A 54,327-nucleotide genomic window follows, 5' to 3' on the forward strand; every position below is an offset into this window, starting at 1 on the left:
GCTGCCCTCCTTCGGCTTCTCAGGCTCGGCCAGGACGTGGAGGTCGGTCTCGGCGAACCCCGCCGCCCTGAGCCGCGCCGCCATCTTCCGGGCCGCCAGGGTGCAATCGCCCGCGGACAGGGTGGTGTCGGTCTCGACCAGCTCCTTGTAGATCTCCCGGAAGGCCGCCTGGTCGGGCCGGGCCGCCTGCGCCCAGGCGCCGCCCGCCGCCAGCAGGGACAGGGCCCCGAGTCCCGCCGCGATGCCGCGCATGCCACCCTCCGCACCGTCTCACCGGGCGCAATCAACCATGCGCCCCGCGCCGCGCAAAGGCGTCAGGCGGCGTCGCTCTCGGACTCGGCGGGCTGCGGCCAGTCCGCCGCGACGGCCGCGATCTCGGCGACCAGCGCGCCCGGGGATATCGGCTTGCCGACCACGCCGTCCATGCCGGCGTCGAGGTAGATCTGGCGCTGGTGCGCGAGGACGTTGGCGGTCAGCGCCACGATCGGCGTCCGGGCCGCCCGGCCGCCCAGGGCGCGGATGCGCCGGGCCGCCTCGACGCCGTCGATCCCCGGCATCTGGATGTCCATGAGGATGACGTCGAAGGCGCCCCGGGCCGCGGCGTCCACGCCGGCGTAGCCGTCCGCGGCGGTGTCGACCGACGCGCCCAGGCCCTCGAGCAGCTTCGTCGCGATGAGGCGGTTGGTGGCGTTGTCCTCGACCACCAGGATGCGGACGCCGCCCAGCACGGTCGCGCTCGTCTCCGCCTCGGCCGCCTGGGCCTGGGCCGGCTCGGCCTGGACCTCGAACCAGAACGTGGAGCCGTCGCCTTCCGCGGAGGTGAACCCGACCTGGCCGTGCATCATCTCGGCCAGGCGCCTCGTGATCGCGAGCCCCAGCCCGGAGCCTCCGAACTTCCGCGTCGTCGAGGCGTCGGCCTGGTTGAAGCGCTCGAACAGGCGCGGCTGGGCGGCGAGCGGGATGCCGACCCCGGTGTCCTCCACCTCGAAGCGCAGGACGCCGGCGTCCGCGCGGCGGCAGCGCACCACCACCCGGCCGGCTTCCGTGAACTTCACCGCATTGCCCACGAGGTTGAACAGCGCCTGCCGCAGCCGCACGGGGTCGGACCGCACCCAGCCGAGTTTCGGATCGGCGTCGACGATCATCGAGAGACCCTTCGCGCGGGCCTGCGGCTCGAGCAGCCGCACCACCCCGTGCACGAGGCTGGCCGGGTCCACGGGCTCGCAGGCCAGCTCCAGCCGCCCGGCCTCGATCTTCGAGAAGTCGATCACGTCGTTCAGCAGCTCGGAGAGCATCCGGCCGCACGAGAGGGCCTCGTCCAGGAGCGCGCGGCCGTCCGTCGACAGGGTCTCGCCCTTCAGGAGGTGGAGCACGCCCATGACGCCGTTCAGCGGCGTTCGGATCTCGTGGCTCATGTTCGCGAGGAAGGCGGCTTTCGCCTCGGCGGCCGCCTCCGCCGCCTGCCGGGCCTCCTTCAGCGCCAGCTCCTGGCGCTTGAGCACGTCGCAGTCCTGAACCAGGCCGACGGCCCTGAGCCAGCGGCCGTTCTTGTTCACCAGCAGGTGGTGGAAGACGCGCACCCAGCGCTCGCTGCCGTCGGGACGGATGATCCGGGCCTCGAAGCTCTCGCCCGAACGCTTGTCGCCCCGGTGCAGCGCGCGGAACGAGGCGCGCACGTGCGGCAGGTCGTCGGGATGGAAGCCGGGATAGCGGAGCTCGGTGGCCTCCTGGTAGCTGGAGTTCTTCTGGCCGGTGATGCGCTCGAACTCGGGCGAGCACCAGAACGTCTTGCGGACGTGGTCGATCTCGTAGACCCCGGCCTCGGCCGCGCCGAGCGCGAGGTTCAGGCGCGCCGCGTTCGCCGACACCTCGCGGCGCGCCCGGCGCGCCCGCTGCTCGCCGCGCCGCGCCGCGTCGCGCGCCTCCGCGAGCTCGGTGATGTCCTCGGAGATGCCCTTCAGCCGGAACGCGCCGGCCTCGGTGGGTTCGGTGCGCACCGTGACCCGCATGGTCAGCCAGCGGTCGCGAGCCCAGATCCGATGCTCGACCTTGACCGGCTCGCCGGTGGCGACGGCCTGCCCCATGGTCTCCTGCATGGGTCCCCGGTCGCTCGGATGGACCAGGGCGTAGAAGCGGTCGGGGGTCCAGACCACCTCGCGGTCCAGACCCACCAGTTCGGCGAGCTCGTCGGACCACCAGATGGACAGCGTCTGCGGATCGAACTCCCAGATCCCGATGCCGGCGGAGGCGCCCAGCATCTTGCGCGTGCGCCGGGCGTCCTCGGCCTGTTCGCGGAACGAACGCTCCGCGGTGACGTCGCGCATGTTGCCGATGTGGCAGCCGTTCTCCATCACCTGGCGACGGGCGGCGACCCACACCCACGAGCCATCGGCGGCCCGCAGGCGCACCTCGGCCTCGCTGACGTCGCCGGGATGAGCCTTGAGGGCGCGGGCGCGGATGCCGGCGACCTCGTCGGGATGGCAGAATTCGAGGACCGATCGGCCGATCAGCTCGGCCTCGCTCAGGCCGGTGAACAGCACCCAGGCCTTGTTCACCTGCAGCAGGACGCCTTCGGGTGAACAGACCTGCATGAGGTCGCGGCTGTTGTCGAACAGCCAGCGCGCCATTTCGGCCTTGTCGGCGGCGCCCTGTGCGCGCGTCCGGGCCATTCCGCTTCCCCCTGCGGCCGTCGGTTCACGGCCTGCGGGGCGGAGCGTTATCCCCCATGTGTAAATTTAAGGTTGTGGAGCCGCACTCCGCTCGGTGAACGGCGCTTCGCCACGGATCCTCAGAAGGCGCTCTCGCCGGTGATCGCCCGTCCCAGGATCAGGGCATGGACGTCGTGGGCGCCCTCGTAGGTGTTCACCGTCTCGAGGTTCATGGCGTGGCGCATCACGTGGTACTCGCCCGAGATGCCGTTGCCGCCGTGCATGTCGCGGGCCTCGCGCGCGATGGCCAGCGCCTTGCCGCAGTTGTTGCGCTTCAGCATCGAGATGGCCTCGGGGACCCAGGCGCCCTCGTCGATCAGCCGGCCGAGCGCCAGGGCGCCCTCGAAGCCCAGCGCGATCTCGGTCGACATGTCGGCCAGCTTCTTCTGAACCAGCTGGCGCGAGGCCAGGGTGCGGCCGAACAGGGTGCGGCTGGAGGTGTAGTCGCGCGCGGCGTGCAGGCAGAACTCGGCCGCGCCCATGGCGCCCCAGGCGATGCCGTAGCGGGCCTTGTTCAGGCACGAGAACGGCCCGCGGAGGCCCTCCACGCCCGGCAGCATCATGTCCTCGGGCACGAACACGTCGGTCAGCGAGATCTCGCCGGTGACCGACGAGCGCAGGGACAGCTTCCCCTCGATCTTCGGGGTCTCCAAGCCCTTCGATCCGCGCTCCACGAGGAACCCCCGGATCTTGCCGTCCAGCTTGGCCCACACCAGGCAGACGTCGCTGATCGGCGAATTGGTGATCCACATCTTCGCGCCGTTGAGCACGTAGCCGCCGTCGACCTTCCTGGCGTTGGTGCGCATCGAGGCGGGGTCCGAGCCGCCGTCGGGCTCGGTGAGGCCGAAGCAGCCGACGATCTTGCCCGCGGCCATGCCGGGCAGGAACTTCCGCCGCTGCTCCTCGGAGCCGAAGGCGTAGATCGGGTACATCACCAGCGAGGACTGCACGCTCATCGCCGAGCGGTAGCCGGAGTCGATCGCCTCGATCTCGCGGGCGATCAGGCCGTAGGCCACGTGGTTCACGCCGGCGCAGCCGTACTCCTCGGGCAGCGTCGGCCCCAGGAAGCCCAGCTCGCCCATCTCGGTCATGATCTCGCGGTCGAACCGTTCTTCGGCGAAGGCCGAGACCACGCGGGGCAGCAGCTTCTCGCGGGCGTACTGGCGCGCGGCCTCCCAGATCATCCGCTCGTCCTCGGAAAGGCGCGACGAAAGATCGAGGGGGTCGTCCCAGCGGTAGGTCTTCTGGGGGGCGCCGGCGTCGAGAGGCATGTGCGGTCTCCTTGTCGGAGCGGCGATACCGGGTTTTCAGGTCCCCGTGTAGACGCCTTTGCGCTTCTCCAGGAACGCCTGGCGCGATTCCCGGGCGTCGTTGGGCGCGCGGCGCGCGAGGCTGAGGCCGTAGCTCTCGTACTTCAGCGCGTCGGAAAGCTCGGCGTCCTGGTTCTGCTGCAGCACACGCTTGGACACCCGCAGGGCCAGCGGCGGCCACTGTGCCATCTCGCCGGCGTAGGCGACGGCGGCGTCGAGCAGTTCCACCGCCGGGACGACCCGGTTGAGCAGCCCCAGGCGAAGCGCCTCGTCGGCGCCCACGGCCCGGCTGGTGAAGATCATGTCGGCCGCCGCGGCGTAGCCGACCACCCGGGGCAGGAAGTAGGACAGGCCGCTGTCGGGGGACAGGTTGCGCTCGATGAACACGCTCTTGAACCGCGCGTGCTCGGAGCCGATCCGGACATCGCAGGCGAGCGCCGTCGAGAGCCCCGCGCCGGCCGCGACGCCGTTGATGGCGCCGATCACCGGCTTGTCGAAGGTCGCCCACATGGTGGCCCATCGGCCCACCCAGCCCATCTCGTCGATGCGCTCGTTCTGCGGCGGCGTCTCGCCCGCACCCTCCTGCATCAGCGCCGCGCCGGTCAGGTCGACGCCGGCGCAGAAGCCGCGGCCCGCGCCGGTCAGGACCAGGCAGCGCACCCCGTCGTCGGCGCGCGCCTCGGCGAGCACGGCCGCCGTCTCGTCGCGCATGCGCGCGGACAGGGCGTTCAGCCGGTCGGGGCTGTTCAGGGTGAGCACGGCCACCTGGCCGCGCCGCTCGTAGGTGATCGCCTCGTGCACGTGGCTCCCGTCCGCCATCGCCGTCCTCCCGCGTTCTTGTCGTCGCGGGCCTACAGTCGCGCCGAACGCGCCGGCGGGAAAGCTCAGAACCGCGCGGTCAGCGAGACCCGCACGTTCCGCGGCGCGCCCGGCAGGATGTTGTTGTCGCCGTGGCTGGTTGGGAAGTAGCGCTTGTCGAACAGGTTCTCGACGTTCACCTGCGCGCGCAGCTCGTCGGTGACGTCGAAGAACAGCGCGGCGTCCACGCGCGTGAATCCCGGCAGGGTCACGGTGTTGGAGATCGACGTGAACATCCGCGACTGGTGGACCACGCCCAGGCCGACGCCGAGGCGGTCGGTCACGTCGTACCGGTTCCACAGCGAGAACGTATGGTCCGGGACGAGCGGGACCTTGCGTCCCGCGGGCGCGGCGGCGGTCGTGCGGGTGATCTCGGCGTCCTGCCAGGCGTAGCCGCCGGCGACTTCCCAGCGCGGCGTCAGGCGACCCGAGAGGCCCGCCTCGAAGCCTTCGGCGCGCTGGGCGCCGGTCAGCAGCACCTGGCCGGGACGCGCCGGGTCGGGCGCGGTCGTGTTCTCGCGATCGAGCCGGTAGAGCGCCGCGGTGAACAGGACATCCGGGTTGATCGACCATTTCAGGCCGACCTCGAGGTTCTCGAACTCCTCGGGCTCGAGGGTCTCGCTGGTGGCGGTCAGGGAGGAGAACTGGTCCCCCGAGCTGGGCAGGTACGAGACGCTGTAGCTGGCGTAGAGCGAGACCGGCTCCGCGGGCTTGAACACCAGGCCCAGGCGCGGCGACCACAGGTCGTCGCGCCGCTCGAATTCACGCCGGCCCGTGACCGCGGCGCGGCGGTCCGAGAACTCCACCTCGAAGCTGTCGTAGCGCAGCCCGGCCAACAGCTGGATCTGCGGGGTGATCTCGATCTGATCCTGCACGTAGCCGGCCGCGACCCGCGCCTTGACCCGGTTGTTCGCGTCGCTCCCGGTGTTGGTGAAGAAGATGGGCAGACCCCGCCGGGTCGGGTCGATGAACGGGTTGCCGGCGAGCGTCGTGGGACCGGCGGCGGTGTTGAAGTGTCCCGTGAGCCGCAGGTTCCGGGTGGTCTGCCGCCCAAGCTCGACGCCGGCCAGCACCGTGTGGCGCATCCCGCCCAGCTCCGTCTTCCAGACGAGGTCGGTCTGGGTGAAGAGGTTCTCGCGCGGGCTGTCGTTCTGATAGGCCTGCAGCGGGTAGGTCGCCGGGGCCCCGGTGACGCCCGGGACGGCCGCCCCGCCCGGGAAGACGTTGCTGTAGAACTTGTCGTAGTCGCCGTAGAGCGTCCGGTTGCGCAGGGTGAGGGTCTCCGACACCTCGTACTGGACGCCCAGGTTCACCAGGTCGACGTTGGTGACGGCGTAGCTGCGCTCGGGATCGCCGAAGAAGTCGCCCCGGCCCGCGGGCGAGGGCCGACCCGAGAACGAGGGAATCCCCCGGTCGGTGGTCCGGTCGTCCTCGAAGTGCTCGTAGGCCAGCGACACCGTCAGGCCCGCGCCGTTCCGCCAGGCGATCGAAGGGTTCACGCCCCAGCGCTCGACGTTCACGAAGTCGCGGAAGCTCTCCGAGCGCTCGTAGAGCCCGATCACCCGCGCCGCCGCCGCGTCGCTGAACGGCGCGGCCAGGTCCGCCGTCAGCCGGCGATGATCCCACGAGCCCAGCTCTGCGGTGACCGCCCGCTCGGACGACCAGTCCGCCTTCTTGGTGACGCGGTTGATCACGCCGCCGCCGCCGCCGCGGCCGAAGATCATGGCGTTGGGCCCCTTCAGCACCTCCACGCGCTCGACGTTGTAGAGGTCGCGGAAGTACTGCACGTCGTCGCGGACGCCATCGATGAAGAAGTCGGCCGTCGAGGCGTTGCCGCGCAGGGTGGGCGCGTCGCGATGGCCCTCGCCCTGGCCCATGGTCACGCCCGGCACGTAGCGGATGACGTCGGCGATGCCGCGCATGGCCTGGTCGCGGATCAGCTCGTCGGTGATGACGGTGACGGCCTGCGGCACGTCGCGGAGCGCCGTGTCGGTCTTCGTCGCGGTCGCGGTCCGCTCGACGCGATAGGCGTCGTCGCGCGGGGCGATGACGGTCACGCCCGAGACCTCGGCGGCCTCGGCCGCTTCCTCGGCGCGGGCCGCGGAGGCCGCGAGGGCCAAGAGCAGCGGCGCCAGGGCGGCGGCGGTTCGATGGACGTTCACGAAGGACCTCAACGACTGCAACTGCGAGGCGTTCTTAAAAACTCCGGCAGAGTTTGGCAATGCGAATGATTTGCAGGTTCGCCGCGCCCGCCGGTTGAAGCCTTCGGCCGCCGCGATCCGTACCTGTCTTCGAAGACGGCGGCCGCTGGGGCCGCCTCGGGCGAGGAACGGGCGGGTGACGTCGGGCGCGATGCGCGGAACAGCTCTGGAGGCCGTGGTTCCCCGGCGCGCCTGTCGCGATCACGGGCCTCGGCGCCCGCAGCACGCGCCGCGTCGAGCGGCGCCAGAACCGCTTCGCGATCTGCCCGTTGGGTCTGGTGTGAGCCCCGCGCCGAGAGAGACCGCCATGGACGCCCTGAAGCCCTACGTCATGCTGGCCTGCGTGGCGTTCGTGGTCGGCTTCATGAGCTATCTGGTCCTGGCGGCGCAGGTCCGCCCGTCGCAGGAGCTCGTCGTCGCGCCGGTTCAGCAGGCGCCCGCGGCCACGGCGCCGGCGTTCGACGCCAACCCGGGCAAGCACATCTGAATAGCCGCCGGCGTCAGCCGCCGCGGGCTACGAACCAGCCGTTGCGGAAGCCGTCGCCGGCCTTGCCGTAGCGCACGGGCTGGCCCTCGGGCGTGAGCACCGTGCCGCCGGCCGCCTCCAGCACCGCATGCCCCGCGGCGATGTCCCATTCCATCGTGGGTCCGTGGCGGGGGTAGACGTCGGCCGAGCCCTCGGCGATGCGGCAGAACTTGATGGAGGAATCCATCGGCTCGCGCAGGTCGAACCCGTACTCGTTCGCCAGCTTCACCGCGGTCTCTTCCTTCATGGTGTGGCTGACAAGGGCCACCGCCTTGCCCTGGGGCCAGGGACGCACGCGCACCGGCACGGCGGGGCCGCCGTTGACGCGCTTCATGGCCGCGCCGCCTTGCGTGAACCAGGTCTCGCCCGTGGGCGGAGCCGTCACCGCGCCCGCCACCGGACGGCCGTCCACCACCAGCGCCACGTTCACGGTGAAGTTCGGATCGCCGCGGACGAACGCCTTCGTTCCGTCGAGCGGGTCGACGAGGAAGAAGCGCGGCCCGATGGCGTCCGGCGTCCCGAACTCGCTGGCGTCCTCCTCCGAGATCACCGGCACGCCGGGGAACCGCCGGGCCAGGTGCTCCAGGATGAGCTTCTCGCCGCGCTGGTCGGCCTCGGTGACAGGGCTCTCGTCGGCCTTGGTCAGAACCTCGACGCCCGACTTCCACAGCGGCAGGATCAGGGCCGCGGCGGCTTCGCAGATTTCGGCCAGGGTTTCGCCGCAGTCGTTCTGGTCGCTCAATTCGCCCTCGGGTCTGGCCTGTCGGCGCGACGTCTTAGAGGCGCGAGCGCGTTTCCCCAAGGCGCAAATCGCGGCAACACTGCGTCTCCATGACCGAGCCGACCGCCGCCCCCGCCCGCACCGCAGAAGTCGCCGCCTACCTGGCGGCGCGGATGTGCCACGACTTCATCAGTCCCGCGAGCGCCATCGCCTCGGGCCTCGACCTGCTGGAGGACCCGTCGGCGCAGGACATGCGCGAGGAGGCGATGGGCCTCATCCTCTCCTCGTCGAAAAAGCTGGCCGACCTGCTCTCCTTCTGCCGCGTGGCGTTCGGCGCGTCGGCCTCGGCCGAGACCTTCGACGCGCGCGAGCTCGAGAAGCTGGCCGCGGGCGTGTTCAACCACATGCGCGCCGACCTGGTCTGGGCCGTGGAGACGCCGGCGGTGAACAAGCCCGCGGCGCGCACGCTGCTGAACCTCGCCCAGATGGCGGGCGCCGCGCTCCCGACGGGCGGCGTGGCCAAGGTGCAGGCGGTCCAGGAAGCGAGCTCGATCGCGATCGCCATCGAGGCGACCGGCGCCCGCGCCCGGCTGCGCCCCGAGGTCCTCGCCGGCCTGCAGGGCCTGCCGCTGGGCGAAGGCCTGCACGGCCACTGGGTCCAGGCCTACTACGTCCACCTCTTCGTGGCCGACGCGGGGGGCCGGGTCTTCGCGGACGTGAGCGAGGAGCGGGTGGTTTTCGCCGCCACCCTCCCGGCCTAGGCTCCGCCCGTCGGCCCCGGGGGGATCACATCTTGCAGCGTCTCCGTTCTGTCGTCGCGGGCCTCGCCTGCGCCCTGGCCTGCGTCTTCGCGGCGGAGGCCCGGCCCCTGACCGCCCGCGACCTCGCCACGCTGGATCGCGTCAGCGACCCGCAGGTTTCGCCCGACGGTCGCTACGTCGCCTATTCGGTGCGCTCCACCGACTGGGCCAACAACCGCGGCGCCGGCTCGGTGTGGATGCTCGACCGGCGCAGCCCGGGCCTGGGGCCGCGCATGCTCGCCGTCTCCGACAAGATCGCCACGCATCCCCGCTGGTCGCCCGACGGTCGGCACCTGTACTTCCTGTCGGCCCGCACCGGCGTGCAGCAGGTCTGGCGCACCGATGCCGACGGCGCGGTCGCGACCCAGATCACCAACCTGCCCGTGAACGTCGCCAGCTATCGGCTGAGCCCCGACGGGCGCACCCTCGTCGCCGCGCTGAACGTGTTCCCCGATTGCGACACGCTCGCCTGCACGAAGGCCCGGATCGAGGCGCGCCGGACGGGCCAGATTTCCGCGACCGCATTCGACAGCCTCCCCGCGGTCATCTGGGACGACTGGCGCGCCGGAGAGCGGACCCAGCTGTTCGCCCTGCGCCTCGACGGGGACGGGGTGGCCGCCCAGGAGCCGATCCGGCTCTTCAGGGACTTCGACGCCGAGGCCCCGGACCGGCCCTTCGGCGACGACGCCGACTATGCGGTGACGGGCCGCGAGGTGATCTTCTCCGCGCTCGAGCCGGGGAGCCCCTGGGGCGTCAACGGCCAGCGCTACCGGCTGTTCTCGGCGCCGCTGGACGGATCGGCCGCCCCGCGCGCCCTGCCGCTGGATCCCGCCGGCTCCTACGCCAAGCCGACCCTCTCGCCCGATGGGAAGCGGCTCGCCTTCCTCCAGGCCAAGGCCGGGCGCTGGGACGTCCATGCGCGGGTGATGGTGCGCGATCTGGCCACCGGCGCCGTCCGCGAGGCGAACCCCGGGCTCGACCGGTCCGCCGAGGCGATCCGCTGGTCCGGCGACGGCCGCACGCTCTACGCCGCCATGCCCGACCTGGGCCGCACCCGGCTCTACGCCATCGATCCGGCGGCGCGGACAGCCCGGGCCCTGACCCGCGACGGCACGGTGACCGCCTTCGCCGCGGCGGCCGACCGGCTGGTGGTGGTCCGTGACGACCTCGCGCGCCCCGGGCAACTGTACGAGCTCGGCCCTGCGGGCGAGACGCCGCTCACGGGCCACAACGGCGCGGCGCTGCGGGGCGTCGAGCTCAGCCGGGCCGAGCAGTTCAGCTTCGCCGGCTGGAACGGCGAGACGGTCTACGGCTGGGTCGTCCCGCCCCACGGCCACCAGCCCGGCCGGAAGTATCCGGTGGCCTTCCTGATCCACGGCGGGCCGCACGGCAGCTTCGGCGACGCCTGGAGCTACCGCTGGAACCCGCAGGTGTGGGCCGGCATGGGCTTCGCGGTGGTGATGATCGACTTCCACGGGTCCGCCGGCTACGGCGAGGCCTTCGCCAATGCGGTGGTCAACCACTGGGGCGACCGGCCGCTCGAGGACCTGCAGAAGGGCTGGGCGGCCGCGCTGGCCCGCTACCCCTACCTCGACGGTGAACGCGCCTGCGCGCTGGGCGGGAGCTACGGCGGCTACATGGTCGCCTGGATCGCCGGCGTCTGGAACGCGCCCTGGAAGTGCCTGGTGAACCACGCCGGCATCCTCGACACCCGCAGCATGGCGCTGACCACCGACATCCCCGGCTTCTCCGAGTACCAGACCAGCGGCCTTCCGTGGGAGCAGCCCGAGGCCTACGCCCGGTTCAACCCCCTGGACCGCGTCGGCGCCTGGCGCACCCCGATGCTTGTGATCCATGGCGGGCGGGACTTCCGGGTGCCGCTGGGCCAGGGGCTGGCCGCCTTCACGGCCGCCCAGCGAAAGGGCGTGCCCTCGAAGCTCGTCTACTACCCCGACGAGAACCACTGGGTGCTCAAGCCCCAGAACTCGGTGGAGTGGTACCGCCAGGTGGAGGACTGGATGCGCCGCTGGCTGCCGGCGCCGGCCGGCGCGCCCACGGGCCGCTGAAATTCCCCGGCGCGCGTCAGCCCGGCGTTAACCAACGAGGCGCGAGATAGCGGACCGAACCCGGAGCCCGCGCTCGTGAAGACCTGCCTTGTCGTCGACGACAGCCGCGTGATCCGCAAGGTGTCGCGCCGCATCCTCGAGGACCTGGGCTTCGAGGTCGCCGAGGCGGCCGACGGCGTCGAGGCCATGGCCTGGTGCAGCGCCGTCATGCCCGACGTGGTGCTGCTCGACTGGGTGATGCCCGCGATGGACGGGATGGAGTTCCTGAAGCGCCTGCGCGCCGAGCCGGGGGGCCAGCGTCCGAAGGTCGTGTTCTGTTCGGGCGAGACCGACCTGGCGCGCATCCGCGAAGCCCTGGAGGCCGGGGCCGACGAATACATCATGAAGCCGTTCGACGGCGGCATCGTGGCGGGCAAGCTGGCGAGCCTGGGGCTGGCGGCATGATCCCGGTCGCAGACCTCGACTTCGTCGCGGCGCTCTGCCGGGCGCGCGCGGGCCTGCGGGTGGACCCCGAGAAGGGCTATCTCGTCGAGAGCCGGGTGGCCCCCGTGGCGCGCCGCGAGGGCTTCGCCTCGCCCGAGGCGTTCATCGCCGCCGTGCGGGCGGACGGCGACGCCCGGCTGGCCTGGAGCCTGGTCGAGGCCATGGTGCTGCCCGAGACCGAGTTCTTCCGCGATCGCCAGGTGTTCGACGCCCTGGCGCGCGACGTCCTGCCCGCCCTGGCGCGCGCCCGCGCGGGCCAGCCGGTGCGGGTCTGGAGCGCCGCCTGCGGGGCGGGGCAGGAGATCTACTCCCTCGCCATGCTCGTGGCCGAGGACCCGACGCTGGCGGGCCAGGTGGAGCTGTTCGCCTCGGATCTCTCGGAGCGGAGCCTCGAGAAGGCGCAGGCCGGGCTGTTCTCCCAGTTCGAGGTGCAGCGGGGCCTGCCGGCGCGCACGCTCGTGCGGCACTTCGAGAAGGCCGGCGAGTCCTTCGCCCTGTCGCCGCGTATCCGCCAGATGGTACGGTGGCGCCGCGTGAACCTGATGGACGACCTGGCCCGCTTCGGCCAGTTCGACGTCCTGATCTGCCGCAACCTGCTGACCCAGCTCGCGCCCGAGGCGCAGGCCGCGGTGGTGGGCCGCCTCAAGCGGGCGCTCGCCCCGGGCGGGCGGCTGGTGCTGGGATTGCGCGAGGAGGCCGGCGGCGAGCTCACGCCCATGGGCGGCGGCCTGGGCCTGTTCGCGCTTCCGGGCGACGCGGTCCGCACGGCGGCCTGATCCGGCCCGGACGCAAAACGGCCCCGCCGGCAGGGCCGGGCGGGGCCGTCAGCTTCGCATTTCGCTCGGCTAGTTCTTGGCGTCTTCCGCGGTGCTCGTCACCGCCTCGCCGGCGGACTCGACGTCCCGGCCGGCGCCGGCCACGGTGTTGCAGGCGGCGGTCGCCATGCTGGCGGCCATGACGGCCATGAGGATCACTTTGCGCATGTGGCAGTCTCCCGGGGGTGGGTCATTCTGTAGGCCCGGCGGCAACGCTTCAGGCGGCGGCCTGGTTCCCCCGGACGGGCGCCGAGATGTCCGCCGACGGGGTCGGGAAGAGCAGCCGCGCCGTCACGCCGCCCGCCGGATTGCGCGCCAGTTCGGCGCGGCCACGGAGCTGCCGCGCGAAGGCGTTCATCAGCGTGCGCCCGACCCCCGAGGTGGCCAGCGCCGCGTCCGTGGCCGCCCCATCGTCCGATATGGCCAGCTCGGCCTCTTCGCCGCGCACCGTGAACTCGAGCTTCAGCACGCCGCCGCGGTTGGCGAAGGCGTGCTTCTGCGCATTGGTGATGGCTTCGACGGCGAACAGCGCCAGCGGCGCCAGGCGGTCGGGATCGATGACCAGGGTGTCGACCGACAGCTCGGTGCGCACGGTCTGCCCGTGGACCAGCTCGCCGTTCACCAGCTGCGCCGTGAGCTCCTCGAGGAACGGGCGCAGGTCCACCCGCTTCAGGTCCGGGCCCTGGTAGAGGGCGCGGTAGATCAGGGCCAGGGCGGTGATCCGCTGGCGGGTGTCGCTCATGGCCGACCGCGCCGCCGGATCGGTGAGGGCGCGCTGCTGCATGTTGAGCAGGCTCGAGATGACCTGCAGGTTGTTCTTCACCCGATGGTGGATCTCGCGCATCAGCTCGTCCTTCTGCGCCAAGCTGTCGCGCAGGGACGCGTCGCGGCCGACGATGGCGTCGGCCATGTCCTCCAGGGTCTCGGCCAGTTCGCGGATCTCGGGCGGCATCTGCTCGGCCTGCACCGGGCGCACCGACAGGCGGCCACGGGCGTAGAGCGCCGCGATCCGCTGCAGGTACTCGATCCAGCGCACCACCACCCGGCCCGTGACCGCTGAGACGGCCACGAGGGCGAACAGGAAGGTCAGCAGCGGGAAGACGATGCCGGAGAGCGGGTTCAGCCGCGCCCACGAGAGCAGCCCGGGCGACTGGGCCGAGAGCACCACATAGACCTCGTCGCCCACCACCGGGGCGGCGGAATAGACCCTGCGGCGGCCCAGGCCGTCGCGGCCGTACCAGACGAGCGTGCCTGTGGCGTCCACCTTGGCGCGCCAGTCCGCGGGCAGCTGCGGGAAGGCGCCGGCGTCCGTGACGCTGATGTAGTGGCCGTCCTTCTCCACCAGGCCCACCTCGGCGCCCCGCGGCAGGGAAGGATCGGTGGTCCGGGGCTGCAGGCTGGCCAGCGAGATCACCGCCGCGAAAGCGCCGTCGAAGGCGCCGTCCACCGTCGTGGCCCGCGCCGCCGCCAGCACGGCCGGCTCGCGCGCCAGCGGCAGGCCCGGCTCCTGCGTGAAGGCGACGTTCCGGCCGCCCGCCAGCTCACGGAACCAGGCGCGTCCGGCGCGCTGCGGGTCGGCGGGCACGCCGCCGGCGGCGCACACCACGCGGCCCTGCCGGTCGAAGCGGATGAGGTTCAGGTACCCCGGGATGCGCGTGGTCACCTGCGCCAGGCGTTCCTGGCACTGGAAGCCCACGGCGCCCGGGGCGAGCGTCTGCAGCAGGACTTCCGCGCTCTCCAGCCGCGCACGCGCCGTGGCGGCGCTGCGCTCGGCGGCGAAGCCCAGGTTCTCGCGCAGGGTGCGGCCTTCGCGCTGGAAGCCGATCGCGGACTGCAGCGCGCCCAGGATGAGAACCGGGAGCAACGCCGCAGCGAGCGCCGCGATCAGACGCACCCGGATCGTGCTCAGCGAACTCCACGGGGCCATGCGACGTCCTTACCGGACGCTGCTTAGCCGCTCCGCGTCGGCCAGGATAGAACGCATCGCGTCGCCGGCGGAGGCTCCGTCGCGGTCGTACTCGCCCTGCTCGAGGATCGCGTGCAGCGCCCGGCGCGCGCGGCTCACCCGGCTCTTCACCGTGCCAACCGCGCAGTTGCAGATCTCGGCCGCCTCTTCGTAGGCGAAGCCGCCCGCGCCCACCAGGATCAGGGCCTCGCGCTGTTCGGCCGGCAGCATCGCCAGCCCCTGGCGCAATTCGTCCAGGGCCACCGGGGCCTCGGGGTCGTCCACGGCCACCAGGGTCCGCTCGGCCGCCTCCTGGTCCAGCTGGCTTTGCCGCCAGGACCGGCGCTTCTCGGAATAGAACTGGTTGCGCAGGATCATGAAGGTCCAGGCCTTCATGTTCGTGCCCATCTGGAAGCTGGCCCGGGCGTCCCAGGCCTTCATCATGGCGTCCTGCGCCAGGTCGTCGGCCGCGGTCGGATCGCCGCACAGCGTGCGCGCGAACGCCCGGAGGTGCGGGATGAGCTGCACGAGTTCGCGCTTGAAGGCGGCGTCGTCCTCGGGCGTGCGCGGCGGGCGCGCCTTCTGTTCGGTTGCGGGTTCCATCAGGACTTTCCCGATCCACGCTCGTCGGCGCGACGGAGGATCTCCAGGAATTCGTCCGGAACAGCCTCGTTCACCACTTCATCGAACATCTGGCGCAGGCGCACGCCGATCGCCTGCTGGCGCAGGCGAGCTTCATCCAGGGCGGCAGCCGCCCTCCTGCGCTCGGGGAGTGGACGTTGTTCTATCATTTCGTCGGCGACCCGCTCGCGCGGAGCCCGCCCCCTCTCGTCTGTCTTGCGACCGCTCAACGTCCTGCCCCCGCGACGGGTTCCCGTTCTTCGCAGAACAAGATGCGGAAAACCTCGTTCGATGGGAACCGGTTCCACGTACTCACGTTTTCGCCCATGATGGGGTCCGGCCAGGGAAGCTCGCCTGCGTCCGGCGCCCACGCTCGAACTTCGAAAACGGGAGGGGTACCCCTTTGAGTCTTCTAGCCCGACTGGCGCCGCATCTTCCGTACGTGCGCCGCTACGCGCGTGCGCTTACCGGCGACCAGACGACCGGCGACCACTACGTCCGCGTGGCGCTCGAGGCGCTCGCCGCCGGCGAGCGGACCCTCGCCGACAACATGACCCCGCGCGTCGCGCTCTATCACGTGTTCCACGCGATCTGGCTCACGTCGGGCGCCCAGCTCGAGGCGCCCGCGGACGACGACGTGGCCGTCGATGACGCCACCCGCCGCCTGATGCGGATCGCGCCGCGCTCGCGGCAGGCCTTCCTGCTCACCGCCCTCGAGGGCTTCACGCCCAGCGAGGCGGCGGAGATCCTGGGCGCGGACTTCCCGGAGGTCGAGCGGCTGATCGCCGACGCCCAGGCCGAGATCGACGCCGAACTGGCCACCGAGGTCCTGATCATCGAGGACGAACCGGTGATCGCGGCCGACATCGAGGCGCTGGTGACCGAGCTCGGCCACACGGTGGTCGACATCGCCGCCACGCGCACCGAGGCGGTCGACGCCGTGGCCCGCCAGACCCCCGGGCTCGTGCTGGCCGACATCCAGCTGGCCGACGGGTCATCGGGCATCGACGCGGTGAAGGACATCCTGCAGCGCTTCGACGTGCCCGTGATCTTCATCACCGCCTTCCCCGAGCGCCTTCTCACCGGCGAGCGGCCCGAGCCCACCTTCCTGATCACCAAGCCGTTCCAGCCGGAAACGGTGAAGGCGGCGATCGGGCAGGCGCTGTTCTTCCACCCGCGCAAGGCGTCCCGCCAGGCGGCCTGACGCGAAGTCCGACCCCGAAATGCGAAGGGCGCCGCATCTCTGCGGCGCCCTTTTCGTTGGCTGGCGACGATCGCCTCAGTTGGGGGCGGGCCCGTTGGGGTAGCTGCGGTCCGCCGGCGGCGGCGCCGGCGTGTCGGTGGTCGTCCGGCCGTCGACGCGCTCCATGCCCTGGCCCACCGGGACGGGTTCTTCGGCAGTCCGCCACGTCCAGGCGGCGAACATGCCGAGCGCCGACAGCAGAGTGCCGAACACCAGCACCCAGAAGATGTGGCGCCCCCCGCGGCTCTGCCGGGCGCGCGTGGCGTTCGTGACCGGGGCGTGGTCGTCGGACTCTTGTGACGGAAGGCTCATGATGGGTTTCCTTACTCCGACGGGAAGTAGCTGAACGGCCCGGTGCGGGCCGCTTCGTCCGGGGCGCCCTGGGGCGCGGTCAGGTAGCCGATGGCTCCGGACGCCAGCGCGAAGACCGCCACAGCGCCTGCGATCACCATGCGCCGGCGGACGGCCTGGCGGCGCGCGCTTGGGGTCCGCACCAGCTTCAGCCCGGTGGTGGCGACGAAGGAACTGCGCATGGGAGGCCGCCTCTGCTCCTGGCGCCGGAGGGCTTCGTCCGGCGCGGTCTAAACGCGACGGTCAAGGCGGTGTTCCACTGCCGCGAGGGGCGCCCGGGCGGCCGGAATCAAATCGGGCAAAAAAGTGATGAACGCGCGGAACGCTTCTCTGCGGAGTGTGTTCTTAACCGTGCGGAGGCGGCGACGCCCCCCCCGACTTGAGACTGGCGAGCTTGCCAGTCTGCCGTCTCCGCACCCCTTTTCTCGATGATGCAAACTGGGGCCGGCTTCCGCCGGCCCCATCTTCTTTGCGCCGGAGATCAGGGGTTTCTGCAGGCCGAGCGGCGGCGCCCGTGGGCCATCTCAGCCATCGCGCGCGTACGGGTCCCGGCGTTCGGCTTTACCGCAGGCGATCAGGCCTAGCTCGGATCGCCCAGCTTCAGGGTGATGTCGGCGCGGCGGCGGACGGGGGCTAGGCTGCCGTCGGCGGCCACCGCGCCCGCCTGGCCGGCGGCGTCGACCTCGAAGGTCGCGGCGGGCAGCCCGGCCGCCAGGATCGCCTGGGCCACCGCGTCGGCGCGCCGGCGGGAGAGGTCCAGGTTCGCGTCAGCGGATCCGGCGGCGTCGGCCAGGCCCAGCACGCGCACCGCCTCGACCCGGCAGGGCCTGGCCTGGCGCGCGGCGGCCGAGATCACGCGTCGACCTTCGACGGTCAGCTGCGCGACGTTGGGTTCGAAGTAGACCGGGATGGTCATGTCGCGACACGCCTTCGGCTCGCGCACCAGGCGGGCGCGTGCGTCCCGCACCGTCTGACAACCCGAGACCACCACGGCCAGGCTCAGCATTCCGGCCATCGTCGCCGCTGTCTTCATGACGCCCTCCGCTCATGGCGAAAGGGCGGCCGGATCAGTCCGGCCGCCCGTTTCCAGATCATTCTGCGGCCGCGCCTCAGCGGGGCGCGCCGTTTTCCCAGTAATACCGCCCGCTCGCGGGGTCGTAGTAATAGTAGCGGCCGGCGCGCTCGTCGTAATACTGGCGACGGTTGTTGTTGGTCGCGCCGCAGCCGCCCTCGTCCCTGCAGCCCTTGACGGCGCCGACCGTGCCGCCGACGGCGGCGCCGACGGCCGCACCGGTGCCGACGCCGACGTCGCCGGAGATGGCGCCGATGGCGGCGCCGCCGAGGGCCCCGAGGGCCGCGCCGCCGACGGCGCTGCGTTCGGTATGGCCGGTGGTGGTGCAGGCGGCGGCGAGAAGGCCGGCGCCGGCGATCGCGATAACTGGCTTCAACATGCCGATGTCTCTCCTATGGGATGTCCCTGGCGCCCCAAACGCATCGTCCAAGGCGCAGTTCCTTTCCGGAACCAAGGGCGGCGCCTGCCGTTGCATCGCGGGAACACTTTGACCGGGAGACGTGCCGTGACCTCCTACAGCGATCGAGACGACAACCGCAGCGACGTCCGCCAGGCCTACGAGATGGGCCGCCGCGACGCGCGCCGCGCGCGGCGGCGCCATCCCGTGCTCATGACGTTCCTGATCGTGGCGGCCGCGGTCGGCCTGATCGTCATGGCGCTCGCCGCCGTGAACGGCTCGTTCGGCACGGCCGGCCAGGTGGTCGACCAGAACCTCGCGACCGCCGCCGATCAGGCGGCCCCTGCCGTGCAGGGCGCAGCCGCGAACGCCGGCGAGGCCGTGCGCGACGTCACGAACTGATCCGGCGAGGGGGGCCGTTGCCAGACACCACGACCCGTCCCCGCCTGGCCAAGGTGGAGGTGGTGGCGAACCTCGCCTCGGGCGGGGTCGGAGCCGACGCGCGCGAAGAGCTCGAGCGCATCCTCGGCGAGGCCGGGATTTCCCCGAACATCCGGCTGCCTGAGCCGGGCGGGCTCGTGGACAGCCTGCGCGCGGGCCTCGACGCCGGGCCGGACCTCCTGATCGTGCTGGCCGGCGACGGCACCGCGCGGGCGGCGGCCGAGCTCGCGGGACCGGACGGCCCCCTCATCGCGCCGCTCGCCGGCGGGACGATGAACATGCTGCCGCATGCGGTCTATGGGCGCCGGCCTTGGCAGGAGGCGCTGCGCGAGCTGCTGGAGGACGGCGTCGAGCGCGACATCGGCGGGGGCTGCATCGGCGGGCACCGGTTCCTCTGCGCCGCGATCCTCGGATCCCCCGCCCGGCTAGGGGCCGCCCGCGAGGCCGCGCGCGAGGGCGACATCGCCGGGGCGGTCCAGAAGGCCCGCAAGGCGTTCCAGCGGGCGTTCACGGGCCGCCTGCGCTACAGCATCGACGGCGGACCCCGGGCCAAGGCCGAGGCCCTCGTGCTCATGTGTCCCATCGCGTCCAAGATCATGAACGACGAGGCGCCCGCGCTCGAGGCGGCCGCGCTGAACCCGCGCGGCGCGGGCGAGGTCGTGCGCCTGGGGATCAACGCCATCGTCCGCGACTGGCGCGTCGATCCGGCGGTGGAGAACCAGCCGTGCCGCCGCGCGCGCATCTGGGGCGCGCACGCCATCCCCGCCCTGCTCGACGGCGAAAGCACGATGCTGCCCCCCGCCAGCGAGGTCTACTTCGACCCGCGGATCTGCCGGGTCCTGGCGCTGCCCGTGGAAGAGCGGTGAAGACGATCCGGTTCGCGCATCTGTCGGACATCCACTTCGGCGGCGAGAACCCCGCGGCCGTCGAGGCGGCGGGCGAGCGGATCCGCGGCGGAGGCTTCGACCTGACCATCGTCTCGGGCGACCTCACGCGCTTCGCCGAGCACCCCGAGTTCGAGGCGGCCGGCGCATGGCTGCGCGCGCTGCCCGAGCCGAAGTTCGTCACCCCCGGCAACCACGACGCCCCCTACCTCGCGCCCCTCGAGCGGGTCATCACGCCCTTCGCGCGGTTCGAGCGGCACGTGGGGCCGGCCCAGGTGCAGTGCTGGCGCGCCGATGGGGTGGCGGTTCGCGGCCTGAACACCGCGCGGGGCGCCCAGCCGCGGCTGAACTGGTCGAAGGGCCAGATCTCGGTGCGTCAGGCGCGCGCGGCGGCGGACTGGTTCGCGCCGGGCGACACGCTGCGGATCGTGGTCGTGCACCATCCGCTTATCGAGATGCTCGGAGGGCCGATGACGGCCAAGGTCTGGGGCGGCGAGCGGGCGGCCGAGGTCTTCGCGCGGGCCCGGGTGGACCTGGTGCTCTCGGGGCACATCCATGCGCCCTTCACCTGGCCCTACCCGCATGGCGACGGCCGCACCTATGCGGTGGGGGCCGGCACGCTGTCGGTCCGCGAGCGTGGCGTCCCGCCGGGGTACAACGAGATCGAGGTCGAAGGCGACTGCATCAAGGTGACGGCGCTGGCCTGGACGGGTTCGCGCTACGAGTCCTATCGGACCTGGGCGCTCGACCGCCGCGCCCAGTCCTAGGCTCCGCGCCTTCCGGCGGGACCGCAGGCTGCGATCCGGCCGGAAGCCGCAAGGACGTCGTTAGAGCGGTCCCGGGCCGACGCCGCGTCCACGCACGAGGTGCAGGACCAGCGAGACCACGAACAGGACCAGGAAGACGAAGAACAGGATCTTGGCGATCCCCATCGCCGCGCCGGCCACCGAAGTGAAGCCCAGCACGCCGGCGATGAGCGCGACCACCAGGAAGGTCAGAGCCCAACCGAGCATGTCGTTTCTCCTCCTCAGGCCATCTTGGGCCTGCGGCGGAGGCAACGTGTCTGGAGCGGCGCCGTTCCATCGCGGCGCGGGCGCGCGCGGCGGTTACTTCTCGGGCCGGGTCGCCCCGCCCGCCATGAAGGCGGTGACGATGGCGCTGATCACCGCGGGATTTCGCACCAGGACCACGGCCGCAGCCGCGACGGCGCCCAGCGCGATGAGCGGCCGCTCGCGCGCCAGCAAAATCACGCGGTCCACGAGGCCGGCCTGCTCGTCCTCCACGGCGACGGCCTTGCGCTTCGGAGGCGTCACCGGTCTCGCCGCGATCCAGGCGACCGTCACGGCGACGGCGGCGAACAGGGCGGCGGTGACCGCCGCCGCGCCTGCCGGGATCAGCCAGATCCGCGCCAGGGCGAACACGCCATAGGCGGCGGCGACGACGACCACGCCGGCCGCGACGGCCACGGCGGAGACGGCGGCGGCGAGCGCCAGCACCCGCCGCAGGTCCAGGAGTTCGAAGAGCTTGTTCAACGCCGCGAGGCGGACGCCAGCAGGAGGCCGATCAGCACGCCGACGCCCAGGGCGGCGCCCGTGGCGGCCAGCGGCCGGGCGCGGATCTGCTCGCTGGCGGCGCGCGCCGCCTCATCGAGCTGCTCGCCGGCGACATCCGCGTAGACGCGGCTCTGCGCCCGCAGCTGCTCCAGGCCCTGCTGGACGGCGCCTTCGATCCGCTTCACGGCGTCGGCGATCGCCTTCTGGGCGTCGGCGCTGATGCGGGCGGCAGTGTCGTTGGCGGCCGCGGAGGCCTCGTCGGTCGTCAGTTGGCCGGCCTTGGGGGGCATGTTTCGTCTCCGGAAGCTGAGCCTTGGCTGCGCTGCAACATAGGACGTCCGGCCCCGGCCGCAAAGGCGCCTGCTCGCAAAGGTTCAGAGCACGCGAAAGATTGCGCCTCTGGGTGGAGCGACGGACGACATTTACCTATCTTGGCGCGATGACTCGTGATGCGGCACGCAGCGCCGATCGGGAGCGCCTCGAGCTCGCGCTCCAGGCCGCCGGTCTCGGGGAGTTCGAATGGGACATCGCCGGCGGCCGCGTCGTGGTGAGCCCGCGCATGGCCGCGATCACCGGCCTGCCCGCCGGTGAAAGCGAGGCGAGCCGCATCGGGATCTTCGTCGAGCCCCATGTCCACCCGGAGGACCTGGCGGCCTTCCGCGCCACGCGCGACGCGGCGTTCCAGGCCGGCGACCACTTCGATTCCCGCTACCGGTTCATCCGGCCCGACGACGGGCGGATCATCTGGCTCCACATGGCCGGCGTGGTCGTCCGCGAGGAGGGCCGGATCCGCTGCGTCACCGGCGTGGTGGAGGACGTCACCCAGTGGCGACTGGAGGAGGACCAGCGCCTCCAGCTCATGGCCGAGCTGGACCATCGCGTGAAGAACGTGCTGGCGGCGGTCCAGGCGCTCTCCCAGCAGACCGCCAAGCGCACGACGTCGCTGGAGGCCTTCGTCACGACCTTCTCCGGCCGCCTCAAGGCCATGGCGAGCGCCAACGAGCTGCTCACGGCGGCGCGCTGGCGGGGCGCCGCCATCGACCACCTGGCCGCCGCCGAGCTGGGCGCGATCGCGCCGGGCCAGACCAGCTGGGCCGGTCCCGAGCTCTTCCTGACGCCCCGGGCGGCGAACGCGCTCTCCCTGGCGCTGCACGAGCTGGCGACCAATGCGGTGAAGTACGGCGCGCTGTCGACCGAGACCGGCCACGTCCACCTGGCGTGGCGGGAGCGCCGGGCCGGCGGCTTCGAGCTGACCTGGACCGAGACCGGGGGGCCGACCGTCCAGCCGCCCGCCCGCCGCGGCTTCGGATCCACGCTGCTGGAACAGGTCACCGGGCGCGAGCTCAACGGGGACGTGGCGGTCGAGTATCCGCCGGCCGGCGTGAAGGTCAGGCTGCAGGCCGGCCCGCAGGCCGTGGCCGAGCGGCCGGAGGTCGTGCCCGAGTCGCCGTCCCAGCGCGTCACCGAAACGGTGCCGACCTCGCGGGGCCCGGCCAGCCTGAAGGGCGCGCGGGTGCTGATCGTGGAGGACGCCGTGCTCCTGGCGCTCGAACTGGAGACCGGCCTGTCCGAGGCGGGGGCCGAGGTCGTGGGGCCCGCCTACGAGCTCGAGGAGGCGATGGCGCTGCTCGACCGCCAGATCGACGCCGCCGTCCTCGACGCCAACCTCAACGGCCGCTCGGTGACGCCGGTGGCCGAGGTGCTGCGCCAGCGCGGCGTGCCGTTCGTCTTCGCCACGGGCTACGGCGAGGTGGGCGGCGCGCCCGGCGGCTTCGAGGCGCCGGTCATCCGCAAGCCCTACGACGTCACCCAGGTGGCGGCCGCCGTCGCGGAGCTTGTCGGCAGGAGCTAGGCCTCACCCGTTCGGAAGGAGCCGTCTGGACGGGGGTGCGCGGAATGAGCCTGAGCGCGTCCTGATCCGAAACGGGTTCGCGTTTCCTCCCGGAACGGAGCGCGTGACCATGCAGCAGCAGATATCCGTCATCACCCTGGGCGTCGTCGATCTCGCGCGCGCCCGGCGCTTCTATGCCGACGGCTTCGGCTGGGCCCCGGTGTTCGAGAACGACGAGATCGTCTTCTTCCAGATGAACGGCCTCATGCTGGGGCTGTGGCTGCAGCCGGGCCTCGAGGCGGACATGCAGCGCAGCGGTCTCAGTCGGCCGGGCGCCTACGCCCTGGCCCACAACGTCGGCGCGCAGGCCGAGGTGCAGCCGCTGATCGACCGCCTCGCCAGGGCGGGCGGGACGGTCCTGCGCCAGGCCGACGCCCCGCCGCACGGCGGCTTCCGGGGCTATGTGGCCGATCCGGACGACCATGCCTGGGAAATCGCCTGGAACCCGGCGTGGCCGATCGACGCCGAAGGACGCGTGACGTGCGGGGTGTAGGGGGGCGTACCGTCCAAGACCCGGTCATCCCGGCGAAAGCCGGGATCCCGATGGAATGGCTCAGATGCGGGTTCCGTAGATTGGGAGCCCCTCCCACCACGATCTCGCACGTGGATCTGGGTCCCGGCATTCGCCGGACGTCGGAAGCTGTTGAAATCGCGTCGAGTCTGAGCCGTAGAGGGCCTAGGCGGGGTCTGCGCCCGCTGCGGCCTTGCGGCGCGCGCTGGCGCGCAGCTTCTCGCTCTCGCTCTTGAGCTGGCCGCAGGCGGCGAGGATGTCGCGGCCGCGCGGCGTGCGGATGGGAGAGGCGTAGCCCGCGCGGTTCAGGATCGCGGCGAAGGCCTCGATCGTGGACCAGGACGAGCACTCATACTCGGTCCCCGGCCAGGGGTTGAACGGGATCAGGTTGATCTTGGCCGGGATGCCGGCCAGCAGCTTCACCAGGGCCTTGGCGTCGGCCGGGCTGTCGTTGACGCCCTTCAGCATCACGTACTCGAACGTCACCCGCTTGGCGTTGGAGAGGCCCGGGTAGGCGCGGATCGCGGCCATGAGCTCGGCGATCGGGTACTTCCTGTTGAGCGGCACCAGCTTCTCGCGCAGCGCGTCGTTGGTGGCGTGCAGGCTGATCGCCAGCATGGCCTGGGTCTTCTCGCCCAGTTCGGCCAGCTGCGGGACGACGCCCGACGTCGAGACGGTGATCCGCCGGCGCGAGATCGCGATGCCTTCGTGGTCGGCGATGATGTCGATGGCCTGGGCTACGCTGTCGAGATTGTAGAGCGGCTCGCCCATGCCCATGAACACGATGTTCGAGAGCCGGCGGTCCTCCTTGGGGCTCGGCCATTCGCCTAGGTCGTCCCGGGCCACCTGCACCTGGGCCACGATCTCGGCGGCGGTGAGGTTTCGGACCAGGGGCTGGGTGCCGGTGTGGCAGAAGGTGCAGTTGAGCGTGCAGCCCACCTGGCTGGAGACGCACAGCGCGCCGGCGCGGCCGACGTCGGGGATGTAGACGGTCTCGACCTCGACGCCCGGGGCCATGCGGATCAGCCACTTGCGGGTGCCGTCCTTGGACACCTGCCGCTCGACCACCTCGGGCCGCGCCAGCGTGAAGGCCTCGGCGAGGCGGGCGCGCTGCTCCTTGGCGATGTCGGTCATCCGCTCGAAGTCGGTGACGCCGTAATGGTGGATCCAGCGCCAGACCTGGCTCGCGCGCATCTTCGCCTTCTCGGCCGGCACGGCGCCCGCGTCGACGAGCGCAGCGGCGAGTTCCCGGCGGGACAGCCCCGTCAGGTTCGGCGCCTTCGGCGCGAGCGGCGCCGCGGCCGCGCGGCTGAGGTCGAGGGTCACGCCCAAGGGTCGGTCCTTCCGGAGAGGCGGCGAATATAGGGGAGCCCGCTTCGGTCACCAAATCCCTGACGTTGCGGATGGCTTCAAACATCCGTTCGGCCCGGCTAGGGTCGCGCCACACATTCGGGAGAACGTCCATGAAAGCGCTGCTCAGCAAGGCCGTCGGCGGGCCGGAGACCCTGGTGCTGGAGGACGTGCCCTCGCCCGTGGCCAAGCCCGGCCAGGCGGTGGTCGAGGTGAAGGCCGTGGGCGTGAACTTCCCCGACGTGCTGATCATCGAGGACAAGTACCAGTTCAAGCCCGAGCGCCCGTTCGCGCCCGGCGGCGAGATCTCGGGGATCGTGAAGTCTGTGGGCGAGGGCGTCACGCATGTGAAGCCGGGCGACCGCGTGCTGGGCAACACCGGCTGGGGCGGCATGGCCGAGGAGCTGGCGCTCGAGGCGCACCGCCTGGTGAAGATCCCGGACTCGATGCCCTTCGACGACGCGGCCGCCTTCATCATGACCTATGGCACGAGCTGGCACGCGCTGAAGGACCGCGCCGACCTGCAGCCCGGCCAGTCGCTGCTGGTGCTGGGCGCCGCGGGCGGCGTCGGCCTGGCGGCCGTCGAGCTGGGCAAGGCCATGGGCGCCCGTGTGATCGCCGCGGCCTCCAGCCAGGAGAAGGTGGACCTCTGCCTGTCGCGCGGCGCGGCCTCGGGCGTGGTCTATCCCAAGGGCCCGTTCGACCGCGACGGCCAGAAGGCGCTGGCGGCCCTGTTCAAGGACGCCTGCGGCCCGGACGGCGCCGACGTGATCTACGACGCCATCGGCGACGCCTACGCCGAGCCGGCGCTGCGTTCGATCGCCTGGGAGGGCAAGTACCTGGTGGTGGGCTTCGCCGCCGGCGAGATCCCGAAGATCCCGCTGAACCTGGCCCTGCTGAAGGGCTGCCAGATCGTGGGCGTCTTCTGGGGCTCGTGGGTGAGCCGCAATCCGAAGCGGCACCAGGAGAGCGTCGCCGAGCTGATGCAGATGTACGTCGACGGCAAGATCAAGCCGCACGTCTCCGAGCGCTTCCCGCTGTCGCGCGCCTCTGAGGCCATCGCCCACCTCGCCAGCCGCAAGGCCATGGGCAAGGTGGTGGTGACCGTCTAGCTAGGGCTTCTCCCAGTCCACCTGCGGCCAGTCGGGGAAGACCTGCCCCTTCTGGCCGCTGGCGCGGAACGCGCCGTCCATCCGCGTCGACCAGATCGGGAGCCGCACCCCGCCCGGGACCGGCTCCAGCGGACCCAGCACCACGCCGGCGACGGACTCGCCCACGCCGAACGCGTAGGGTTCGCCGCCCTCGTTCAGGCGGTACCACATCAGCTGCGTCCCGTCGGGCCGGACCAGTTCCAGCCGGCCCCCTTCGCCAAGACGGGGCCGCACGCCGGGGTCGGCCACCGCCAGGCGGCGGACGTTCCGGTAGGGATGGGCCTCCCACCAGTCGAGGTCGCCCTTCACCTGCGCGGGCGTCATGGGACCCAGCGGCGACACCTCGCTGACCCGCCAGCCGCGGTCGCCCACCACGGCCCGGACGCGCCGCATGCCCCAGGCGCTGCGGCCCTCGAAGCGCATGCGCGGCGCGTCCAGGGCGATCGCCAGCACGTTGTCGTAGGCGCCCGGAAGCTGCGGCTCGAAGTGGACGGCGGCGATCCGCAGGCCGCGCGCCGCGCGCCAGGTGGCCGCGCCGCCCATGGCCTCCACCAGCCTGGCCGCCAGCGCCTCGCCGGTCGGGGCCGGCTGGGCGGCCGCCGGGCCCGCCCCGGCCGCCGCGAGCATCCCGCCGATGATGGTCCGCCGGTCCGGCATGTGCGCACACCCTCTGATCCCGTGGCGCCGACGCTGGCCGGGGCGCGGCCGCAGGCCAAGGCCCTTCGCGGCGGACGGCGGGGAAACTTGCGGCCAGCGGCGCGCGCCCTTACCGATGGTCGCCGATGATCAGGCGCGCGGACACGATGCGGGGGCAGGCCGGGGACCGGCGCGTGGCCGTGGTCTTGGCCGCCGTGATCGCGCTGGCCGGCGCGGCCGGCGCGGCGTGCGCGAAACCCGCACGGGTCGAAGCCTCCGGGCCTGCGGCCTCCGCGCCGCCGCCCCCGACGGCGCTGCCCATGAAGCCCGAGCGCCTGTCCCGGCGGGTGAACGTGGCCCCGCCGCCCGCGGCAAGGACCGATCCGCATACGGCGCCCAAGCCGGCCCGCGTCGCGCGCGACAACCCGCCCGCGACAGCCGACGCCGCGCCTGCGCGCGCGAACCCCTGACCCGCCGCGGGCATGGCCGGCGCGGCTCCGAGACCCAGCAGTTCGAACCTCCAGGGCGCGCTCTGGATGCTGCTCTCGGCGCTGACGTTCTCGGCGATGACGACGCTCATCAAGTTCCTGGGCGACGACTACCCGGCGGCCCTGCAGACCTTCTACCGCCAGGCGGCCGGCATGGTCGTTCTGCTGCCGTTGATCATCCGCCACCGCAGCGCGGCGTTCGCCACCACGCGGCCCGGCATCATGATCTTCCGCTCCCTGACCGGCACGGTGGGGATGATCCTCAGCTTCTACGCCTTCCAGGAGATGCCGCTGGCCGACGCCAACGCGCTGTCGTTCACCCGCACGCTGTGGCTCGTGCCGCTGGCCGCCATCGTGGTGAAGGAGTCCGTGGGGCCCTTGCGGATCGGCGCGGCGGTGGTGGGCTTCGCAGGCGTGCTCCTGATGGTGCGGCCCGGCGCCGGCGGCGAGTTCGCCGTGGGGCTCCCGGCGCTGGCCATGCTGGCGGCGTCGCTGCTGTTCGCCTTCACGGTCACGGGCATGAAGGTGCTCACCCGGGACCACTCCACGACGGTGATCCTGGTCTGGTCGGCGGTGCTCGGGCTGGTGCTGGCGATCCCGGGCGCGGTGCTGACCTGGCGCTGGCCCGAGCCGATGGATCTGGCCCTGCTGTGCGCCATGGGCGCGATCGCGACCGCCAACCAGGCCTGCTACATCAAGGGGATGCAGCTCGGCGACGCCGCCGCGATGGCGCCGATCGACTACACCCGCCTCGTCTTCGCCGCCGCCATCGGCTTCCTGATGTTCAACGAGATCCCGACCGTGTGGACGCTCGCCGGCGCCGCGGTCGTGGTCGCCTCGACCCTCTTCATCACCCTGCGCGAACAGCAGCTGGCCCGCTCGGCGCGGCTGAGCGCCGAGCCCGAGGGCGAGCGCTAGTCGCCCCGCAGCCGCTCGATGTCCCGCGCCGCGGCGTCCTTGTGCTTCGGCTTCAGGTTGCGGCCGATCACGGCCATGAGCGCGGCGAACACGGCGGCGTCGTCGGTATAGCCCAGGCCGGCGATCAGGTCGGGGATCGCGTCGACCGGCAGGACGAAGTAGGCGAGCGCCGCCAGCATCATCCCCTTGGCCGCGATGGGCGTGTCGTCGTCCTTGGCGCAGTACCAGACGCTGAGCGCGTCGCGGGCGAACGGGATGTGCGCGGCCACCCGGGCGATCTTGGGCCAGAAGCCCTTGGCCACGCGCTGCTCGTTCACGCGCATGACGCTGGGGACCAGGGCCCGGTCCTTCGAAATCACCTGGCTGGCGTCGAAGGTGACGTCGGGTGAGACTTTTTCGCCGCGGCTCATGGGGGTAAGGCTTCGCCGGTTTTACTCACGCCATCATATGGGAGCGGGCGTTCCATGGAACTCAATTCATCCGTCGCGGCGGTCATCACCGGCGGCGCGTCGGGCCTCGGCGAGGCGACCGCGCGTCGCCTGGCGGCCAAGGGCGTGAAGGTCGCCATCTTCGACATGAACGAGCAGAAGGGCGAGGCGGTCGCCAAGGAGATCGGCGGCGTCTTCTGCAAGTGCAACGTGACGTCCGAGGAGGAGGTGGACGCCGCCTTCGCCAAGGCGCGCGAGGCGCACGGCCAGGAGCGGATCCTGGTGAACTGCGCCGGCACCGGCAACGCCATCAAGACCGCCAGCCGCGACAAGGCCACGGGCGAGACGAAGCACTTCCCGCTGGATGCGTTCAACTGGATCATCCAGATCAACCTGGTCGGCACCTTCCGCTGCATCGCCAAGTCGGCGAAGGGCATGCTGGACCTGGAGCCTCTGGAGGGCGGCGAGCGCGGCGCCATCGTCAACACTGCCAGCGTGGCGGCCGAGGACGGCCAGATGGGCCAGGCGGCCTACTCGGCGTCGAAGGGCGGCGTGGTCGGCATGACCCTGCCCATCGCCCGCGACCTGGCCGGCGACGGCATCCGAGTGAACACCATCCTGCCCGGCATCTTCAACACCCCGCTGATGAACGCGGCGCCGCCGCAGGTGAAGGAGGCTCTGGCCGCCTCGGTGCCGTTCCCGAAGCGCCTCGGCAACGCCGAGGACTACGCCTCGCTGGCGCTGGAGATGATCACCAACAGCTACTTCAACGGCGAAGACGTCCGTCTCGACGGCGCCATCCGCATGGCGCCCCGCTAAGCGCCACGCCGCTTGGATTCACGAGAGCCCCCGCGACGCGGGGGCTCTTTTCGTTCAGCGGCGGCGGCAAACGGCTTCCGGCGACGCCCTCAGTACCGGCGCCGCCGGCGGCTGCCGCCGGTGAGGCCGCCCAGGACGCCGCGCATGAGTTCGCGCCCGATCTGGCTGCCGACGCTGCGCAGCAGCGACTTGCCGAACGCCTCGGCCATGGACTGGGCCTCGGAGCGGCGGCGCGGCTCGGGCCGATCGTCCCCGTCCGCCGACGCGGCGCGGCCGCGGGGCTCGGGCTGCAGGTCGGGTTCGGCGGCGGCCTGCTTCTGCAGCATCTCGTAGGCGGACTCGCGGTCCAGCGCCTGGTCGTAGATCCCGCGGACGGGGCTCGCGCCCATCACCGCGGCCCGCTCGGGCGGAGTCAGGGGTCCGAGGCGCGAGGCCGGCGGCCGGATCAGGGTCTTCTGCACCACCGTGGGCGCGCCCTTCTCGTCGAGGACCGACACCAGCGCCTCGCCCACGCCCAGCCCCTGGATGGCCTCGGCCGTGTCGAAGGCCGGGTTCGGCCGGAAGCTGTCGGCGGCGGCGCGCAGGCCGCGCTGCTCCACGGGCGTGTAGGCGCGCAGGGCGTGCTGGATGCGGTTGCCGAGCTGGCCCAGCACGGTCTCGGGGATGTCGGCCGGGTTCTGGGTGACGAAGTAGACGCCGACGCCCTTCGAGCGGATCAGGCGCACGACCTGCTCCACCTTCTCCAGCAGCGCCTTGGGCGCGTCGCGGAAGAGGAGGTGCGCCTCGTCGAAGAAGAAGGCCAGGCGCGGCTTGTCGGGGTCGCCCACCTCGGGCAGCTCCTCGAACAGCTCGGACATCAGCCACAGCAGGAAGGTGGCGTAGAGCTTGGGCGCGGCGATGAGCTTGTCCGCCGCCAGGATGTTGACGTAGCCGCGCCCGCTGGAGTCGGTGCGCATCAGGTCCGAGAGCTGCAGCGCCGGCTCGCCGAACAGGTTGGTCCCGCCCTGGGTCTCCAGCACCAGCAGCTTGCGCTGGATGGTGGCGATGGTGGCGGGCGAGATGTTGCCGAAGCGGGCCGAGAGGGTCTTGGCGTTGTCGGCGGCGTAGGTCAGCGCCGCCTGCAGGTCCTTCAGGTCGAGGAGCAGCAGGCCCTCTTCGTCGGCGGCGCGGAACACCACCGTGAGCACGCCCTCCTGCACGTCGTTGAGCTCGAGCATCCGCGACACCAGGAGCGGCCCCATCTCCGAGACCGTCGCGCGGACCGGGTGACCGGCCTCGCCGAAGAGGTCCCAGAAGACCACCGGGGCCGCGTCGGGCCGCAGCTCCAGGTTCATGGCCCGGGCCCGCTCGAGCATCTTCTCGTTCGGCGTCCCGGCCGCGGCGATGCCCGAGAGGTCGCCCTTCACGTCCGCGGCGAACACCGGGACGCCCGCGTCGGAGAGGCCCTGCGCCAGCGCCTGCAGCGTCACGGTCTTGCCGGTGCCGGTGGCCCCGGCCACCAGGCCGTGGCGGTTGGCGCGGTGAAGCAGCAGCTTCTCGGGCTGGCCCGAGAACCCGATCAGGACGCCGTCGCTCATGGTGACTCCCCAGCTGCCTTGGCCGTTCGCCGCACCCGAAGCCCGAGCTTCGGCCCGCCTGTGTCCATCGGGGTTTTCCGCCGCCGGTTCAAGAGCCGCATCCAACGTCCCGAATCACCGCGGTTCCGCGGCCGTCCTTGCCGGAAGATGTCGTCCGGCAGGCAAATTTGCTCCCCTTCCAGCGGGAACAGGGGTAGAGCGAGCCCGATTTGACGGCGAGCCGCCCCACGCCGACATTCGCTGAGGCCTTCCGAAAGCGCGCATGCCCGCCCCCAGAGCCCAGGTCGCCGCCGACCCCGTCTCGCGCAACGCGCTGGTGATCCTGGCCACCATCGCCGGCGGCGTGGTGCTGTACCTCCTGGCCGACATCCTGACGCCCCTCGCGCTCGCGCTCTTCCTCGCGCTCATGATCGACGGCTTCGCGCGCGTGCTCGAGAACCGGATGCCGGGGGTCTCGCGCCGCGCCGCCATGCCGCTCGCCATCGTGCTCTCGGTGGTGATCTTCGGCGGCGCCGCGTTCTTCATCGCCGACAACGCCACGGCGTTCGCGGGCCAGCTGGTCACCTACCAGCCGAAGCTGAACGGCCTCATCGCCCGCGTGGCCGGCATGATGGGCGTGGACGTGCCGCCCACCATCGTCGAGCTGATCCAGCGCGCCGATCCCGCGAGCCACTTGGGCCAGATTGCGCGGGGTCTGCAGACCTTCGTGTCCACAGCCGCCTTCGTCCTGGTCTACCTGGGCTTCATCCTCGCCTCGCGGCGCGGCTGGGAGCGCAAGGCGGTGGGCCTGTTCGAGCACCGCGAGCAGCGGCAGGAGGCCGTGGCGGCCTTCCTGCGGATCCGCAACGGCGTCGAGCAGTACCTGTGGGTGCAGACCGTCACGGGCCTGATGATCGCCGTCGGTTCGTGGGTCGCCATGATGGCCGTCGGCCTCGACAACGCGCTGTTCTGGGCGATCCTGATCTTCATCGCCTCGTACATCCCGGTGGTCGGCGGCATCGTGGCCGTCGCGCTGCCGCCGATCTTCGCCCTCGTCCAGTTCGACGGCATCTGGCAGGCCGCCGTGCTGGCGGTGGTGCTGCAGACCATCGGCATGTTCGTGGGCAACGTCGTGCAGCCCCGCATGCAGGGCCGCAGCCTCAACATGGACCCGATCGTCCTGCTGCTGGCGCTGGCGTTCTGGAGCATCGTCTGGGGCCTGCCGGGGGCGTTCCTCTCCACGCCGCTGACCACCGTGCTGATGGTGGTGCTGGTGCAGTTCCACGGGACCCGCTGGCTGGCCGTGCTGCTGTCCGCCGACGGCGATCCCGGCGAGCTCCGGCACGCGCACCCCAGGTCGACGCCCGACGAAGGGCCCGCCAGGCCCGCACGCGGCCGCGCCAAGAAGACCTCCCCGCCGAAAAACGAATCCGGGACTTAAACTGTGGCCGCCCAATTCCTATCTGAGGCCTGTCGGACGGCGCGTCCGTCCGGCGGGTGCGTCCGTTTCCCAACCCCACGGGCGCAGCGAGCACCCAGCGCTCCGCTGGTCCCCCACGGCGGAGCCATACGCCGCCGGATTCTCTCCTCCGGCGGCGTTCTCGCGTGGGTGGGGGCGGCGTCATGAGCCGCGCCCCCGCCCCCAGCGGATCCTCCAAGCCCGGCGCCGCCCTCGCCCGGGCGCTGCGCGCTGAACTGGGCGGCGCCGCCAACCCCGCCGAGAAAGCCTTCGTCGCCCAGGCGGCCGCCGACGCCCTGCCCGAGGAACTGCCCGAGCTCTCCCTGCCCGACCTCGCCCGGAACCTCGCCGAGCTGTGGCGCTACGGCGAGAAGCGCCGCGGACGGGCCCCGCAGGTCCGCCTCAGCGCCGCCCTGGGCGCCGACCTCGAACGGCTGGAGGTCGTGCAGGACGACGCGCCGTTCCTCGTGGACAGCATCATGGGCGAGATCGCCGACCAGGGGCTGTCGGTCCGGGCCATGATCCACCCCATCGTGACGGTCCAGCGCGACCGGACGGGCGTGCGCGGCGAGAGCGGCGCCCCGCGCCGCGAGTCCATGATCCAGGTGCTGATCGAGGACGCCGGCCCGGGCCGCGAGAAGGCCCTGCTGGAGGGCGTGAAGGCCACGCTGTCCGACGTGCGCGCCGCCGTCGAGGACTTCCCAGAGATGCTGGGGCTGATGGGGCGGACCATCGACGAGCTGGCGGCGTCCGGCAAGGCGCGCCCCGACGAGGTCGACTTCCTGAAGTGGCTGTCGGCCGAGCACTTCGTGTTCCTCGGCGCCCGCGTCTACGAGTATCCGCGGCTGAAGAGCGGCGAGTACGCGGCCGAGGAGCCGCTCTACCAGGCCAAGGACGGGCTGGGCGTGCTCCGCGACCCCGAGCGCACGGTGCTGCGGCGCGCCAACGAGCCGGCGGTGCTGATGAAGGCGATGAAGGACCGGATCGTCCGCGACCCGGCGCTCACCATCGCCAAGTCCAACGTGAAGAGCCGCGTCCATCGCCGCGGCTACATGGATTACGTGGGGATCAAGCGGTACGGCGACGACGGCCGGCCGTGGGGCGAGGTCCGCTTCGTGGGCCTCTTCACCGCCGAAGCCTACGACCAGCCGGCCGGGGCCGTGCCCCTGGTGCGCGAGAAGGTCGCCCGCGTGCTGCAGCGCGCCGGCGCCACGCCGGGCAGCTACAACGAGAAGCGCCTGAAGAACATCGTCGAGAACCACCCGCGCGACGAGCTCTTCCAGGTCTCGGAGGACGAGCTGCTCGGGATCGCGCTGGGCGTCCTGCACCTCGCCGACCGCCCGCGGGTGAGGCTGTTCGAGCGCCGCGATCCCTTCGACCGGTTCGCCTCGGTGCTGCTGTTCGTGCCCCGCGACCGCTACGATTCCGACCTGCGGCGGCGCGCGGGCGAGATCCTGGCCGCGGCCTACGGCGGACGCCTGTCGGCCTACTATCCGGCGTTCAGCGACAGCCCGCTGGCGCGCGTGCACTTCATCATCGGCTTCACGCCCGGCCTGCACCGGACCCCCGACCTGCGCCAGGTCGAGGCCGAGATCGCCGAGGCGGCGCGCACCTGGGAGGACCGCTTCGGCGCGGCGCTGCGGGGCTCGGGCCGCGACGGCGACGCGATCGCCGCGCTCTCCGCGCGCTACGGCGAGGCGTTCCCCGCCGGCTACCGCGACCGGTTCGACGCCGGCCAGGCGCTGGAGGACGTCGACGTCATCGAGGGCTTCGGCGCCGGGGCCGCCATCTGCGCGCGCGCCTACCGCACGCCCGACGACGGTCCGCTGCAGTTCCGGGTCAAGCTCTACCGCCGCGGCGAGCCTGCGCCGCTGGCCGACGTGCTCCCCATCCTGGAGAGCATGGGCCTCAAGGCCATGGCCGAGGCCGGGTTCAGGCTGACGCCGCAGGGGCGCGAGCCGGTCTGGGTCCACGACTTCGAGATCGAGGACCCCCGCGGCGCCAACCTGGTCTTCTCCGAGGTGAAGGACGCCTTCGAGGACGCGGTGGTCGCCGTCTGGACGGGCCGCACCGAGAACGACGGCTTCAACCGCCTCGTCATGGAGCTTTCGATCCCGTGGCGCGACGCGGCCCTGATGCGGGCGCTGGCGCGCTATCGCCAGCAGTCGGGCCTGGACCCCTCGCAGCGCGTCCAGGAGCAGGCGCTCTCGAACCATCCCGGCGTGGCGCGGCTGATCCTCGACCTCTTCCGCATCAAGTTCGACCCGGCGATCGCCGCCGACGTGGAGGCGCGCCGCGCGCAGGCCGGCGCCGTCATGGAGGAGATCGTCGAGGCGCTGCAGCTCGTCGAGAGCCTGGACGACGACCGCGTGCTGCGCCGCCTGGCCCTGCTGGTGGGCGCGATCCAGCGCACCAACTTCTACCAGCGCGGCGCGGACGGCGCGCCCAAGCCCTACATCTCGTTCAAGGTCGCCTCGGGGGCCCTGGCGGACCTGCCGGCGCCCAAGCCCTTCCGCGAGATCTTCGTCTGGTCGACGCAGGTCGAGGGCGTGCACCTGCGGTTCGGGCCCGTGGCGCGCGGCGGCCTGCGCTGGAGCGACCGCCGCGACGACTTCCGCACCGAGGTGCTGGGCCTGGTGAAGGCCCAGCAGGTGAAGAACGCGGTGATCGTCCCCGTCGGGTCCAAGGGCGGGTTCTATCCGAAGCAGCTGCCCAAGGGTCCGCCCGAGGCCGTGCGCGCCGAGGCCATCGACGCCTACAGGACCTTCCTGTCGGGCCTGCTCGACCTCACCGACAACCTCGACGCCGCCGGCAAGGTGATCCCGCCGGCCGGCGTGGTCGTGCACGACGAGGACGACCCCTACCTGGTGGTGGCGGCCGACAAGGGCACCGCCACCTTCTCCGACATCGCCAACGGCGTGGCCGAGGACTACGGCTTCTGGCTGGGCGACGCCTTCGCCAGCGGCGGCTCGGTCGGCTACGACCACAAGGCCATGGGCATCACCGCCCGCGGCGCCTGGGAGGCGGTGAAACGCCACTTCCGCGAGATGGGGAAGGACATCCAGTCGGAGCCCTTCACCGTGGTCGGCTGCGGCGACATGTCGGGGGACGTGTTCGGCAACGGCATGCTGCTGAGCCGCCAGATCCGGCTGCTGGCGGCCTTCGACCACCGCGACATCTTCCTCGACCCCGATCCGGACCCCGCCACAAGCTACGCCGAGCGCGAGCGCATGTTCGCCCTGCCCCGCTCGTCTTGGGCCGACTACGACCGCAAGGCGATCAGCAAGGGCGGCGGCGTCTTCTCGCGGTCGCTGAAGTCGATCCAGCTGACGCCCGAGGCGCGCGCCCTGCTGGGCGTCACCGCCGAGGCGCTGTCGCCCAACGAGGTCATCAACCTGATCCTGAAGGCGCCCGCCGAGCTGCTCTACCTGGGCGGCATCGGCACCTATGTGAAGGCGAAGTCCGAATCCAACGCCGACGTGGGCGACAAGGCCAACGACGCCGTGCGCGTCAACGGCGCGGACCTGCGGGTGAAGGTGGTCGGCGAGGGCGCGAACCTGGGCCTCACCCAGGCGGGCCGTATTGAGTTCGCGGAAGCCGGCGGCCGGGTCGAGACCGACGCCATCGACAACTCGGCCGGCGTCGACTCCTCGGACCACGAGGTGAACATCAAGATCACCACCGGCATCCTGGAACGGCAGGGCAAGCTGACCCGCAAGGCGCGCAACGCGCTGCTGCCGAAGATGACCGACGACGTGGCCGCCCACGTCCTGGAGCACAACTACGACCAGACGCTCGCGCTCTCGCTGCTGGAGCTGGACTCCGTGGGCGAGCTCGCGCCGCACGCGCGGTTCATGAACGAGCTGGAGCACGCCGGCCGCCTCGACCGCGCGGTGGAGGGCCTGCCGGACCCGCTCGCCATCGCCGAACGCCTCAAGGCCGGGCGGGGGCTGTCGCGGCCCGAGCTGGCCGTGCTGCTGGCGTACGGCAAGCTGGAGCTGAAGCGCGAGATGGTCGCCAGCCGGGCGCCGGACGATCCGTTCTTCGAGGCGCGGCTGCTGGCCTACTTCCCCAAGCTGCTGCGCAAGCATGAGGGCGCGATCCTGCAGCACCGGCTGCGGCGCGAGATCATCGCCACGGTGGTCGCCAACGACATGATCAACCGTTGCGGCCCCAGCTTCCCGTCGCGGATCATGAACTCCGCGGGCTGCGACGTGGTGGCGTTCACCGCCGGGTACGAGGCGGCGAAGCAGGCGCTGGATTTCGAGCCCCTGTGGGCCGGCGTCGAGGCGCTGGACCTGAAGATCCCCGCCGCCGCGCAGCTGCAGCTCTTCCGCCGGCTCTCGGCGGCGCTGCGGGGCGCGACCTTCTGGCTGGCGCGCCGGGCGGGCCGCGAGCAGATGGACGTGGCCGAACTGACGGCCCGCTATGCGCCCGGCTTCCGCAGCCTGCACGGCCTGATGCCCGAGATCCTGTCGCCGGCCGAGCAGGCGGGCGTGGCGCTGCGCCGCCGGCAGCTGGTGGACGCCGGCGCGCCGGCTGAGGCGGCCATGGCGGCCGCCGTGCTAGGCCCGCTCACCAACGCCGCCGACCTGGTGGACCTGGCCGAGGCGTCCAGCTGGCCGCTCGCCAACGTGGCGCGGCTCTACTACGCGGTGGACGAGGCCTTCGCCTTCGACCGGGTGCGCTCGGCGGCGGGCGCCTTCCGGGCGGGGGACATCTTCGAGCGGACGGCGCTGCGCCGGCTGATCGAGGACCTGCTGGCCGAGCAGGCCCAGCTCACCCGCGCGATCATGGCCTTCACCGGCAGCGCCCAGGCCGGCGACGACGCCGGCGCGGCGCGCGACGCCGTCCGCGCCTGGGCCGCGCTGCGCCGCGACCTCGCAGGGGCGGCCACCCGCACCGTGGAGGAGATCGAGGCCGGCGGCGCCGACTGGACCTTCGCCAAGCTCACCATCGCCAACGCCGCCCTGCGCGAACTGGCCGCCGAAGCGGCCGCAGGCCGCCGCCGCAGAGGCTAGGTATTGCCTGACCTCCCCCGCGAAGCGGCGGGAGGGGGAAGAGCGACCGGTGGCGGCCGGCATTGCGGCACGGCCGGCCTCTGTGGCTCAGCGGATGAGGCTCGCCCCCTCCACCCCCCGCTCTCCGGCCGGCTCGCGCCGGCCTCGGCGGGCGGTCCCCCTCCCGCCGTCGCGGCCGCGACGGGGGAGGTAAGGGGTCAGCCCGAATAGCGGTCGAAGGCGCGTGGAGGGACAGAGCGCAAACGTCCGTTGCTGGCCTCTTACCTCCCCCGCGAAGCGGCGGGAGGGGGACCGCTCGCCGAGGCGCAGCCGAAGAGCGAGGGGTGGAGGGGGCGAGCGGCCGGCACTGCGGAACGACCGGCCTTTGTTGGCTCGGCGGTCGCCCCTTCACCTCCCGCCGTCGCTACCGCGACGGGGGAGGCAAGGGGTCAGCCCGGATAGCGGTCGAAGGCGGGGAGAGGGACAGAGCGCAAACGACCCATTGCGAACGCCTTACCTCCCCCGCGAAGCGGCGGGAGGGGGACCGCTCGCCGAGGCGCAGCCGAAGAGCGAGTGGTGGAGGGGGCGAGCGGCCGGCACTGTGGGACTCAGTTCGTGATCTTCTCCCAGCGGTACGGCTCGTCCTCGCCCTTGCGGAACGTCCCCTGAAGGTCGGGCTTGCCGTCGCCGTCGGTGTCGTAGAGGCCGATCTCGGGCGAGCCGTCATGGTTGCGGTCCACGAGAACGGTGTCGGTCTCGCGGTCGCCGTCGCTGTCCACGATCGTGAGGACCGGATCGCGCTTCGACTTGGGGATCAGCACCGAGTAGTCGCCCACGTCGTCGCAGTCGGAGTCGATCAGGTACTCGGTGCCCACAGGGTCCGTCGTCTGACGGCTGGCGACTTCGACCTCCTTGCAGACGCCGCCCGGCGCGTTGGAGCGCGTGGTCGCGGTCCGATCGGCCGTACGGCCCAGGAGCGCCTTCACGTCGTCGGCCGACACCGCGAAGTTCAGGCCCTCGCCGTCCGCCTTGAAGCTGTTGATGCCGATGACCTCCAGCTTCTCGTTCAGCAACGGGCCGCCGGAGTTGCCGGGGTTGATCGGCGTCTGCGTCTGGATGACGGCGGCCTTGTGCTCGAAGCGGTCGCCCTGGGCGGTCCAGGCGTAGTCGCGGCGCACCTGGCTGACGATCCCGCGCGTGTAGGTCCAGGCCTCTCCCGTGGGATGGCCGATGGCGTGGACGTCGGCGCCGATGCTGACGGTGTCGAGGCCGCCGAGCGCCAGCGGACCGACGCCCGCCGGAAGGGCGTCCACCTTCAGCAGCGCCAGGTCGGCCAGTTCGTCGCGCCGGACGACCCGGGCCTTGTGGATCTCCGCCTTCTCGATCGAAGCCCCTTCCTGAGCCGGCTTGAAGATGACGCCCACCGTTTCGAAGTCGCCGGCGACGTGCAGGTTCGTCACGATCCGGCCGTCCGCGCCGACCACCACGCCCGAGCCCGTTCCGGCGGGCGTCACCACCAGCACGACGGACGGCGAGGCCTGCTGGTAGACGCGCGTCTCCGCGGCGCCGCGCGTGACCGCCTGCCCGTCGGGCCTCACGCCCCGCAGCGTCTGGTCGTACCGCTTGACCGCCGCCCCCTGCTGGCGGGCCGCCGAGCCCGCGGCGGCGGAAGGCGCCGCGGCCGGGTCCACGGGCCTGCGGGCGCCCTTCCCGTCGGCGGCCGGCCGGCCCAGGTAGGCTTCCGGCGGCGCCGCCTGGGCATATGATGCCACGGCCAAGCTGGCCGCGAGGGCCGCGATTCGGAGCCATTTCATGGGCTTGGGCCTCCCCTCCGCAGTCTGGCCGCGAAGCGTAGCCGTGGCCGCCGCGGCGGCAAGCCTCTTTCTCGCCGGGGTTGCGGTCGCGCAGACAGCGTCGCCCGACGCGCAGATCCGGGCGGCCGTGGCGCTGTACTTCGAGGGCCGCGGTCTCCAGGCGCGGGCGCAGCTCGCCGCGGTGGCCGAGCGTGCGCCGGACGATCCGGCGCTGCGGGCGCGGGCGCTGGCGACGCTGCTGGAGATCTGCCGGCGGATGCGATCGGCCGCATGCCTCGCCGAGCGGACTCAGGCCTATGTGGACGCGGTCACGGCCTCGCGCTCGGACGACCCGGCCCGCCTGGCGCTGCAGGCCCTGGAGGTCGACGACCACGTGAACGCCGCGCGGCTGGCGATCGGCTCGCCCGAAGCGCTCGCCCAGGCGACGGCGGACCCCGCATGGAACGCTGATACCCCCGCGGCGGGGCGGGTCCACCTGCGCCGCCGGGCGTTGCGGGCCGAAATCCTGCTGGCCGCCGGCGCCCGCGACGAGGCGGGCCGGGCGGTGGGCGAGGTGCTGGCCCTAGCGGGCTCGGTCACGGCGCCGGGCAGCGCCTCGTACGAGGTGGCGACAGCCCTGGCGGACGCCCTGGCGGTCCTCGTGGAGCTGGGGGCCTACGAGCGGGCGTACGGGCTCTATTCGGCGAGCGCGCCCTTCCTGCAGGCCGCCCTGCCGGCGCGGACGCCGGACGCGGCGCGCTTCCACATGACCGCCGGGCGCCTGCTCGAAGCGGTCGACGACGGCGATGGGGCCGCGCGCGAGGCCGAGGCGGTCCTGGCGGCGCTGGCGGGCATGGAGCTCGACCCGGACGTCCACGCGGCCTTCGCCGGCTGGGCGACCAGCCTGAAGGCGGCGCTGTGCCGCGACGGGCCGGACTGCGGCGTCCGCGCCCTGGCCGGGCATCCGCTCGCGGCCGCCTACGAGTCGCCGGGCCGGACGCCGGCGAGCCGCGAGGAGGTCGACTACCTGCTCGCCCGCGCGCTCGCGGCGCAGAAGGCGGGGCGGCCCGATCCGGTGGCGGCCGCGGCCCTGGCCGGCCCGCTGGGCTTCCGGCCCGAGAGCGGGGACCGCGAGGCCCGGGCGGCCTACCGCGCGGCGGGGGCGGCCCTGGCGCAGGGACCGGGCGCGGAGAAGAACCGCGCGATCGGCCGCCTGGGCGCGTACGTGCGCGCCGCCGCCTCGGCGGCCCGGCCGCCCGGCTCCTGGTACCGGCCCGGCGTCCTGGACCGGCTCCTGATCGGCCTGTCTCTGATCCCCGCCGCGCGGGACGGCGGCGATCCCGAGACCACCTTCGCCCTCCTCCAGCTGGCGGGCCGGGCGGGGCCGGGCTTCGAGGCCGACGCCATGACCCTGCTGGCCTCGGCCCGCGACGGCGCCCAGCGGCGGACCGCGCACGAGGTGCTGCGCCTGCGGGCGCGGCGCGACCGGCTGGAACAGGACGCCGTCGCGGCGATGATCCGCCGAGGACGGTCCGGGCCGCAGGACACGCGCTTCGCCTTCGATGCGGCGCTGCTGGCCGAGCTGGCGGCGCTGAACGCGCGGCTCGACACCGCCGAACGAGATCTCGCGCGCGCGGGCCTGGCCGGCTCGGGCGCCAGCCTCGTCGCCCTGCAGGCGGTGCGCCGCGTGCTCGCGCCCGGCGAGGCGGCGCTGGCCTACGCGCCGGTCGGCGGCGAGCTGCTCTACGCCTGCGTGCGCCGCGAGGGGATGACCGTGGTCGCAGCCCGCCCCGACACCCGCCGCGTGACCCTGGACGCGCGGCTGCTCGAGGCGGCGCTTTCGGCGACGCACGCCCCCGACCCGATCGCCGACAGCCAGTTTCCCGTCTCGGCGGCCGTGCGCCTGTACGACGTCTTCCTGCGGCCGTTCGAGCCCTGCCTGCGGCGCGGCGACCGCGTGGTCTGGCTGTCTCCGCTGGTGAGCGTCGGCGGACTGCCGCTGGCGGCCCTGCTGCGCGAGCCGCCGCCTCGCCGGGGCGAAGGCTGGGACCTGGCGGCGGCCGACTGGTTCGTGCGGGCGCATGCGGTGAGCTATGCGGGGTCGGCCAGCGCGCTGGTGGCGGCGCGAACGGGGCGGCTTCCGGCGCCGCGCCGCGCCTTCCTCGGCGTCGGCGATCCCGTGCTGGACGGTCCGGGCGCGGCGGCGGTCCGTCGGGCGGGCCTCGGCCCGTTGCCCGAGACCGCGGCCGAGCTGGCGGCCTCGGCGCGGCCGTTTCCCGGCGCGTTGGTGCTGACCGGCTCCGACGCCACCGAAGGCCGCGTGCGGGCCGCCCTGGCGCCCGGCGCGCGGCTGATCTCGTTCGCCACCCACGGCCTCATGCGGGGCGAGGTCGAGGGCGTCGCCGAGCCCGCGCTGGTGCTGACGCCGTCCGCCGAGCGCGGCGACGACGGGTTCCTCACGGCCTCCGAGATCGCCGATCTCGAGCTGCCGGCCGACTTCGTGGCCCTGTCGGCCTGCAACACCGCGAACCTGCGGCTGACCCGCATCGCGCAGGACCTGCCGGCCCTGAGCTCCGCCTTCGCCCAGGCGGGCGTGCGGAGCACCATGGGGACGCTGTGGCCGGTGAACTCCGAGACCGGCGCCGTCGTGACGGCGGACCTTTTCGCGCGGCTGGCGGCCGCCGACGCGCCCGGACCCGCCGAGGCCCTGGCCCGGGCGCAGCGCGCCTACCTCGCCGCGCCGCCCGACCCCGCCCGCCTGCACCCGCGCTTCTGGGCGCCCTTCATCATCCTGGGCGACGGCGGCGCGTCGGCTCATCCCTGACAGGCGCCGTCCGGCCTCAGGCGGGGGGCTTGTACCGTGTGCCCAGGGGTTCGAAGGCGGCCTTGGCGCGGTCGAAGCGGCCCTTGAGGTCGGCGACCACGTCGGGGTGCAGGCTGGCCAGGTTGTAGGCCTCGGCGGGGTCGGCGCGCACGTCGAAGAGCATCGGCCCGTAGCGGTCGGTCCACGGCAGGTCGAGCCGGCGGTAGTAGCTGCGCACCACGTACTTCCAGCGATCGGTGCGGATCGCGGCCAGCTGCTCGTTGTTGAACATGAGCAGGGTGTCGTGGGGACTGGCGGCGCCCTGGGTGAGGGTCGGGGTCAGGTCGCGGCCGTCCAGCTCGACGGCCGGAAGCGGCCGGCCCGCCATGGCCAGCACCGTCGGCAGGATGTCGATGTTCATGGCGATCTCGCGGATCACGCGGCCGGCCGGCAGGCGGCCCGGCGCCCAGGCGACGAAGGGCACGCGGTAGCCGCCGTCCCACGAGGCGCCGCCCTTGCGGTCGCGCATCGGGCCGGCCGACCCCTCGAACCACGGGCCGTTGTCGGAGGTGAAGATCACCAGCGTCTGGCGGTCGAGCGACAGCGTCTTCAGGTGCTCGAGCAGCCGGCCCATCTCGGCGTCGACTTCCTCGACCACGTCGCCATAGGCCGCGGCCCGCGAGCGGCCCTTGTGGTCCGGATGCGGCAGGAGCTCGAGATGCGGCGCGGTCAGCGCCAGCAGCAGGAAGAACGGCCGGTCGCGATTGTCCTCGATGAAGCGGCGGCTGCGGGCGAAGAACCGCTCGGTGAGGCGCGGGAGGTCCACCTCGTCTTCCTTGGCGAGGTCGCCGCCGGCCTCGCCTTCGTAGTAGGCCAGGGGCTTCATGTCGTGGCTGTAGGGCAGCCCGGAGAACAGGTCGAAGCCGTGGTTCGTCGGCGGCCACGACGGGGCCGCGTGCCCCAGGTGCCACTTGCCGATGAGCGCGGTAGCGTAGTCGGGCTTGAGCGCCTTGGCCAGCGTCGTCTCGGAGGTCTTGAGGCCGTGGGTGTCCGGGGGCTGGATGACCTCGTGCGCGAGCCCGCTGCGGATCGGATAGCGGCCCGTCAGCAGGCCGGCGCGCGACGGCGTGCAGATGTTGGCGCTGGCGTAGAAGTCGGTCATCCGCACGCCCTGGCGCGCCATGCGGTCGAGGTTGGGCGTCCGGATCAGCTTCGAGCCGTACGAACCGAGGTCGCCCCAGCCAAGGTCGTCCGTCAGCACGACGATGACGTTCAGGGGCCGCGCCGCGGCCCCCGCGCCGCCCGCCGCGCCCGTCGCCGCCAGTCCCATCAGCACCTCCCGCCGCCGCATCCCGTTCCCCTCTTTTCCCACAGCAAAGCACGGACGGCGGAAAAAGAGAGCCTCCGCGTTCGCCGCGGAGGCTCAGGTCGACAGGCGGGGAGGATCGCCCGGGGGCCGTCAGGCCTTTTCGATGGCCGCGGCGGTGTCGTCGATCATGGCCACGATGCGATCGAGCTCGGCTTCGGTGACGCCGCGCGACATGCGGTTCTTCAGCGCCATCCCGAGGTTCATCATCGCGCGGCCCACGCGGGGGCGGCCGGGCCCGGAGGCGCGGCCCGCCTCGTCCATGCGGGCGAACAGGGCGTCCACCGTCGGGCGGTGGCGTTCGAGCTCGGCCTGGCCGGACTCGGTGATCTCGAACTGCTTGCGGCCGGTCTCGCCCGCCGCCTGGCGGATCATGGACTCGTCCTCCAGCATGGCGAGGGTCGGATAGACCACGCCCGGCGAGGGCCGATAGGCGCCGCCGGTCCGGTCCTCCAGCTCCTTGATCAGCTCGTAGCCGTGGCGCGACCGCTCGGCGAGCAGCGCCAGGACGACGTAGCGCAGGTCGCCGTGCTCGAAGAAGCGGCCGAAGCGGCGGCCGTGCCGCCCGCCCCGGCCGTGCTCGCGCCCGACGTGGCCGCCCCAGCCGTGGCGGCTGCGGAGGAACCGGTGTTCGTGGAAGTGTCGATGCATGTTTTAGACCTAGTTTCGATATGTCTGAAATTTAGATACATCGAAACTGTTCCGGGCCGCAAGCGGATTTTCCAGCTGTCATCAGACGCGCCCGATTGTCGGGGCGGCCCGCCAGCGTCGCCGCCGCGCCCCTTCCGGGACCGCGGAGTCTATGGGTCCCGGTCTTCGCCTGCGGCGAAACCGGGATGACAGCCGTTTGAAGTAGAGCCCCACCCAACACCCGACCCCAGATGGAATGGCGCGGAAGCGGGTTCCGCAGGCTCGGAGCCCTTCCCACCACCACCCCGCCCGAGGATCTGGGTCCCGGCATTCGCCGGGACGGTCGGAAGCTTTGGGTTGAGCCTGGCCCCCTACAGCGCCCCCGCCCTCTCAGCTGTCATCCCGGCCGGACCCCGGCGAAAGCCGGGGGGAGAGCCGGGACCCATACGCGCCCGATGGCCGGGGCGGCCCGCAGCCGTCACCGCCGCGCCCCTTCCGGAACCACGGAGTCTATGGGTCCCGGTCTTCGCCTGCGGCGAAACCGGGATGACAGGGTTTGAGATCGCACCCTCCCAGCTGTCATCCCGGCCGGACCCCGGCGAAAGCCGGGGGGAGAGCCGGGACCCATACGCGCCCGATGGTCGGGGCGGCCCGCAGCCGCCGCCGCCGCGCCCCTTCCGGAGCCACGGAGTCTATGGGTCCCGGTCTTCGCCTGCGGCGAAACCGGGATGACAGCTTTGGAGAGCGCTGCCCGCTTTCGATCCTCAGCCGCGCGCGGCGGTTCAGACGTCGCGCAGCACGTCGGCGAGGAGCCGGCCCTCGGCGCGGCGGTTCGACCCGGCGCGCCAGGCGACCACGATCTCGCGCACGGCATGCTCGGCCGCGATCGGCTTGACCGCCACGTTGGCGGCCCGGGTCAGGCCCGCCTCCACGGCCATCTCGGGCAGGAAGGTCACCCCCAGCCCCGAGCCCACCATCTGCACCAGGGTGGGCAGCGAGGTGGCGGCGAACGGCTCCTCGCCGATCCCCGCGCGCGGCGGCGAGAGCTTGCAGGCGGACAGGGCGTGCTCGCGCAGGCAATGGCCGTCCTCGAGCAGGATCAGGTTCTCGCGCTCCAGGGCCTCGGGCGTCGCCGACGGCGCCCGCGCCAGCGGATGGTCGGCCGGCATGGCGGCCAGGAGCTCGTCGTCGGCCACGTGCGCCCACTCCAGCCCCGCCATGTCGTAGGGGAGCGCGATGAGGGCCGCGTCCAGCCGGCCGGCCTTCAGCTCGGCGATCAGGCGCTGCGTCAGGTCCTCGCGCAGGAACAGGCGCAGGCGGGGGAAGCGCTGCTTCAGCAGGGGCAGAGCGCCCGGCAGCAGGAACGGCGCGATGGTCGGGATGACGCCCAGCCGGAAGCGGCCGGTCAGCGGCTGGCCCGCGTTCTTGGCGGACTCGACCAGTTCCTCGGCCTCGTTGAGGATCACCGTGGCGCGGCGCAGCGCCTCTTCGCCGACCGGCGTCAGGATCACCCCCGTGCGGGCGCGGTCGACCACCGGCGCGCCCAGGGTGCGCTCCAGCTCCTGGATGCCGGCCGACAGGGTGGGCTGGGTGACGTGGGCCGCCTCGGCCGCCTTCCCGAACGCCCCGTGCTCGGCGAGCAGCTTCAGGTACTGCAGCTGGCGGATCGTCGGTAACATAGAGCCACCCTATTCAAATCCCAAAAACTATCAATTGGAATAGTGGCCCCCGAGACCCTATCTCCCGTTCCGACGCGACGGCGCACCCGCGCTTCGCCAGGAAACTCAAGGAGTTGTCTCTCATGCTGGGTATTGGTCAGACGCTGCCGGACTTCAAGGTCGTGGGTGTGAAGCCCAAGTTCATGCGCCACGAGGAGAATGGCGAGAGCGCCTTCGAGACCCTCACCAAGGAGAGCTTCCCCGGGAAGTGGAAGGTGATCTTCTTCTACCCGAAGGACTTCACCTTCGTCTGCCCGACCGAGATCGCCGAGTTCGCCCGCCTCAACCGCGAGTTCGCCGACCGTGACGCGGTGGTGATCGGCGGCTCCACCGACAACGAGCACTCCAAGCTCGGCTGGCGGCGCGAGCATCCGGACCTGCGGGAACTCGCCATCTGGAACTTCGCCGACAACGGCGGCCGCTTCGCCCGCGACCTGGGCGTGCTGAACGAGGACGAGGGCGTCGCCCAGCGGGCCACCTTCATCGTCGACCCGGACAACGTGGTGCAGCACGTCTACGTGACGAATCTCAATGTGGGCCGCAATCCGCAGGATACGCTCCGCGTGCTGGACGCTCTGCAGACCGACGAGCTCTGCCCGTGCAACCGTTCGGTTGGCGGCGAGACGCTCAAGGCCGCGTAGGCGCCCGACTTCCCCTACCCGAGGCCGCGAACGCACACACCCGCGGCCACGGCGACTGCCCCGGGGCGCTCACCTCCCCCGAGCGCCTCGGGGCTTTTCCCGACATTCCGGAGACGACCATGTCGCTCGACACCCTGCGCGACGCGCTGCCCGCGTACGCCAAGGACATCAGCCTGAACCTCGGCAGCCTCGCCTCCGAGACCACGCTCAACGACCAGCAGAAGTGGGGCGCGTTCGTCGCCTCGGCCCACGCCATCGGCCAGCCCGCCGTGATCCAGGCGGTGGAAGCAGCCGCCGACGCCGCCGGGCTCTCGGCCGAGGCCAGCACCGCCGCCAAGGCCGCCGCGGCGATCATGGGCATGAACAATGTCTACTACCGCTCGCTGCACCTGCTCTCGAACGGCGAATATCGCACCCTGCCGGCCCGGCTGCGCATGAACGTGCTGGCCAATCCGGGAGTCGAGAAGGCGGACTTCGAGCTGTGGTCCACGGCCGTCTCGGCGGTGAACGGCTGCGGCATGTGCCTGGACGCCCACGAGGCCGAGCTGAAGAAGCACGGCGTGCCGGCCCAGCAGATCCAGGCCGCGCTCCGCATCGCCGCCGTGGTCAACGCCGCGAGCCGCGTGATCGCCGCCGAACAGGCGCTGGCTGCTTAAGGTCAGACGCGACTCGATCCCCGCGATCTGAATAAGTCCGACCGTCCCGGCGAATGCCGGGACCCAGATCCAGGTGCGAGGTCGTGACGGGAGGAGCTCCGAACCCGCGGCCCCCCCATCTGAGCCCTTCCATCCGGATCCCGGCCTTCGCCGGGATGACCGGGTTATCGGGTGCGCGGCGAACCAGCCCGGGAACACTGCCGTCCGTGTGGTCCGTGTGGTCCGTGGTTGATTGACGGCGCTTTCCCGCCGTCAGCCTAGCGGACGAACAGGCGCCGGCTGGGGCAGAGGTCGGCGACGGGGCAGGCTTCGCATTTCGGCCGGCGCGCGAGGCAGGTGTAGCGGCCGTGCAGGATCAGCCAGTGGTGGGCGCGGGTCAGGTACGGTTCGGGGACGATGGCCATCAGGTCCTGCTCGACCTTGTCGGGCGTCTTGCCCGTCGAGAGACCCAGGCGATGGCCGACGCGGAAGACATGGGTGTCCACCGCGATCGCCGGCTCGATGCGCAGCTCGTTCAGGACCACCGAGGCGGTCTTGCGGCCGACGCCCGGCAGCGCCTGCAGCTTCTCGCGCTCCAGAGGCACCTCGCCGCCGTACTGCTCGACCAGGATCTCGGCCATCCGGACGACGTTGCGGGCCTTCATGTTGAAGAGCCCGATGGAGCTGATGAACGGCTTCAGGCCGTCCTCTCCCAGCGCCAGCATCTTCTGCGGCGTATCGGCGACCGCGAACAGCTTCGCGGTGGCCTTGTTGACCGAGACGTCGGTGGCCTGGGCCGAGAGGGCGACGGCCACGACCAGCGTGTAGGGGCTGGCGTAATCGAGCTCGGTGCGCGGATCCGACTCCTGCGCCTCGAAGCGCGCGAACAGCTCGGCGATCCGCGCCTGTTCGGCGGGCTTGAGCTTGCGGCGCGGCGGTCCGGCGGGTCTGGGCACGGCCGCGCTAGCCGCCCCGATCGACGGCGAAGGGGCTGAAGGCCTGCTGCACCGGCATCAGCTCCAGGGTGTTGACGTTGATGTGCGCCGGGAGCCTCAGCACGCTCTCGCAGACCAGGGCCACGTCGTCGGCGCTCATGGCGTGGACGCCCTTGTAGACGTTGTCCGCCCTCTCGCGGTCGCCGGCGAACCGCACCAGCGAGAACTCGGTGTCGGCCATTCCGGGCTCGATGGAGGTGACCCGCACCTTCGTGCCCAGGAGGTCGGCGCGCAGGTTCAGCGAGAACTGGCGCACGAACGCCTTCGTCGCGCCGTAGACGTTGCCGCCGGGGTACGGGTAGCTGGCCGCCACCGACGACAGGTTGATCACGTCGCCGCGGTTGCGCTCCACCATGCCGGGCAGCACCGCGCGGGTGATGCGGACGAGCCCCGTCACATTGGTGTCGATCATCGTCGTCCAGTCGTCGAGCGAGGCCTCGTGCGCCTTGCCCAGCCCCAGCGCCAGGCCGGCGTTGTTGTAGAGGACGTCGATGGCCTGGAACCCGGCCGGCAGGCTCGGCAGCAGGGCGTCGATGGAGTCGGGGCTGCGCACGTCGAGCTCGCGCGTGAGGAGGTCGGGCGTGCGCAGTTCGTCGGCGAGCGCCTGCAGGCGGTCCACCCGGCGGCCCGTGGCGATCACCTTGGCGCCGCCGGCGACCAGGCGCCGCGCCATGGCCTCCCCGAAGCCCGACGTTGCCCCCGTGACGAGCGCGATGCGGCCCCTGGCCCAGGTGTGATCGGTCATGGCGGTTGGGATAGTGGACTTCTGCGGCGACCGGAATAGTGTCCGCAGCCATGCCTGCGGCGGCCCTCTACATGGACGCGGAGATCCGGCCCAACCGGTCGCTGTCCGACCGCGGCTTCATCATCCTGATCAGCCTGATCACCGCGGCGAACTGCGCCTCGGCGCTGGTGTTCCTGCGGATGGGCGCGGTCTTCGTCCTGCTGCCGTTCCTGGCGATCGACGTGCTGGCGGTGGTCGTGGCGTTCATGGCCAGCTTCCGCGCCGGGCGCATCGTCCAGCGGGTCCAGGTCAGCCCCGCCGAGGTGACCGTCACCTACGAGAGCCCGAAGGAGACCCGGGTCGTCTGGGAGAGCCCCACCGCGTTCACCCGGGTCGCTGCCGAGCGGGACGAGGAGGACCGGGTCACGGCGCTCCGGCTCGCGCTGTCGGGGCGGGAGACGCCGGTGGCGCAGGCCCTCAGCCCCGGCGAGCGGGCGGCCTTCGCGCGCGCCCTGGAAGACGCGATCTGGAAGGCTCGCCGGCACCGCGACTGACATCCACGCTGGACAGGGCCTGAAAATGGTTTAGATCTTAGCTAGATGGTTTAGGTCTAAACGGAGTGCGCCGATGCCCACCCGCCGCCATGTCCTAGAAGTCCTGGCCGCCGCCGCGCCCCTGGCGGCGTGCGGCGCGCCGGCGGGGCCCGATCCGGCCGCGGCCTGGCGCAATCCGGGCGCGGGGGAGACGGATCCCCGGCGGTGGGCGCTGGCCCACGCGATCCTCGCCCCGAACCCGCACAACCGGCAGCCCTGGCTGGTGGACCTGCCGGGCCGCGACGAGATCGTGCTGCACGTGGACCGCACGCGCCTGCTGCCGGCGACCGACCCGCCGAACCGGCAGATCGTCCTGGGCTGCGGCGCGTTCCTGGAGGTGCTCGCGATCGCGGCGGCGCAGCGCGGCCTGCGGGCCGACGTCACGCCCTGGCCCGAGGGCGAGCCCCAGCCGGTGCTCGACGACCGCCCGGTGGCGCATGTCCGGCTGGCGGCCGAACCGTCGGTGCGGCCCGACCCGCTGTTCGCGCAGATCCTCCGCCGACACACCAACCGCCAGCCGTTCGACCTGAAGCGCCCGCCGGCCGAGGCCGAGCTCGCGGCGATCACGGCCGCCGCGCCCGCGCCGCTGACGGCCGGATCGGTGACCGACGCCGCGCGGCGGGCGCGCCTAGTCGCCCTGGGCGGCGAGGGGTTCCGCATCGAGGGCTCCACCACCGCCACGCACATGGAGTCGGTGCGGCTGATGCGCATCGGCCGTGAGGAGATCGCCCGCCACCGCGACGGGATCGCGCTGGAGGGGCCGATGATCGACGGCCTCGCGGCGCTCGGGCTCATGTCCCACGAGACGCTGGCGGACCCGAAGTCGTTCGCCTCGCGCAGCGGCGAGGACATGTGGCTGAAGATGCTGGCCGCCACCCCGGCCTTCGTCTGGCTCCGGGGGCCCGACAACAGCCGCGCCACCCAGCTCGCCGCCGGCCGGGCCTACGCGCGCATGCAGCTGACCGCCACGACGAAGGGGCTGTCGCTGCACCCCTGGAGCATGACGCTGCAGGAGTTCCCCGAGATGGCCGGCCCCTACCGCGAGACCCAGGCCTTGCTGGGCGCGTCGCCCACCGCGCCGCTGCAGATGCTGGTGCGCGCCGGCCGCGCGAAACCGGCCGGGCCGGCGCCCCGCCGCGGCCTCGCCGAGCACATCCGCGCATGAAGCCGCCCGCCGACCCGACGGCCTTCGTCTTCTTCAACGAGATCGGCATCATCGAGCACCTGGCCCGCACGGCCGCCGAGCGGGTGATGCCGCCCGGCCTCTCGATGGCCGGCTTCACCGTCCTGAACCACATGATCCGGATGGGCCACGCGCGCCGCGCGCCGTCGCGGATCGCCGGCGCCCTGCAGGTGACCAAGGCGGCGGTGACGGGCACGCTGAAGCGGCTCGAAGCCGAGGGCTGGGTCGTGGTCGAACCCGACCCCGCGGACGGCCGGGCCAAGGCGGTCAGCGTGACGCCCGCCGGCCGGGCGGCGCGCGACGCGGCGGTCGCGAGCCTCGAGCCCCTGTTCCAGGATCTGTTCTCCGAGGTCGACGAGGCTGAGCTGGCGGCCATCCTGCCCACGCTCCAGAAGGTGCGCCGGCTCCTGGACGAGGCCCGGGACTGAGGAAGCTTTGGCGCGAGGCGCTTCCCAAGCTCGCCGCGGCGGAGATGGAGAAGAGAGGCTCTTTAGCGCGCCGTTCGCCCATCGACGGCGTCCTCGGGACGTTCAGGCCGTCAGAGCTTCAGCCGCCAGGTCTCGCTGACCTCGGGCTTGCCGAAGTCGTCGTGCGTCCAGGTCTCGGTGATCTCGAAGCCCACCGCGGCGTAGATGGCGCGCGCGGCCGTCAGCACCTGGTGCGTCCAGAGCACGATCTCGCGGTAGCCCGCCGCGCGGGCGAAGGCGACGCACTCGTCCACCAGCCGCCGGCCCAGCCGCTCGCCCCGCGCCGCCGGCTCCAGCAGCAGCAGGCGCAGGCGCGCGGTCGTCTCGTCCTCCTTCACCAGAAACACGCAGCCCAGCCGCTCGCCGGCGCGGTCGGCGATCCAGCAGCGCTCGCGCGCCGGATCCAGGTGCTCGAGGAAGTCGGCGCAGATCCGCGCGGTCACCGCCTCGATGCCGGCGCCCCACCCGTACTCGCGGCCGTAGAGCACCGCGTGGCGCTCGGTCACCCAGCCCATGTCGCCGATCCGGTGGGGGCGCAGGACGATCGGCGGCCGGACGGGATCGCTGTCCAGCAGCGCCTCGGCGCGGCCCAGCGCCTGGGCCAGCTCGGCCTTCTGCGGCCCAGTCAGGCGGCCCACTAGCGCCTCCACCAGGGCGGCCGAGCGCCGGTCGAGCGTCGCGAAGGTGTCCCGGCCCGCGGGGGTCAGCCGCAGGGTCACGCTGCGCCCGTCGTGCGGCGACCGCGACCGCGCCAGCAGTCCGTCCCGCTCCAGCCGGCGCAGGATCCGTGACAGGTAGCCGGCGTCCAGCCCCAGGCTGGCCGCGATCGCGCCCGGGGTCGTCCCGTCGGCGTGGGCGACCTCCCACAGGACCCGGTTCTCCGCCAGCGTGTAGGGCGAGCCCAGGTAGCCGCGGTCCAGCACGCCGATGGCGCGCGTGTAGAAGCGGTTGAAGCGGCGCACGGCGGCCACGGTGTCGATCCCGGTCATGCCCGAACCTCTCGCCGTTTAATTGACGGAGTCAAGTATCTGGACGCCCGGTAGGCGTCCGTTAAGCCGGCGCGTTTAGCATCTAGCGGCATGGACGAAGACATCCTCGCCGAGCCGAAGAAGCCCGGCCGCCGGGCCGGCGACGCCGACGTCCTGGCGCTGGCCGAGGGCCTGCTCGCCGGCATGGGCCGGACCTTCGACCGCGCGCAGATCGAGGTCCTGAAGGACGTGGCCGCCAGCTATCCCGACGTGGGCCGCGACGGCGCGGGCGAGGTGGTGCAGAGCCTCGACGAGCTGCTGGCCGAGTTCCTCGCCGACGAGGTCTACGATCGCCAGGCCATCGCCGTGCACATCCGCGCCTGGCGCTTCGTCGTGAGCGGCAAGCCGGACAGGAAGGAGCGCCTGCGGATCATGGCCGGCCTCGCCGACGTCCGTCAGCACTACGCCGCGGCCCGCACCGCCTAGCCCGCGACGCGCCGCCCATGGCATGGTCCCGCCCTCTGGGATCGCGGAGGCGCGTGGCGATGACGGCTTACTTCCTGGTCAAGTCCGAACCCGAGACCTACGGCTACGACGACCTCGAGCGCGACGGCGCGACGGTCTGGGACGGCGTGCGCAACTTCACCGCCCGCGGCCACCTCAACGAGATGCAGGTCGGCGACCAGGTGCTCTTCTACCACTCGGGCGAGGGCAAGGCGGTCGTGGCGATCGCGGCCGTCTCGAAGGCGGCCTTCCCCGACGCCAGCGACGAGACCGGCCGCTTCGTGGCCGTGGAGCTGAAGCCGGTCCGCCGCCTGAAGTCGCCGGTGAGCCTCGCCGACATGAAGGCGAACCCGGCCCTCGCCGATCTGAAGATGATCCGCCAGGGCCGGCTCTCGGTGTCGCCGGTCACGGCCGGGGAATGGGCGGCGATCCTGAAGATGGCCGGCGAATAGCCCGCCTGCCGCAGGCTCAGACGACCGCAGTCCGGCCGGCCCGGCGGCGAAGGGCGCAGCCCGCCGCTCCGAAGCCCAGGATCAGCACGAGCCACGTCGCGGGCTCGGGCACGGCCGCCGACACCGTGAGGCTGTCGATCCGCAGGTCGAGGTTCGCCGTCCGCTCCGGTCCCAGGACGAAGGCGAAGGGGCTGCCCGTGGTGTCCTGGATCGCCAGCGAAAGGCTGCCGAACGCCGCGTCCCCGCGGGCGTTGCCGGGGCCCCGGATCCACGACGCCGGCTCGGCGTAGTCGTACGACGAGAAGACCGGGGACCTCAGGTTCATGGTGACGCTCAGGTTGCCGGTCACGTTGGTGAAGGCGCCGGTCATGGGCGGCCGCTGGCGCTGCTCGAGCGCCTGGACGTAGAAGCTGTCGATGGCTCCGAAGCCCTTCGACGCGTTGCTGTGCAGATTGCCGAACGCATGGCTGAAGCCGTTCATCGTGAAGATCGCGGTGACCGGGCTTTGCGGGCCGTCGCCGTAGCGATCCTGCCCCGTCGGGAAGAGGTCGAGTCCGCCCAGGCTCTCGTCGATGTGGACCTCGAGCGTGAAGGGAAGCGCCTCGACGAAGCCGAGCGTGGAGCCGGTGGGTCCCACCACCAGCTGCCGGACGCCGAAGGGGGAGGGGGCGCTCAGATGCCCGTTGTCGGTACCGTTCGCGACCCCGGTGAGCCGGACGATCGTGACACGGGCCGCGGCCGGCTGCGCCGCGCAGGCCAGCGCCGCAACGATCAGGACAGCAATCAGACGCACTCGAACCCCCCGGCGGACGCTGCGCCAGCGCACCTGCTGGCCGCTCCAGGATAGCGCCTGGCCGGCTCGCCGGCCTTCTCCCAGCGTCTCAAAACGCGGCCGCGACTTTCGCCTGCGTCTCATCCGCCCCCCGGCGGGCGGCTACTCGGGCAGGATCGTCATCTGTGTCTGGGTGACCAGGCAGAGCAGCTTGCCCTCGGCGTCCGTGATCCGCGTCTGCCAGACCGACGAGCGGCGGCCGACGTGGAGCGGCGTCGTCTCGCCCTCCACCACGCTGCCGACCGGCGCGCCCCGCAGGAAGTTGGTCTTGCTCTCCAGCGTCGTGGTGCGCGCGCCGGCGGGCAGGTTGAGCACCCCGCCGATCGCGCCCAGGGCGTCGGCCATCGCCATGAAGGCGCCGCCGTGCAGGATGCCGCCGGCGGTGCAGAGATCCTCGCGCACCACCAGGCGGCCGCGCACCCGCGCCGGCGTGCGCTCGATCACCTCCAGGCCCATGAGGTCGGAGAACGGCATGCCGGTGGTCTCAGCCAAGTCTTCGCTCCTTTCGCGTCGGGGTTCCGTAAGGCCTCCGCGCCACAGTTGCTACGGTCGCGGTCGAACCGTCGCGCGAGGGGCGCCGATCAGGGGATCTGAGGCGCGCTTGAGGATCGCTCGCCTTGCCTCGCGGGCGCGAGGCGCGTAGGGGATCGCTCCCCAGTCAGGAGAGTTGTCATGGGCTACCGGGTCGCGGTGGTCGGCGCCACGGGCAACGTGGGCCGCGAGATGCTGAACATCCTGGAGGAAGTGAACTTCCCCATCGACAAGGTGCATGCGATCGCCAGCCGCAAGTCGATCGGCGTCGAGGTCAGCTTCGGCGACAA

56 protein-coding genes (2 of these 56 cut by a window edge) are annotated in these 54,327 nt (G+C 72.2%); 25 read left to right on the forward strand and 31 right to left on the reverse strand.

Annotated features, from left to right (window positions below; all coding sequences use genetic code 11):
* The 5 genes from AC2D8W_RS17815 to AC2D8W_RS17835 form a co-directional block, all read right to left on the reverse strand.
* Positions 1-252, reverse strand: partial view of a M20/M25/M40 family metallo-hydrolase gene (locus AC2D8W_RS17815; protein WP_484672647.1) — the beginning only. 1,155 nt of this gene lie to the left of the window's left edge; the window shows 252 of its 1,407 coding nt (coding positions 1-252); its start codon is at positions 250-252; its stop codon lies beyond the left edge, outside the window.
* A 62-nt stretch (positions 253-314) separates the two neighbouring features.
* Positions 315-2,669 carry a PAS domain-containing protein gene (locus AC2D8W_RS17820; RefSeq protein WP_484672648.1) on the reverse strand — a complete coding sequence of 785 codons (2,355 nt, stop codon included), beginning with the start codon at positions 2,667-2,669 and terminating at the stop codon, positions 315-317.
* A gap of 119 nt (positions 2,670-2,788) precedes the next feature.
* Positions 2,789-3,979 (reverse strand): acyl-CoA dehydrogenase, encoded by a 1,191-nt coding sequence (locus AC2D8W_RS17825; protein ID WP_484672649.1) that lies wholly within the window; start codon positions 3,977-3,979, stop codon positions 2,789-2,791.
* A 36-nt stretch (positions 3,980-4,015) separates the two neighbouring features.
* Positions 4,016-4,837, reverse strand: a complete 822-nt coding sequence (locus AC2D8W_RS17830) for an enoyl-CoA hydratase/isomerase family protein (protein WP_484672650.1) — start codon at positions 4,835-4,837, stop codon at positions 4,016-4,018.
* A gap of 65 nt (positions 4,838-4,902) precedes the next feature.
* On the reverse strand, positions 4,903-7,038 hold the full coding sequence (locus AC2D8W_RS17835) for a TonB-dependent receptor (RefSeq protein ID WP_484672651.1): 2,136 nt from the start codon (positions 7,036-7,038) through the stop codon (positions 4,903-4,905).
* 346 nt (positions 7,039-7,384) lie between these two features.
* Here AC2D8W_RS17835 and AC2D8W_RS17840 point away from each other — a divergent pair, with 346 nt between their 5' ends.
* Positions 7,385-7,564 carry a hypothetical protein gene (locus AC2D8W_RS17840; protein WP_484672652.1) on the forward strand — a complete coding sequence of 60 codons (180 nt, stop codon included), beginning with the start codon at positions 7,385-7,387 and terminating at the stop codon, positions 7,562-7,564.
* Positions 7,565-7,577: 13 nt separating this feature from the next.
* Here the strand turns inward: AC2D8W_RS17840 and cysQ are convergent, their stop codons facing one another.
* Positions 7,578-8,345 (reverse strand): 3'(2'),5'-bisphosphate nucleotidase CysQ, encoded by a 768-nt coding sequence (cysQ, locus tag AC2D8W_RS17845; RefSeq protein ID WP_484672653.1) that lies wholly within the window; start codon positions 8,343-8,345, stop codon positions 7,578-7,580.
* An 89-nt stretch (positions 8,346-8,434) separates the two neighbouring features.
* Between cysQ and chpT the strand changes: the two genes are divergently transcribed.
* The 4 genes from chpT (at position 8,435) to AC2D8W_RS17865 (ending at position 12,449) form a co-directional block, all read left to right on the forward strand.
* The gene (gene chpT / locus AC2D8W_RS17850) at positions 8,435-9,085 is read left to right on the forward strand and encodes a histidine phosphotransferase ChpT (protein ID WP_484672654.1); all 651 of its coding nucleotides are present in this window, start codon (positions 8,435-8,437) and stop codon (positions 9,083-9,085) included.
* Positions 9,086-9,117: 32 nt separating this feature from the next.
* Entirely contained in the window at positions 9,118-11,190 is a 2,073-nt protein-coding gene (locus tag AC2D8W_RS17855) for a prolyl oligopeptidase family serine peptidase (RefSeq protein WP_484672655.1), read from the forward strand.
* 75 nt (positions 11,191-11,265) lie between these two features.
* A complete protein-coding gene (locus tag AC2D8W_RS17860) occupies positions 11,266-11,634 on the forward strand; it encodes a response regulator (protein ID WP_293482012.1) in 369 nt (122 codons plus the stop codon).
* Entirely contained in the window at positions 11,631-12,449 is an 819-nt protein-coding gene (locus AC2D8W_RS17865) for a CheR family methyltransferase (protein WP_293482010.1), read from the forward strand. Before AC2D8W_RS17860 ends, AC2D8W_RS17865 begins: the two co-directional genes overlap by 4 nt.
* A gap of 69 nt (positions 12,450-12,518) precedes the next feature.
* Here the strand turns inward: AC2D8W_RS17865 and AC2D8W_RS17870 are convergent, their stop codons facing one another.
* The 4 genes from AC2D8W_RS17870 to nepR all read right to left on the reverse strand — a co-directional run bounded on the left by AC2D8W_RS17870 (position 12,519) and on the right by nepR (position 15,284).
* Positions 12,519-12,656, reverse strand: coding sequence for an entericidin A/B family lipoprotein (locus tag AC2D8W_RS17870; protein ID WP_293482008.1), 138 nt, complete (start codon positions 12,654-12,656; stop codon positions 12,519-12,521).
* A 49-nt stretch (positions 12,657-12,705) separates the two neighbouring features.
* Complete coding sequence (gene phyK / locus AC2D8W_RS17875) at positions 12,706-14,337, reverse strand: sensor histidine kinase PhyK (RefSeq protein WP_484672704.1); 1,632 nt, start codon at positions 14,335-14,337, stop codon at positions 12,706-12,708.
* An 87-nt stretch (positions 14,338-14,424) separates the two neighbouring features.
* Positions 14,425-15,036 (reverse strand): sigma-70 family RNA polymerase sigma factor, encoded by a 612-nt coding sequence (locus tag AC2D8W_RS17880; RefSeq protein ID WP_293482004.1) that lies wholly within the window; start codon positions 15,034-15,036, stop codon positions 14,425-14,427.
* On the reverse strand, positions 15,036-15,284 hold the full coding sequence (gene nepR / locus AC2D8W_RS17885; RefSeq protein WP_484672656.1) for an anti-sigma T factor NepR: 249 nt from the start codon (positions 15,282-15,284) through the stop codon (positions 15,036-15,038). Before nepR ends, AC2D8W_RS17880 begins: the two co-directional genes overlap by 1 nt.
* Positions 15,285-15,457: 173 nt before the next feature.
* Here nepR and phyR point away from each other — a divergent pair, with 173 nt between their 5' ends.
* Positions 15,458-16,258: an anti-anti sigma factor/receiver protein PhyR gene (phyR, locus tag AC2D8W_RS17890; RefSeq protein WP_484672657.1), complete on the forward strand. Its 801-nt coding sequence runs from the start codon at positions 15,458-15,460 to the stop codon at positions 16,256-16,258.
* Between the two features lie 75 nt (positions 16,259-16,333).
* Here the strand turns inward: phyR and AC2D8W_RS17895 are convergent, their stop codons facing one another.
* The 4 genes from AC2D8W_RS17895 to AC2D8W_RS17910 all read right to left on the reverse strand — a co-directional run bounded on the left by AC2D8W_RS17895 (position 16,334) and on the right by AC2D8W_RS17910 (position 18,099).
* On the reverse strand, positions 16,334-16,609 hold the full coding sequence (locus AC2D8W_RS17895; RefSeq protein WP_293482000.1) for a hypothetical protein: 276 nt from the start codon (positions 16,607-16,609) through the stop codon (positions 16,334-16,336).
* Positions 16,610-16,620: 11 nt separating this feature from the next.
* On the reverse strand, positions 16,621-16,830 hold the full coding sequence (locus AC2D8W_RS17900; protein ID WP_293481998.1) for a hypothetical protein: 210 nt from the start codon (positions 16,828-16,830) through the stop codon (positions 16,621-16,623).
* Between the two features lie 398 nt (positions 16,831-17,228).
* The gene (locus AC2D8W_RS17905; protein WP_484672658.1) at positions 17,229-17,681 is read right to left on the reverse strand and encodes an OmpA family protein; all 453 of its coding nucleotides are present in this window, start codon (positions 17,679-17,681) and stop codon (positions 17,229-17,231) included.
* 76 nt (positions 17,682-17,757) lie between these two features.
* Positions 17,758-18,099, reverse strand: coding sequence for a YMGG-like glycine zipper-containing protein (locus tag AC2D8W_RS17910; RefSeq protein WP_293481994.1), 342 nt, complete (start codon positions 18,097-18,099; stop codon positions 17,758-17,760).
* A gap of 126 nt (positions 18,100-18,225) precedes the next feature.
* On the opposite strand from AC2D8W_RS17910, the gene AC2D8W_RS17915 reads away from it, so the two are divergent.
* The 3 genes from AC2D8W_RS17915 to AC2D8W_RS17925 are packed head-to-tail and all read left to right on the forward strand — an operon-like array spanning position 18,226 to position 20,209.
* Positions 18,226-18,519 (forward strand): hypothetical protein, encoded by a 294-nt coding sequence (locus tag AC2D8W_RS17915; RefSeq protein ID WP_293481992.1) that lies wholly within the window; start codon positions 18,226-18,228, stop codon positions 18,517-18,519.
* Positions 18,520-18,536: 17 nt separating this feature from the next.
* Entirely contained in the window at positions 18,537-19,424 is an 888-nt protein-coding gene (locus AC2D8W_RS17920; protein WP_484672659.1) for a diacylglycerol/lipid kinase family protein, read from the forward strand.
* Positions 19,421-20,209, forward strand: coding sequence for a metallophosphoesterase family protein (locus tag AC2D8W_RS17925; RefSeq protein ID WP_484672660.1), 789 nt, complete (start codon positions 19,421-19,423; stop codon positions 20,207-20,209). The genes AC2D8W_RS17920 and AC2D8W_RS17925 overlap by 4 nt, the downstream gene beginning before the upstream one ends.
* Positions 20,210-20,269: 60 nt before the next feature.
* On the opposite strand, the gene AC2D8W_RS17930 is transcribed toward AC2D8W_RS17925, so the two are convergent.
* The 3 genes from AC2D8W_RS17930 to AC2D8W_RS17940 all read right to left on the reverse strand — a co-directional run bounded on the left by AC2D8W_RS17930 (position 20,270) and on the right by AC2D8W_RS17940 (position 21,285).
* Positions 20,270-20,455: a DUF1328 domain-containing protein gene (locus AC2D8W_RS17930; protein ID WP_293481988.1), complete on the reverse strand. Its 186-nt coding sequence runs from the start codon at positions 20,453-20,455 to the stop codon at positions 20,270-20,272.
* 93 nt (positions 20,456-20,548) lie between these two features.
* Entirely contained in the window at positions 20,549-20,974 is a 426-nt protein-coding gene (locus AC2D8W_RS17935) for a hypothetical protein (protein WP_484672661.1), read from the reverse strand.
* Positions 20,971-21,285, reverse strand: coding sequence for a glycine zipper domain-containing protein (locus tag AC2D8W_RS17940; protein ID WP_293481984.1), 315 nt, complete (start codon positions 21,283-21,285; stop codon positions 20,971-20,973). The genes AC2D8W_RS17935 and AC2D8W_RS17940 overlap by 4 nt, the downstream gene beginning before the upstream one ends.
* A gap of 149 nt (positions 21,286-21,434) precedes the next feature.
* Between AC2D8W_RS17940 and AC2D8W_RS17945 the strand changes: the two genes are divergently transcribed.
* Together AC2D8W_RS17945 and AC2D8W_RS17950 are read left to right on the forward strand one after the other, a co-directional pair.
* On the forward strand, positions 21,435-22,847 hold the full coding sequence (locus tag AC2D8W_RS17945) for an HWE histidine kinase domain-containing protein (RefSeq protein ID WP_484672662.1): 1,413 nt from the start codon (positions 21,435-21,437) through the stop codon (positions 22,845-22,847).
* Between the two features lie 109 nt (positions 22,848-22,956).
* Entirely contained in the window at positions 22,957-23,379 is a 423-nt protein-coding gene (locus AC2D8W_RS17950) for a VOC family protein (RefSeq protein ID WP_484672663.1), read from the forward strand.
* Positions 23,380-23,562: 183 nt separating this feature from the next.
* Here the strand turns inward: AC2D8W_RS17950 and rlmN are convergent, their stop codons facing one another.
* Positions 23,563-24,729 (reverse strand): dual-specificity RNA methyltransferase RlmN, encoded by a 1,167-nt coding sequence (rlmN, locus tag AC2D8W_RS17955; RefSeq protein WP_484672664.1) that lies wholly within the window; start codon positions 24,727-24,729, stop codon positions 23,563-23,565.
* A gap of 131 nt (positions 24,730-24,860) precedes the next feature.
* Here rlmN and AC2D8W_RS17960 point away from each other — a divergent pair, with 131 nt between their 5' ends.
* Positions 24,861-25,859: an NADPH:quinone oxidoreductase family protein gene (locus tag AC2D8W_RS17960; protein ID WP_293479604.1), complete on the forward strand. Its 999-nt coding sequence runs from the start codon at positions 24,861-24,863 to the stop codon at positions 25,857-25,859.
* Here the strand turns inward: AC2D8W_RS17960 and AC2D8W_RS17965 are convergent, their stop codons facing one another.
* Together AC2D8W_RS17965 and AC2D8W_RS17970 are read right to left on the reverse strand one after the other, a co-directional pair.
* Positions 25,860-26,555, reverse strand: coding sequence for a hypothetical protein (locus AC2D8W_RS17965; protein ID WP_484672665.1), 696 nt, complete (start codon positions 26,553-26,555; stop codon positions 25,860-25,862).
* Between the two features lie 109 nt (positions 26,556-26,664).
* Entirely contained in the window at positions 26,665-27,114 is a 450-nt protein-coding gene (locus AC2D8W_RS17970) for a hypothetical protein (protein WP_484672705.1), read from the reverse strand.
* Between AC2D8W_RS17970 and AC2D8W_RS17975 the strand changes: the two genes are divergently transcribed.
* A complete protein-coding gene (locus AC2D8W_RS17975; RefSeq protein ID WP_484672666.1) occupies positions 27,071-27,940 on the forward strand; it encodes a DMT family transporter in 870 nt (289 codons plus the stop codon). The genes AC2D8W_RS17970 and AC2D8W_RS17975 overlap by 44 nt on opposite strands.
* Here the strand turns inward: AC2D8W_RS17975 and AC2D8W_RS17980 are convergent.
* Complete coding sequence (locus AC2D8W_RS17980) at positions 27,937-28,350, reverse strand: YkvA family protein (RefSeq protein ID WP_293479600.1); 414 nt, start codon at positions 28,348-28,350, stop codon at positions 27,937-27,939. The two genes, AC2D8W_RS17975 and AC2D8W_RS17980, sit on opposite strands and share 4 nt — an antisense overlap.
* Before the next feature lie 54 nt (positions 28,351-28,404).
* On the opposite strand from AC2D8W_RS17980, the gene AC2D8W_RS17985 reads away from it, so the two are divergent.
* Positions 28,405-29,187, forward strand: coding sequence for an SDR family NAD(P)-dependent oxidoreductase (locus AC2D8W_RS17985; RefSeq protein ID WP_293479599.1), 783 nt, complete (start codon positions 28,405-28,407; stop codon positions 29,185-29,187).
* Between the two features lie 89 nt (positions 29,188-29,276).
* Here the strand turns inward: AC2D8W_RS17985 and AC2D8W_RS17990 are convergent, their stop codons facing one another.
* Positions 29,277-30,764, reverse strand: coding sequence for a helicase HerA-like domain-containing protein (locus tag AC2D8W_RS17990; RefSeq protein ID WP_484672667.1), 1,488 nt, complete (start codon positions 30,762-30,764; stop codon positions 29,277-29,279).
* A 262-nt stretch (positions 30,765-31,026) separates the two neighbouring features.
* Here AC2D8W_RS17990 and AC2D8W_RS17995 point away from each other — a divergent pair, with 262 nt between their 5' ends.
* The gene (locus AC2D8W_RS17995; protein ID WP_484672668.1) at positions 31,027-32,184 is read left to right on the forward strand and encodes an AI-2E family transporter; all 1,158 of its coding nucleotides are present in this window, start codon (positions 31,027-31,029) and stop codon (positions 32,182-32,184) included.
* A gap of 182 nt (positions 32,185-32,366) precedes the next feature.
* The gene (locus AC2D8W_RS18000) at positions 32,367-37,223 is read left to right on the forward strand and encodes an NAD-glutamate dehydrogenase (RefSeq protein ID WP_484672669.1); all 4,857 of its coding nucleotides are present in this window, start codon (positions 32,367-32,369) and stop codon (positions 37,221-37,223) included.
* A gap of 587 nt (positions 37,224-37,810) precedes the next feature.
* Here AC2D8W_RS18000 and AC2D8W_RS18005 read toward each other — a convergent pair.
* A complete protein-coding gene (locus AC2D8W_RS18005; RefSeq protein ID WP_484672670.1) occupies positions 37,811-39,016 on the reverse strand; it encodes a S1C family serine protease in 1,206 nt (401 codons plus the stop codon).
* A 43-nt stretch (positions 39,017-39,059) separates the two neighbouring features.
* On the opposite strand from AC2D8W_RS18005, the gene AC2D8W_RS18010 reads away from it, so the two are divergent.
* Positions 39,060-41,819: a CHAT domain-containing protein gene (locus AC2D8W_RS18010; protein WP_484672671.1), complete on the forward strand. Its 2,760-nt coding sequence runs from the start codon at positions 39,060-39,062 to the stop codon at positions 41,817-41,819.
* 16 nt (positions 41,820-41,835) lie between these two features.
* On the opposite strand, the gene AC2D8W_RS18015 is transcribed toward AC2D8W_RS18010, so the two are convergent.
* The 3 genes from AC2D8W_RS18015 to AC2D8W_RS18025 form a co-directional block, all read right to left on the reverse strand.
* Positions 41,836-43,128, reverse strand: coding sequence for a sulfatase family protein (locus tag AC2D8W_RS18015; RefSeq protein ID WP_484672672.1), 1,293 nt, complete (start codon positions 43,126-43,128; stop codon positions 41,836-41,838).
* A gap of 129 nt (positions 43,129-43,257) precedes the next feature.
* Positions 43,258-43,815 (reverse strand): PadR family transcriptional regulator, encoded by a 558-nt coding sequence (locus AC2D8W_RS18020; protein WP_484672673.1) that lies wholly within the window; start codon positions 43,813-43,815, stop codon positions 43,258-43,260.
* Positions 43,816-44,576: 761 nt separating this feature from the next.
* On the reverse strand, positions 44,577-45,473 hold the full coding sequence (locus AC2D8W_RS18025) for a hydrogen peroxide-inducible genes activator (protein ID WP_484672674.1): 897 nt from the start codon (positions 45,471-45,473) through the stop codon (positions 44,577-44,579).
* Between the two features lie 122 nt (positions 45,474-45,595).
* Here AC2D8W_RS18025 and AC2D8W_RS18030 point away from each other — a divergent pair, with 122 nt between their 5' ends.
* The gene (locus AC2D8W_RS18030) at positions 45,596-46,153 is read left to right on the forward strand and encodes a peroxiredoxin (protein ID WP_293483484.1); all 558 of its coding nucleotides are present in this window, start codon (positions 45,596-45,598) and stop codon (positions 46,151-46,153) included.
* A 119-nt stretch (positions 46,154-46,272) separates the two neighbouring features.
* Positions 46,273-46,809: an alkylhydroperoxidase, AhpD family gene (gene ahpD / locus AC2D8W_RS18035; protein ID WP_484672675.1), complete on the forward strand. Its 537-nt coding sequence runs from the start codon at positions 46,273-46,275 to the stop codon at positions 46,807-46,809.
* A 257-nt stretch (positions 46,810-47,066) separates the two neighbouring features.
* On the opposite strand, the gene nth is transcribed toward ahpD, so the two are convergent.
* Together nth and AC2D8W_RS18045 are read right to left on the reverse strand one after the other, a co-directional pair.
* A complete protein-coding gene (nth, locus tag AC2D8W_RS18040; protein WP_484672676.1) occupies positions 47,067-47,744 on the reverse strand; it encodes an endonuclease III in 678 nt (225 codons plus the stop codon).
* Between the two features lie 7 nt (positions 47,745-47,751).
* A complete protein-coding gene (locus AC2D8W_RS18045; protein ID WP_484672677.1) occupies positions 47,752-48,528 on the reverse strand; it encodes an SDR family NAD(P)-dependent oxidoreductase in 777 nt (258 codons plus the stop codon).
* A gap of 50 nt (positions 48,529-48,578) precedes the next feature.
* Here AC2D8W_RS18045 and AC2D8W_RS18050 point away from each other — a divergent pair, with 50 nt between their 5' ends.
* The 3 genes from AC2D8W_RS18050 to AC2D8W_RS18060 all read left to right on the forward strand — a co-directional run bounded on the left by AC2D8W_RS18050 (position 48,579) and on the right by AC2D8W_RS18060 (position 50,711).
* The gene (locus AC2D8W_RS18050) at positions 48,579-49,061 is read left to right on the forward strand and encodes a DUF2244 domain-containing protein (RefSeq protein WP_484672678.1); all 483 of its coding nucleotides are present in this window, start codon (positions 48,579-48,581) and stop codon (positions 49,059-49,061) included.
* Positions 49,062-49,134: 73 nt separating this feature from the next.
* On the forward strand, positions 49,135-50,265 hold the full coding sequence (locus tag AC2D8W_RS18055; protein ID WP_484672679.1) for an Acg family FMN-binding oxidoreductase: 1,131 nt from the start codon (positions 49,135-49,137) through the stop codon (positions 50,263-50,265).
* A complete protein-coding gene (locus AC2D8W_RS18060; RefSeq protein ID WP_484672680.1) occupies positions 50,262-50,711 on the forward strand; it encodes a MarR family winged helix-turn-helix transcriptional regulator in 450 nt (149 codons plus the stop codon). The genes AC2D8W_RS18055 and AC2D8W_RS18060 overlap by 4 nt, the downstream gene beginning before the upstream one ends.
* 110 nt (positions 50,712-50,821) lie before the next feature.
* Here the strand turns inward: AC2D8W_RS18060 and AC2D8W_RS18065 are convergent, their stop codons facing one another.
* The gene (locus AC2D8W_RS18065) at positions 50,822-51,739 is read right to left on the reverse strand and encodes a bifunctional helix-turn-helix transcriptional regulator/GNAT family N-acetyltransferase (RefSeq protein WP_484672681.1); all 918 of its coding nucleotides are present in this window, start codon (positions 51,737-51,739) and stop codon (positions 50,822-50,824) included.
* A 90-nt stretch (positions 51,740-51,829) separates the two neighbouring features.
* On the opposite strand from AC2D8W_RS18065, the gene AC2D8W_RS18070 reads away from it, so the two are divergent.
* Together AC2D8W_RS18070 and AC2D8W_RS18075 are read left to right on the forward strand one after the other, a co-directional pair.
* Positions 51,830-52,204, forward strand: coding sequence for a hypothetical protein (locus AC2D8W_RS18070; protein WP_484672682.1), 375 nt, complete (start codon positions 51,830-51,832; stop codon positions 52,202-52,204).
* Between the two features lie 59 nt (positions 52,205-52,263).
* The gene (locus tag AC2D8W_RS18075; protein WP_484672683.1) at positions 52,264-52,674 is read left to right on the forward strand and encodes an EVE domain-containing protein; all 411 of its coding nucleotides are present in this window, start codon (positions 52,264-52,266) and stop codon (positions 52,672-52,674) included.
* Between the two features lie 16 nt (positions 52,675-52,690).
* Here the strand turns inward: AC2D8W_RS18075 and AC2D8W_RS18080 are convergent, their stop codons facing one another.
* Positions 52,691-53,467, reverse strand: a complete 777-nt coding sequence (locus AC2D8W_RS18080; protein ID WP_484672684.1) for a PEPxxWA-CTERM sorting domain-containing protein — start codon at positions 53,465-53,467, stop codon at positions 52,691-52,693.
* Between the two features lie 141 nt (positions 53,468-53,608).
* The gene (locus AC2D8W_RS18085) at positions 53,609-53,998 is read right to left on the reverse strand and encodes a PaaI family thioesterase (protein ID WP_293479680.1); all 390 of its coding nucleotides are present in this window, start codon (positions 53,996-53,998) and stop codon (positions 53,609-53,611) included.
* A 180-nt stretch (positions 53,999-54,178) separates the two neighbouring features.
* On the opposite strand from AC2D8W_RS18085, the gene AC2D8W_RS18090 reads away from it, so the two are divergent.
* Positions 54,179-54,327, forward strand: partial view of an aspartate-semialdehyde dehydrogenase gene (locus AC2D8W_RS18090; protein WP_484672685.1) — the 5' portion only. Its footprint extends 883 nt past the window's final position; the window shows 149 of its 1,032 coding nt (coding positions 1-149); it begins with the start codon at positions 54,179-54,181; its stop codon lies beyond the right edge, outside the window.

The sequence above is a fragment of the Phenylobacterium sp. T106 genome, from assembly GCF_057219735.1.

What these genes read in the sequence shown, in the direction of transcription:
- AC2D8W_RS17820 (WP_484672648.1), bottom strand. Translation starts at nt 2,669, where the DNA reads ATGGCCCGGACGCGCGCACAGGGCGCCGCCGACAAGGCCGAAATGGCG.
- AC2D8W_RS17825 (WP_484672649.1), bottom strand. Translation starts at nt 3,979, where the DNA reads ATGCCTCTCGACGCCGGCGCCCCCCAGAAGACCTACCGCTGGGACGAC.
- AC2D8W_RS17830 (WP_484672650.1), bottom strand. Translation starts at nt 4,837, where the DNA reads ATGGCGGACGGGAGCCACGTGCACGAGGCGATCACCTACGAGCGGCGC.
- AC2D8W_RS17840 (WP_484672652.1), top strand. Translation starts at nt 7,385, where the DNA reads ATGGACGCCCTGAAGCCCTACGTCATGCTGGCCTGCGTGGCGTTCGTG.
- chpT (WP_484672654.1), top strand. Translation starts at nt 8,435, where the DNA reads ATGACCGAGCCGACCGCCGCCCCCGCCCGCACCGCAGAAGTCGCCGCC.
- AC2D8W_RS17865 (WP_293482010.1), top strand. Translation starts at nt 11,631, where the DNA reads ATGATCCCGGTCGCAGACCTCGACTTCGTCGCGGCGCTCTGCCGGGCG.
- AC2D8W_RS17870 (WP_293482008.1), bottom strand. Translation starts at nt 12,656, where the DNA reads ATGCGCAAAGTGATCCTCATGGCCGTCATGGCCGCCAGCATGGCGACC.
- AC2D8W_RS17880 (WP_293482004.1), bottom strand. Translation starts at nt 15,036, where the DNA reads ATGGAACCCGCAACCGAACAGAAGGCGCGCCCGCCGCGCACGCCCGAG.
- AC2D8W_RS17895 (WP_293482000.1), bottom strand. Translation starts at nt 16,609, where the DNA reads ATGAGCCTTCCGTCACAAGAGTCCGACGACCACGCCCCGGTCACGAAC.
- AC2D8W_RS17900 (WP_293481998.1), bottom strand. Translation starts at nt 16,830, where the DNA reads ATGCGCAGTTCCTTCGTCGCCACCACCGGGCTGAAGCTGGTGCGGACC.
- AC2D8W_RS17905 (WP_484672658.1), bottom strand. Translation starts at nt 17,681, where the DNA reads ATGAAGACAGCGGCGACGATGGCCGGAATGCTGAGCCTGGCCGTGGTG.
- AC2D8W_RS17910 (WP_293481994.1), bottom strand. Translation starts at nt 18,099, where the DNA reads ATGTTGAAGCCAGTTATCGCGATCGCCGGCGCCGGCCTTCTCGCCGCC.
- AC2D8W_RS17930 (WP_293481988.1), bottom strand. Translation starts at nt 20,455, where the DNA reads ATGCTCGGTTGGGCTCTGACCTTCCTGGTGGTCGCGCTCATCGCCGGC.
- AC2D8W_RS17940 (WP_293481984.1), bottom strand. Translation starts at nt 21,285, where the DNA reads ATGCCCCCCAAGGCCGGCCAACTGACGACCGACGAGGCCTCCGCGGCC.
- AC2D8W_RS17945 (WP_484672662.1), top strand. Translation starts at nt 21,435, where the DNA reads ATGACTCGTGATGCGGCACGCAGCGCCGATCGGGAGCGCCTCGAGCTC.
- AC2D8W_RS17950 (WP_484672663.1), top strand. Translation starts at nt 22,957, where the DNA reads ATGCAGCAGCAGATATCCGTCATCACCCTGGGCGTCGTCGATCTCGCG.
- AC2D8W_RS17960 (WP_293479604.1), top strand. Translation starts at nt 24,861, where the DNA reads ATGAAAGCGCTGCTCAGCAAGGCCGTCGGCGGGCCGGAGACCCTGGTG.
- AC2D8W_RS17965 (WP_484672665.1), bottom strand. Translation starts at nt 26,555, where the DNA reads ATGCCGGACCGGCGGACCATCATCGGCGGGATGCTCGCGGCGGCCGGG.
- AC2D8W_RS17975 (WP_484672666.1), top strand. Translation starts at nt 27,071, where the DNA reads ATGCTGCTCTCGGCGCTGACGTTCTCGGCGATGACGACGCTCATCAAG.
- AC2D8W_RS17970 (WP_484672705.1), bottom strand. Translation starts at nt 27,114, where the DNA reads ATGAGCGTCGTCATCGCCGAGAACGTCAGCGCCGAGAGCAGCATCCAG.
- AC2D8W_RS17980 (WP_293479600.1), bottom strand. Translation starts at nt 28,350, where the DNA reads ATGAGCCGCGGCGAAAAAGTCTCACCCGACGTCACCTTCGACGCCAGC.
- AC2D8W_RS17985 (WP_293479599.1), top strand. Translation starts at nt 28,405, where the DNA reads ATGGAACTCAATTCATCCGTCGCGGCGGTCATCACCGGCGGCGCGTCG.
- AC2D8W_RS17990 (WP_484672667.1), bottom strand. Translation starts at nt 30,764, where the DNA reads ATGAGCGACGGCGTCCTGATCGGGTTCTCGGGCCAGCCCGAGAAGCTG.
- AC2D8W_RS17995 (WP_484672668.1), top strand. Translation starts at nt 31,027, where the DNA reads ATGCCCGCCCCCAGAGCCCAGGTCGCCGCCGACCCCGTCTCGCGCAAC.
- AC2D8W_RS18000 (WP_484672669.1), top strand. Translation starts at nt 32,367, where the DNA reads ATGAGCCGCGCCCCCGCCCCCAGCGGATCCTCCAAGCCCGGCGCCGCC.
- AC2D8W_RS18005 (WP_484672670.1), bottom strand. Translation starts at nt 39,016, where the DNA reads ATGAAATGGCTCCGAATCGCGGCCCTCGCGGCCAGCTTGGCCGTGGCA.
- AC2D8W_RS18015 (WP_484672672.1), bottom strand. Translation starts at nt 43,128, where the DNA reads ATGGGACTGGCGGCGACGGGCGCGGCGGGCGGCGCGGGGGCCGCGGCG.
- AC2D8W_RS18020 (WP_484672673.1), bottom strand. Translation starts at nt 43,815, where the DNA reads ATGCATCGACACTTCCACGAACACCGGTTCCTCCGCAGCCGCCACGGC.
- AC2D8W_RS18025 (WP_484672674.1), bottom strand. Translation starts at nt 45,473, where the DNA reads ATGTTACCGACGATCCGCCAGCTGCAGTACCTGAAGCTGCTCGCCGAG.
- AC2D8W_RS18030 (WP_293483484.1), top strand. Translation starts at nt 45,596, where the DNA reads ATGCTGGGTATTGGTCAGACGCTGCCGGACTTCAAGGTCGTGGGTGTG.
- ahpD (WP_484672675.1), top strand. Translation starts at nt 46,273, where the DNA reads ATGTCGCTCGACACCCTGCGCGACGCGCTGCCCGCGTACGCCAAGGAC.
- AC2D8W_RS18045 (WP_484672677.1), bottom strand. Translation starts at nt 48,528, where the DNA reads ATGACCGATCACACCTGGGCCAGGGGCCGCATCGCGCTCGTCACGGGG.
- AC2D8W_RS18050 (WP_484672678.1), top strand. Translation starts at nt 48,579, where the DNA reads ATGCCTGCGGCGGCCCTCTACATGGACGCGGAGATCCGGCCCAACCGG.
- AC2D8W_RS18055 (WP_484672679.1), top strand. Translation starts at nt 49,135, where the DNA reads ATGCCCACCCGCCGCCATGTCCTAGAAGTCCTGGCCGCCGCCGCGCCC.
- AC2D8W_RS18060 (WP_484672680.1), top strand. Translation starts at nt 50,262, where the DNA reads ATGAAGCCGCCCGCCGACCCGACGGCCTTCGTCTTCTTCAACGAGATC.
- AC2D8W_RS18065 (WP_484672681.1), bottom strand. Translation starts at nt 51,739, where the DNA reads ATGACCGGGATCGACACCGTGGCCGCCGTGCGCCGCTTCAACCGCTTC.
- AC2D8W_RS18070 (WP_484672682.1), top strand. Translation starts at nt 51,830, where the DNA reads ATGGACGAAGACATCCTCGCCGAGCCGAAGAAGCCCGGCCGCCGGGCC.
- AC2D8W_RS18075 (WP_484672683.1), top strand. Translation starts at nt 52,264, where the DNA reads ATGACGGCTTACTTCCTGGTCAAGTCCGAACCCGAGACCTACGGCTAC.